The organism is Neobacillus sp. MER 74, assembly GCF_023714155.1.
On sequence record NZ_JAMAUV010000031.1, the window covers coordinates 1 to 43790 of the forward strand.

Below are 43790 nucleotides of genomic sequence, written 5' to 3' on the forward strand. Positions count from 1 at the left end.
CGCCCTTGTTAAAGGAACCTCAAACCATTGGTGTGTTTGTCAAGAGCGATTGCGGGTACCTCCACTACAAAAAAGAGAGAAGAAAAAAACTTCAGGTCACTTTTTCATAGAAGTTTTGACACTACCTCTATTTTTATTGGTGTTTATTAATGTCTTTAGATAGCGCTTACATATGTGGTAAAAAAAGCTACCCCGATCTTATGTAAAAAGAAAAGGATAGTGCTGCTAAAAAAGCTCTAAAGGCAGCAATCGAATTATTTACTTCCGACTAAGTTCGTCGCACTCTCCAATGTAGCCCGGATCGTTCTCTCATTCGCAAAATAATCAATCTTATCTCTGCCTTGCACCTCTATTGCTACAGGTAAACCTTTTTCTGCCTGGATACCTAGTTCATCGGCTTTTTGCAAAATACGAGACATCTTTTCAATCGTTAGAAAGCCTGGTTCACCAATTGGCATATGGTTATCTCCATATAAAGGGCTTTCGGGGTCTAGGACGACATTTGCAAAATGCAGACGGTCCATGGTTGTTTTTGCCAATTCTAATGAGGTAAAAATATCTTCACGATTAAGCGCCACATGGGCTGTATCAAACACGAGACCAACATTCGAGTATTTTTCCCTCACCTTTGAAATGATAGGAACAGCTTCACTCGTAAGACCTAAAACTCGCTTTTTATGCACTTCGCGATCCATTGCTTCTATGGATACATGCATATTAAACGTGGATGCCTCCTCGCAGATTTCACATAGACTTTCATAAAAAGCCTCTAGTCCCTGCTTGCGGAACTGAACACCTGGATCTGGACCAGGGACAAATGCAACCGTAGAAACGCCGCACTCCGCTGCCAAATATAGGCTTTCTTTTATCTTTTTAACGGTTTTTTCTCTTAAACTAGTATCTAGGGCGGACACATTGAGGTCCGTCTGATATGTCAAGAACGTTAACCACTGCAAGATTGATAAGTTATTTTGTTCCTTAGCCCGCAAAATTCTTTTTCGATCCTCTTGGTCATAGCCATAACCAATCTCAAACGAACGATAGAAGCCTTGAGAACCTAGGTTTTCAACTACACTTGCAGCGAAACCTTTTTCATCTTTTACCGGGAAAAACACTTCCGTGACGAGCAGCGATGGGATAATTCGGTTACTCATTAAATTCTTACTCCGTTAACAATAGGCTTTAATTTTTCATCTACATATTTACTAATATCATAGATGCATTGATCAGCATTTGTTTTCGTTTCTTCTGTTTCTTCCTCAACCATAATCCAGCCGTCATATCCATAATCAACTAATGATTGAACTATGGCAGGAAAATCGATATCACCGGTGCCCATCTTTTTCCACTCAAAGCTTTTTGAACAATCTTTAAAATGAACATGTTTGATAATTGGTAAATACTTTTTAACCACTTCGACTGGGTCCATTCCTCCAGCTGCAACGTGGCCAACATCTGGTGTGTACGCAACATATCTTGTATCTAATTCCTCAAAAAGAAGGTTGTAATCGCTTTCTGTTCTGAAATAAGAAGTTGCCGGAGAATGTGGATGAAACACCGCAACGATGCCATTTTCTACCGCACGTTTACTTACTGCATTCACACAGCTTATTATATCTCGTTGACGTTTTAATAGATTGTCGCGATTTGGCCCCACTCGTGGAGGTAAGTTTAATTTTGCATTCGGGAAGTGTTTTAGATAGTTAATATAATAATCGGCCCGCTGCTTTTCTTCTTCCGATTCTGTGTCACTTTCCCAGCTGAACGGCAAGGTAATTGCTGCTAATTCAAGATCCAAGCTATCTAGTTTTTCTTTTAGTTTTTCAGGTGCTTCATTATATTTCCCCAATAAAGCATATTGAACGTCAATCCCCTTGAATCCAGCTTTCTTCACTGTATCAATCATATGATCCAAGCAATCTACTTTTTCATCATAATCTAGTACCCATGTTGATCCGTGACATCCAAACTTAATCGTCATTTTCGATTTCCCCCTTAATTAAAATTAAACTACTTCATACTGCGAAATTTTTCATAACTCAGCAAATGTTTGCAAAAAGGTAATAAGCAAACAAGTTGTTTGTCTATTTAGAATATTATCATTTGTTTTTGTTTTGTCAATTGTTTTTATAAAAATATTTTTTATTTGAAAACAAACGAAAGAAAAAATCTAAAAAAGTAGTAAAAATCCAACTAACTCCTGTTTATTTCATTTCTTTCATATAATACACCGATTTAGTAATCTGTCATGAAAGTAATTAACATAATCATTTGTTTTCATTATTTTTCGATTACCAAGAAAAACATTGACACAAACGAAAATAAATGAAAGAATATGACTAATAAATTAAATTGGAGTGATAATTATGAAAATTGGAATTGGTTCAGATCACAATGCTTTTCAAATGAAAGAAGAAATAAAGTCATATATTAGTAGTTTAGGGCATGAGGTTGTCGATTATGGATGTTATTCAGAAGATGAAGTCGATTATCCTGGCGTAGCCTTTAAGGTAGCAACTGATATCACAGCCAACCAACTAGAACGAGGCATTCTCTTCTGTGGAACTGGGATTGGAATGTCCATTGCAGCTAATAAAGTTCCGGGAATTCGCTCTGCCCAATGCCATGATGTTTACTCAGCAGAACGCGCACAGCTCAGCAACAACGCACAAATCATGACCATCGGAGCAAAGGTTATCGGTGTAGAACTTGCTAAAAAAGTGGTCTCAGCTTACCTAAGTGTTTCCTTTCAAGGTGGTAATTCCGCAAGAAAAATTGATCAAATCATGGGCCAAGAAAAGGAATACCTACTAAACGGTTCATGCAGCTAAGCTAGCTTCTCTTTGACTTGTGGACTCACAGCTTATTACTAAGAGGAGGAAAACACGATGCAGACAAAAAGTCAGCCCTATACGATTGGGCTAGTGATGGATTTCCTTGCAGTCTCACAACAAGCAGCAATTGCTGCTTACCCTTGGATCGGTAAAAGGAATAAAATCATTGCGGATGGAGCTGGGACAACTGCAATGCGAGACCGCATGAACCTAATTGATATGCAAGGAACCATTGTTATCGGTGAAGGTGAAATGGATGAAGCCCCTATGTTATACATTGATGAAAAACTCGGAACTGGAACGGGGCCATTTGTTGATATCGCTGTCGATCCTATCGAGGGAACAACATTCCTGGCAAAGGGGCAAGAAAATTCACTTGCAGTCATTGCTGTTGCTAAGCGAGGAAGTCTGCTGCATGCCCCGGATATGTACATGAAAAAGATCGCTGTTGGTCCGAAAGCAAAAGGCTGCATTGATATCGAGTTACCGCTAACAGAAAATATCAAAGCTGTGGCGAACGCACTTGGAAAGGATGTAAAGGAATTAACTGTCATGATTCAGGACCGGCCGCGGCATGAAAAACTAATGAATGAAGTCATATCAGCTGGTGCCCGATTGAAGTTATTTTCAGATGTGGATATTACAGGGGCCATTGGAACCGCTATAGATGAAGTTGATGTTGACCTATTAGTAGGAACGGGCGGTGCGCCAGAGGGAGTCATTGCTGCCACTGCCTTAAAATGCCTTGGAGGTGACTTCCAAGCGAAACTTCTTCCCCAAGATGAGGCTGAATGGAATCGATGTATGAATATGGGAATTTTACATCCCGAAAAGCCCTTAACCATAGATGAGATTGTCAAAACAGATGACTGTTTCTTCGTCGCCACAGGAATCACCAATGGGGTTCTGCTGAACGGGGTAAAGAAAAAGGATAACGGGACAATGCTCACCCACTCACTAGTTACTATTGGCGGTGAAACGAGAAACTCCCAATATATCAATGCGGCTTTTTATTAATGTGCACTAATTATCTTAAATAGAATTATGAAGATACATTCTCCAGCAGCTTATACATGAAAAATTATAGCTTTATTTTTTGATGGCATTTTTTAATGGATAAGTTAATAAGTATATTACGACAGTAGTATATTTATTAGGAGGGTCGTAATGCATAGTGGTGAAGGCTTACATCCTGATACAGGTGTTACATCCAGATTATTTGTTGAGCGATCATTAAATGAAATACGTTTTTGGGCCAGGATTATGAAAGAGCACTCTTTATTTCTTCGATTAGGTTTTAGAGCAGACGACACACAACTAATTCAGGAGGCCAATCAATTCTACCGAATATTTGAAAACATCGAACAAAGAGCACATTCCTTTAACAATCAAACCGATCCTGAACAAATAAGACGATTTAATACAGAAGTCCAGCAAGCGGCAGGCAATATTTTTGTATTTAAACGAAAGATCCTAGGATTAATTCTCACATGTAAAATGCCAGGAGCAAATAATTTCCCTCTATTAGTTGATCATACCAGTCGGGAAGCAAATTATTTTAGAAAGCGCTTAATTGAATTAAATGAAGGGAAATTACAATCGCTTCCAGATGCAATTATTAAAGAAAATGTCTTCTTCTTAAGGATTATGGCAGACCATGCCAAATTTATTGGTCATCTCCTTGATCCGTCAGAAAGGAAACTAGTTGATGTAGCGCGTGATTTCAGTAATGATTTTGATCAATTGCTGTATCAAGCAAGAGACTTAGATTCTATGAAGCCACAATCTCAAACCGTTCCTATGTTAGATCAATTCCTTGATCAAAATCGTGTGTCGGTTTCCTCTCTAAGGGACTTCAAGAAAACCGCTCGTGATTTAATTGAACAATGTAAAATAAAGAGTATCATTCATCCGCTATTAGCAGATCATGTTTACCGTGAAGCTGATAGATTCTTAGAAATAATTGATATGTTTGATGCTCATCTAACAAGCGGCAACCCACCATCTAGATAGTAGAAGAACCTCTACTTAATGTTAAAAAGGCGAACAGCTAATGCTCGCCTTTTTTTACGTTTATTTATTTTTCACTGTTATCTTCCGGTGCAGTACATGTTTTACAGCACCCACATACTCAGCAACGGCACGCTGACTAATAGAAGCGTTCGGATTTAGTCCTTCAAATCCATGATAACATCCAGGATAAAGGTGGAATTCCACATCAACGCCAGCCTGGCTGAGCTTTGTTACATAAGTAAGTGTCTCGTCACGGAATGGATCTAATTGCCCTACGCACGTATAGGTATATGGGAGCCCTGTCAGGTCGGTTGCTCGCGCCGGCGCCGCATATTCTGAAACATTTTCTGTACGATTTTCCCCATTGAGGTACATGGACCAGCCTTTTTCATTGAGGTCATGGTTCCAAATCATATTTCCGGTTATCTCCAAACTAGATGGAGAATTATTGTGATCATCAATCATCGGATATAGCGGCATTTGGAAACATAATTTTGGACCATTTCGATCGCGGGCCAATAGTGCGAGGGCCGCCGTTAAGCCTCCGCCTGCACTAGCCCCCCCGGCTCCAATGCGGGACGAATCAATACTTAAGTCATCAGCATTTTCAGAAACCCATTTTAGGGCAGCATAGCAATCTTCCAAGCCTGCTGGAAATGGATCCTCTGGAGCTAATCGATAATCGACAGAAATGACCACACAATTCGCATCAATGACAAATTGTTGGCATAAAGCATCATTATCCTCAGGTGTTCCAAGGACATATCCGCCGCCGTGAATCCATAAAAGAGCAGGCAATCTCTCATCCTTTTCTTTTGGTTCATAAATTCGTACCCTAACTTCAAGGTTAGCCTCTGGACCAGGAATCATCCGGTCATAAATAGCAACATGCTCGTCTATTGGTATTTCGATAGAATCTGCCGCCTCCGCCATAAACTGTCTAAATTCTTTTAGGTTGTCCAAATCAAGCGGTGGAAATAATTCGAGTGTCTCTCTCAATTCAGGGTCAATTCTATTCTTCATCGATAATCCCCTTTACTAGCAATCTTATTTTAGAAACTTCAACAATAATTTATACGCTTACAAGATAGTGGGTATGACTTTTTTTGGATAACTTTCAGTTATTCAGATATTAAAACTTATGGATACTCCCCCTTGTTTCACAACAATCTGGAAAAATTCAGGGTTTAGGTTCTAGAATTCTACAAAACACTTGAAATTTTCCAATTATTTCGTTACCTTTTGAAAATAAGGGGGAGTTGCCGTGATTAGAAAACTTACGGACCAAGACCATCAACAGGTTCTTGCTTTTTTAAGTGAGGAACCATCTATAAATCTATTTATCATCGGGGATATTGAGGCATTCGGTTATTCTTCGGAGTCCCAAGAACTCTGGGCCGAATTTAATGAAGAGAATATAATAATAGCCGTACTTCTAAGGTTCCATCAATCTTTTATAGCTTATGCAAAAGGGGATTTCGATACGGGCGGCTTTGTATCGATTATGAAAAACTACAGCCAGCCCATTCTCTTATCTGGAAAATCAGATATTATAGCAAAATTTGAAGCATATGATGAGCTCCGGCTTGGTAAAAAGCAAGTGACTTATTTTGCCGAGTGTCGTACCAATAAATTCCTGTCTCCTGACGATATCGTATATAAAAAGGCTAGCATCGAAGACGTCGATCAAATTTTAGAACTCCGCAAATCAATTGAAGAATTTCATGTCAGAGAGGATGCCCGGGACGTATTGGTACAGTCTATTGAGGCGAATACATCAAGAACCTATTTTACAGAAGTAAATGGGGTTATGACCGCTTGCGTCTCAACCGCAGCGGAAAATTCAATGTCGGCAATGATTGTCGGTGTCTGCACCAGAAAAGAGTATCGCCGAAAAGGCTTAGCCTCTTCAATTATGAAAAAAGTGGTTCAGGATGTCCTAAATGAGGGCAAAACCCTTTGCCTATTTTATGATAATCCTGAAGCAGGCCGGATTTATAAGCGGCTGGGCTTTAAGGATATTGGAATGTGGACCATGCACCGCTGATCGTTCTGTTCAATGGCTCGAACACCAAAAGAGACTGATCATCGCTCATTGGGAAATTACTTCGAAGAGATTGGTTTCATTTATCACCTTAACTACTAACTGTTTAACATTTTCAATTTACCAATGAATTTAAACAAGACAGGGAGCATTTTGCCCACTGTCCTCTTTTCTGCTAACTATATGGACGTAACCATCCCGCCATCTACAAGTACAGAACTACCGGTTATATATGTACTTGCATCTGATACAAGAAAGGTTACAACTCTGGCGAATTCTTCGGGTGTGCCATACCTTCCTAAAGGTATGGCTCTTTTAGACTGAATCTCTGCTTCTTCTAAGGAAATCCCCTGCTTTTCAGCATTCAGTTGATCAAGATGAGTCGTCCTGTCTGTTTGGATTCTGCCTGGAGCAACTGTATTAACTAAGATATTATAAGGTGCAAGTTCTTCAGCAAGTGTTTTAGTCAGCCCTACAATTCCTAGACGGAATGTATTAGAAAGAATGAGGCCTGGAATTGGCTGTTTAATTGATGTGGAAGCAATATTAATAATTCTTCCTCCACCCTGCTTCATGTCAGGCAGCACTTCACGGATAATTCTAATGTAGCTAAAGAGATTCAATTCGAATGCTTTTTGCCAATCTTCATTAGAAATCTGTTCAAACGTCCCCCCAGGAGGACCCCCCGCATTGTTAATCAAAATATCGATTTTTCCAAACGTTTCGCGGGTGAACTGTACCAATGAATGGATATCATCTAGATTCGTAATATCGGCACGATGATAGGCGACCCTTCCTTTCCCGAGCTGATATAATTCCTCCTGTACTTTTTGCAGCTTTCTCTCATCACGACTCGAAATCACCACGTTTACTCCTTCTTCTACTAATTGTGCGGCGATGGCTTTTCCAAGGCCCTGACTCGAGGCGATTACAATAGCGTTTTTCCCTTGTAAATTTAAATTCATATGTAAGCTCTCCTTATTTTTCATTTTTCAATTATCATTTTCAGCCCAGACTTTATGCAGCGATTTATGGCGTCACCAAAGCTCATCCGGATACTTGATAAATAGAAGTCCCTCGTAAAAAAACGAGGGACTTCCTATTAACTTATGATTATGCTTTTACAAACACCGTTTTAATAGAAGTAAAGAACTCGATCGCAGCCTGCCCTTGTTCCCGCGAATGAGAACTGGACTGCTTCATTCCGCCAAATGGAGCTTGGAGTTCAACACCTGCTGTTTCCGCATTTACTCTTACAAGTCCCGCTTCCATTTCGTTAATGAAAGAGAACATGTTACTGATGTTTTTCGTGTAAATAGATGCACTCAAGCCAAACTCTGTATCATTTGATTGTTCTAATGCTTCCTCTAGGGTATCGACTTTAATTAATGCAAGAACCGGACCAAAAATCTCTTCACGTGCGATAATCATGTCATTTGTGACATTTTCGAACACCGTAGGTTGTACGAAGAAACCGTTTTCCATTCCGTTTTCTGCTGGTCTTTCGCCGCCATAAAGGAGGGTCGCTCCTTCTTCCTTCCCTTTTTGAATGTATGATAGGACCGTATTTAATTGATTCTCACTAGCGCACGGTCCCATCCACGTTTCCCCTTGCATTCCGCATCCAACTTTTAGTGCACTAACCTTTTCCAAGAGCTTTTCCTTAAACTCATCATACACGTCAGTCTGTACGAAAACGCGGCTTGTTGCCGTACATTTCTGTCCGGTCGACCTTAGGCCCCCGCTAATCGTGCCTTCCACAGCAAGATCAAGATCCGCATCATTTGCAATAATAACAGGATTCTTACCACCCATTTCAAGCTGGTATTTTGCTCCACGCGCAAGAGCTCCTTGTCCCACCATTTTACCTACAGTGTTGGAGCCTGTAAAAGTGATGCCATTTATATCAGGATGTTCAATGATCCTCTGACCAATAACACTTCCCTGACCTGTGACCAAATTTACAACCCCTGCTGGGATACCTGCTTCGGCAAAACACTCGATTACTTTAGCAGCGGTAACAGCAGTCTCCTGAGCTGGTTTCAGCACAACCGTGTTTCCATAGATTAGAGCCGGGGCCATCTTCCAAATCGGAATAGCTACAGGAAAGTTCCAAGGTGAAATAACACCGACCACACCGAGAGGTACACGTGTGGTAAACATGAGCGCTTCACTATCCGTAGATGGAATAACGTCACCGATTTTTCTCATCCCCTCGCCAGCATAATAGCGAAGAATAGCTATCCCGCGTGCCGTTTCCCCTTTTGCCTCTGCGAATGTTTTTCCCATTTCTTTTGTCATTGTTTCTGCAATATCACTAAGACGTTCTTCCATTATATTGGCTGCTTTATATAAATAATCGGCTCTTGCAGCTCCAGAAAGTTTTCGCCATGCTTTTTTCGCCTGCTTAGCCGCTGCTACGGCTGCATCCACATCCTCTTGAGAGGAAGACTGCACGTAGCCAACGATTTCATTTTTGTTTGCCGGGTTGATGCTGCCAGTCACTTTGTTTGCTGATGACTCAGTCCACTCTCCATTAATAAAGTTTTTATAGGTTAATACACTGTTTTCAACAATACTCACCATAATTAATCTCCTTCTCCTCGTTAATCGATTTGTACATCAGTTTGCCAAAAGTTAAATGTATCGACGGAATTTATAATCCTTATGCCAAAATTAATGTTTCTTCCTTATTATATATATCTTTTTGAAACTCTTCTAAATTACCATAGTAAGCATTTTCAATGATCTGTTTAATATCAGCAGGCCTTGTCAGTCTAGGGTTAATAAGAACGTTTCCGCTCCTCATTGAATCTTCTACTAATTTAGACAAATATTCTAATGAGACGCCCAACTCCTTAATATTTAAAGGAATTTTCATGGCTTGATTCATTTCAATAACAGATTCTATTGCTTTTCCAGCAGCCTCCTGTATGGATAATCCGCGAACATCCTTTCCTAAAGCGATCGCGATATCTTTATATTTATCGGCACATGCTGGTAAGTTAAATTTCATAACAAAAGGCAATAGCGCTGCATTTGCGATACCGTGCGGAATGTTAAAGACTCCGCCAAACGTATGAGAGATAGCGTGAACATTCCCTAAGCGTGATTGGGAAAACGCAACGCCAGCCATCATAGAGGCTACCAGCATTTTTTCCCTGCTTTCGATATCCGTTCCTACGAAGTAAGATTTGGTTAAATTTTCGCCAATCATTTTAATCGCCTGCATCGCGAATCCCTGGCTCACTGGGCTCGCTGCTTTGGATGTATAGGATTCTATTGCATGGGTTAGAGCATCCATACCCGTCGCGGCTGTGATTTCTTGTGGAAGATTCAAAGTAAGAGTCGGATCCAGTATGGCCAGAGTTGGAAACAACATCGGGCTAAGGACTGCTAATTTAAAGTGAGTTTCTCTGTTGGTTACAATAGTGGAATTTGTAGTTTCGCTCCCTGTTCCTGCCGTTGTCGGTATTGCGATAATTGGAAGTGGCGGCCTTTTAATTTTGCCCACCCCTTCATACTCCAAGATATGGCCGGGGTTGGTAGCCATCGCGGCTATTCCCTTTGCAGTGTCTATGCTGCTTCCACCACCTATAGCTAACACAGCACCATGATTAAGTTGCTTGAGATAATCAGTTCCTCTATGTATTGTTTCAGCTGACGGGTTTGGTTCTACTTCATCGTAAATGTCATAGCGCAAGTTCGCAGCCAGGAGCGATTTCTCAATTCCTTCTAAAAGATTCGCTGCCCTAACCCCTTTATCTGTAACGATTAGAACGCTAGTAACACCTAATTCCTTTACCATTTCTCCTGTTTTTTCTGATATCCCTTTTCCGCACTCCACTCGGGTTGGCATAAAATACTTATAACTCATTGACATGTCTAGTTAACTTCCTCTCTACTTTTAGATTCAAGCCCATTTTGACAGTAATCAAGTGAATCATCCCATTTGGGAATAGAACTAACTTTGTACGAGCTTACTCATTGTTCGACGTGATGCAGCAAGGAAAAGACCTCACAAAAGTAAAAATGTTAAAAAATATTAATAATTTTCTTGCAATTTAGTGTTTACGCTTACAAATAGCATACAAGAAATGATATAATCGGTCTACACGAATATTCTGATTATTATCATCATTAAAACCGATTTAGGAGGTAGCCATGGAACTAAAACAGTTGATGATTTTTCAAACTGCAGCCCAAGAACTGAATTTTACACGTACCGCGGAAATTCTTTGTTTTGCCCAATCAAGCATCACTGCACAAATTAAGTCACTGGAAGACGAGCTTGGTGTTCCACTGTTTGAACGATTAGGAAAAAGGGTGATCTTAAGTCAAGCAGGCCACCGTTTTAAGTTATATGCGGATAAGATTCTTGGGGTTGCTGAAGAGGCAAAGATGATTATAGGGGAAAATGTTGAACCAAGCGGGACACTGACCATATGTGCTTCGGAAACACAGTGCACATATCGTTTGCCCTCATTGTTGAGACAATTTCAAAATAGTTTCCCTAAAGTACAACTTGTTTTTCGTCCTGGAATATCTGAAGCGGACTTCGGTGGCCTTCTTGCTAAAGGTGCTTTAGATGCAGTGTTAATATCTATGACTCCTATTGTTGCGGATAACCTAATTGTTGAACCGCTAGTTGCAGAGCCTATTGTGATTGTAAGTCATCCAGATCACTTTTTAGCCCAGAAGCAGAAAGTAACTGCTTTAGACTTAAATGGTCAGCCACTACTTGTGACAGAGGAATGCGATTACCGTCGTTTATTTGAAGATTCACTGACGGAGGCTGGTGTACAACCATTAAGCAAACTTGAACTTGGTGATGTAGAAGCCATAAAAAAATGTGTTATGGCAGGTATCGGAATAGCAGCTCTGCCGAAGATTGCAGTGGAGACAGAAGTGGCTCAGGGGCGACTTGCGGAACTCAAATGGGTTGGATCTGACTTTCCGATCGTCACTCAATTAGTTTGGCACAAAGACAAATGGATGTCACCCGCTTTAAGCGCATTTTTGGAAGTGACTCGGGAGAACATACGAAAAGAGAATATCACCTTCCAATAAAAAAATTAAATATTGACTGAAAACGACCATGTTGTAGGACAATTTCCCTTTTGGAAGTTGTCCTTTTTTCATAATTTGTTTAGGTCATAACCCCTGCTACAATCGCATTTGTACAGTCTTTACTTTGAAAACTCCCATCGGGTATTTATGCAAATAATCACAAATCTCAGAAAATACACTTGATTTTTTATTTTTTTTAATTTACGATTTACCCAGTGGAAAATGGGTAACGCCATTCACTAAATTAATTGTCGAGGAGGTGATATATGTGACGGAAAACAAGCGTGCATCCTATGGAAATGTTTCCCACGCATTAGATATCTTAATGTTTTTTATAAAACACGAGGATTGTAGTTTGGGAGAAATGGCTGAGAGACTTGACCTCAAAAAAAGTTATTTATCCAAATTGTTAGATGCTTTAAAAGACAAAGGGTTTATTGCTCAGGATAGCGATACAGGAAAGTATAAGCTGGGGTTATCCTGTTTAGAGTTGGCCACTGCATTTGAAAACAGACTGGATATTCGGAAAATAGCCCATCCACATCTTGTTGAATTATCATCTACCTCTAAAGAACTGGTTCACTTAGGGGTAATGGATTCAAATGTTGTTGTTCTATTGGAACGAATCATGAATCAAGAGTCTGGCTTGAGATTGCAATTCCATTTATCTTTAACCTCACCTCCTCATTCGACAGGATTAGGTAAAGTGTTATTAGCTTACAGTGACCAAACAATGGTTGAAAACTATCTATCAACCGCAAAATTGGAACCTTCTTCTCCTCATACAACGGTTGATCCAAACAAAATTCGTGAGGAATTGGAACAGGTAAGGCTTAAAGGTTATTATTTGTCGTATGAAACATTTGAAAGTGGTGTATCGTGTGTAGCTGCTCCTGTTTTTTCGCGTCAGGGCAAAATTATTGCTGCCATTAGTATATGTGGACCAACAGTTAGGATTTTGTCTAAACAGAAAGAGTTGGTAAAACATCTACTTGCCACTACCTCTAGAGTAAACAGTGCATTAGGATACGACCTTCAACTTTCCCAATAGGCTATACATAATAGAATGTTGCTGGGTCAAAAAAGGCAGGAATGCCTTTAATTAGAATGTGAACGCTTACTTTTGTCTGATAAAACCTTTTAATCATGCGATTCTATTAAATTATTATTTAATAATAGGGAACACGACCATCATGACATTCCTCCAAGAGATTATAAATTACTACTTTTTTTCAGAGGGAAGTTCTTTTCCTTTCAACACGAAAAAATATACGAAATATTTGTAGCTATTATGTCCTTTAACTATTTAACACTATATTCATTGTAAAAATGTTAACAACATTTATAGAGGAGGAATGTACATGTCACAAGCTCGTGCGACCGAGGTTGTTCAGAGTGAAATTTCTACAAAAGAAGTTTCTAAAAAAGGAACAAACAGAGCTTTATTAGCCAGTATGGTTGGAAGTTCAATTGAGTGGTTTGACTTTTTTCTTTATGGGTCAATGGCTTCTCTAGTATTTAATAAACTATTTTTTCCGAGTCACGATCCGGTAGTTGGGTTAATGCTTTCCTATCTATCGTTTGGCCTCTCATTTTTCATTCGCCCATTAGGTGGAGTTATTTTTAGCCATATTGGCGATAAAATTGGGAGAAAGAAAACGCTGATACTAACTTTATCCTTGATGGGTGGAGCTACCTTTTTGATTGGTTTATTACCAAATTACAATACTATTGGGATTTGGGCTCCAATTTTACTTATTACTCTGCGCTTGTGCCAAGGGCTTGGAATTGGCGGGGAGTGGGGCGGTTCTGTACTATTAGCGGTTGAATATTCAAAAAAGGGAAACCGCGGGTTTTATGGCAGTATCCCACAACTCGGAGTACCAGTCGGAATGCTGCTTGGAGTAATGTCTATCTCATTGCTAAATAAGCTGCCAGAAGAACAATTTCTATCATGGGGATGGCGCCTGCCGTTTCTCCTAAGTACTATATTGATTTTCATTGGCCTTTGGATTCGTAACGGTATAGATGAAACGCCTAGTTTTAAAAAGGCAAAAGAAAGCGGTAACATTGCTAAACTCCCAATCGTGGATACTTTCCGTTATCATTGGAAGGCTGTGTTAATTACTGTAGGGGCTAAATTTGTAGAAACAGGACCATATTACATCTTCGCAACATTTATTATCGCTTACGCAACTGGATATCTTGGTTATGAAACGTCGACAGTGCTGAATGCAGTTGCAATTGCTAATTTAGTAACGATTTTCATGGTCCCTTTGATGGGGAAATTGTCAGACAAAGTGGGAAGAAAAGCTGTATATATGGGTGGAACAATTGGGTTGATTGTATTTGCCTTCCCGTACTATTATCTGTTAACTCTTAAGTCTGCCCTATGGTTAACGGTTGCCACCGTTATTGCGATCGGAATTATATGGGCTCCGATTGAGGCCGTAATGGGAACAATGTTCTCGGAAGTCTTTAGTACAAATGTACGTATGACTGGTATTTCTGTCGGAAATCAGATTGGTGCAGCTGTGTTTGGAGGTACCGCTCCTATGGTTGCACTTGCATTGTTAAATGTTTTTAACGATTCTTGGGTTCCTATAGCGTTTTATCTAGTGATTGCGGGTGTTATTTCTCTCATTTCTCTTTTCGCAATGCGCGATGGCAGAAATATAGAGTTGTAACAAGGATTATCGATAACCAATGAACGTTTTGGTAACAACTATCCTTCGTTAAATCTCTTATAATTATTGGTACAGGATTAGTCATTTTTGATTTGCACCGAATGCACGGGGGCATATCAGGTCGATTGGTCCAGAAATGAGACCGATCGAGCCATTATGATCCTGTGTAATTTGCTTGAATTTTTTCTTCATTCGGATATGAAATTTCGATAGTTGATGATCCCAAAAACAACTTATGGGGAAAGCAATTTCACGGTAACACCTTAACTTGCCGGAAGTCTATAAAATAAATGGAGGTAATGAAAGTATGGAGACAACTATGAAAAAGAGGTCATCCAAACCGGGCGTTGATTACGGAATTATTGATTGTGATGTCCATCAAACATTACACAGCTATGAGGATTTAAAGCCTTATATGCCTAGAGTATGGTGGGATCGACTAAAGGAGCCAGGCGGTACATTTCCATCACTCGTTTGGAGACCAATCCCTTTGGGACGCAGAGATGCATCACCTGGAAATGGAATGACTCCAGGGTCAGACCCAGAATATGCAAAAAAGGACTTCCTTGATCGATATAACATTACAAAAGGTATATTAACTGGTAGTCTTCTAACCATTTCCACACATAATAACCCGGATTATGCCGCTGCGATAGCTACAGCATTTAATGATTGGACCATGGATAATTGGATCGCTAATGATGATCGCTGGTTAGCATCTATTGTTATCGCAACACAAGACCCGTTATTGGCAGCAAAAGAAATCGATCGCCTCGGATCGCACCCAAAAGTATGTCAAGTAGTGATTAGTCCAGCATCAAGCCAACCTTATGGTCAAAGATGGTTCTACCCTATATTCGAGGCAGCTGTACGAAATAATTTGGTAATCGCTCTCCATAGTGGAGGAGAGGGCGAAGGGATTAATACTCCGCCTATCTCAGCGGTAGGACAGCCGACAACAAATTTAGAGCGACACAACATTTTGCCGATTCATCAAATGTCACAATTAAACAGTATTGTTTGTGAAGGTGTCTTTGAAAGATTCCCGACGTTGAAAGTGGTTGCAGTAGAAGGTGGATTAGGATGGTTACCGCATCTAATGTGGCGGATGGATAAGAACTATATTGCCATGCGAAAAGAGGTTCCTTGGTTGAAGCGTAAACCAAGTGAATATATCATGGATCATTACCGTTTTACGACACAGCCTATTGAAGAGCCGGAAAACTTTCAAGAAATGATCCAGATGCTTCAGTTAATGCGAGCTGAAAAAACAGTCATGTTTGCAACAGATTATCCGCATTGGGACAATGATGATCCAAAATTTGTACTTAGTAAACTGCCAGAAGAGATGCGTAGACGAGTAGCATACGAAAACGCAGCTGAATTGTATCATATTAATGCCAAATAAAGTGAACAGGGAGGTCAATCGACATGACGGAAGCTCTTCAAAAAGTAAAGCCTAAATATGCAGTAGCAGAAGTTGGGGATATTGAAGTTGGCAGTTGTAAAATTGTGACGGTTAATGGACGCAGTATTGGAATTTATTATGATGGCAGCAACTATCACGCCATTCGTAATGTATGTCCCCATGAACAAGCTGAATTATGCAAAGGTACATTTTCAGGAACGACATTGCCTTCAAAACCGCATGAATACATTTACGGCATGGAAGGTGAGGTATTACTCTGCCCTTGGCATGGATGGGAGTTTAACATCCATAATGGTGAATGTCTTGGGGATCCAAGGTACAAGGTAAAAATCTACCAAGTATCCGTTGAAAATGATAAAATTATGGTACAAATGTAGGCTGAGGAAGCAAATTTTCTCGGGTATGGTTCAATGTCTGGAGATCCATTAATTCTTTCAAGCTGTTGGGTTGTTTTTCCTTAACAGCTTGTTTTTATGTTTGGAAAAATAATGAAATGGAGTAGTAGAAGAGAAAATCAGTAGAATCTAATAAAATATTCATACAATCTGCCTGTATATAACCAGGAAAGGTAAAGGAGAATTCCATGACTTCAAAAGGCAACATCACTAAAAAACGTGCTTCCCTTCCCCTGGGAATTTGGGTACTCATCTTAGGAATCATATTTGCAGGCGCTAACCTTAGGGCTCCCCTTACAAGTGTAGGCCCTATCATTGAAACGATTCGCCAAGATACTGGAATATCTCATACATTAGCAGGTATGTTGACTACTTTACCATTGCTTGCGTTTGCTCTTTTTTCACCCCTTGCTCCAAAAATTTCTCGTCGTGTTGGATTAGAATATACACTATTTGGAGCCTTGCTTTTGCTAGTAGCAGGGATAATCATACGCTCTATACCTTACATAACTGCATTGTTTATCGGTACAGCAGTGCTTGGTATAGCAATCGCATTATGCAATGTGCTTTTACCCAGTTTGATTAAACGAGAGTTTCCCAATAAAGTCGGTATTATGACAGGTATATACGCCGTGTCTATGAATTTGTGGGCAGCTGTTGCCTCGGGAATTACTATTCCCATCACCGAAGGGGTAGAATTTGGATGGCGAGGTGCTCTTGCTTGTTGGGTCCTTCTTTCTGTCATTTCAATTGTTTTCTGGATTCCTCAAATACGTGTTCACCACCAGACAACAAGTTCTCTTGATACAGGAGGATCTTTATGGCATTCTCGTCTTGCATGGAACGTCACTTTTTTCATGGGTTTACAATCTACAGCCTTTTATGTTGTGGTAACTTGGCTCCCTTCGATTCTTCAACAACAAGGGATTAGCCCATCTGGAGCAGGATGGCTCCTATCATTAACACAATTTGCAAGCCTTCCAGCCACATTAATTGTGTCAATTCTTGCTGGTCGCTTTTCTAATCAACGTTGGCTGGTTGGGCTCTCAGTAATCTTTTTACTCTTAGGTTACGCCGGACTTTTTAGTGGCATTACCTCTTTAGCACCGTTATCCGTCATTTTAATCGGCGTTGGAATAGGGTCAGCGTTTGGTCTGGCTACTCTGTTTTTTGTACTACGTACACATAACGCACATCAAGCTGCCGAATTATCCGGTATGGCTCAATCAGTTGGTTATTTATTAGCAGCAATAGGGCCGACTCTTTTTGGATTTATACACGATGTAACTCACAATTGGACTATCCTTCTACTAATTTTGGGTTTAGGAGCCTGTCTTCTCTTTATTGTTGGTATGGAAGCCGGAAGTAGTAATTTTGTAACCACACATCAGGGCAATTACAGATCAAGTACGATAAAAAAGAAGGCATAGCAAGTAAAAAAAATGGTATTGAAATGCCCTCGAGCTAATAACAGATCCTGCTTTGAATAATTAAATTAATGCTACATATACTACTCTTTAGATTTAGGGGGGTGAGTATATGCCAAATCAACAAAACAACCAGCAAAAAGGGAAAACTAATCCTAATCAACAAGGGGCCGGGTCTCAGTATCACGAGGAGCATGCGAGTAATGTTCCGGATTATGGAGCAAACACGGTCGATCCCAATGCTTTTACAAATGCAGCTGAAAACAATGAACAATCTTGATTTTTTTTAGACGCCCATTTGTGGCGTTTTTTTACTGTTTGGCGTTGTCGAGATTAACTGCTTATTTGATCTCTCTTCAATAAGGAGATTAATTACTATCTCTGTTGAAACATTTACCATTTATCAGCTCCACTATCTGAATGGATTGGCACCCAATGCTAAATAACCAAATGGTGACCCATTGTATAAGATCATACTGCCAATTCCAATTCACATAATTTACGGCATCTACTATTTTTGCTAAATTTTCTAACCCCACGATCAGCAATATGGTAAAAAGCGAAAGTCCAATTTTCATTAACTTATGATCCGTGGAATATAGGCGGTCAATATTCCATGTCACTACTAGGGGGTATAATACTAGAAAAGTGAGATAAAATGTTATAATCCCTGCAATCTTATCTGATAATTGAATGCTCTCAAGATTTAACATAACAATATCCATCACATTGCTATCAAGATATATGACAAGGATTATGATAAAAGCCAGTTCAAGTATGTTTAAATTTTTAGGCATGACCGTAAAATATATGATCACAAGTGAACATATGGTTGAAAAAATCACCAATGACATCTGTGTAACTCCCTTTATTCTTTGTCCTGTCTAAGTATTAATTTTTAGTTTTGGCATTTTTCTAGGAATTATGTTTGTTTTTCTAAAAATATATTTTTGGAATTATTCGATTTTTTAATCAAGAGAATGGCAGTGAGTGCTGCTTAGGTGTTATAGTTAGATAATAAAGTTTATTTCATTTAGAATTTCCACAAAGCAAAAAGCCTACTAATCATCAAGATAAAGTAGAGAATCGATAAGAGGTGTAAGCATGAAACAAGAAATTGGATTTGTTCAAAGAGAAGTATTAAAGGAAAAACCTGATTTTGCTTCACTTGGTTTTGGGAAGTATTTTAGTGACTATATGTTTGTCATGGATTATCAACATGAAATCGGCTGGTATGATCCAAGAATTACTCCTTACGAACCTTTAACTTTAGAGCCGTCTGCCATGGTTTTTCACTATGGACAAGCAATCTTCGAGGGAATGAAAGCCTATAGGACGGCTGATGGAGCCATACAGCTTTTCCGTCCAGAGAAAAACATGAGACGTTTGAATGAATCTTGCGAAAGACTATGCATTCCGCAAATTGATGAGGAATTTCTATTAAAAGCCATTAAACAATTAGTTTTAACCGAAAAAGATTGGGTTCCTGATGGTGAAGGTACTTCTCTTTACATTCGTCCGTTTATTTTCTCAACGGAACCATATCTTGGCGTCCGTCCGGCGAAACAATATAAATTGCTTGTAATTCTTTCGCCATCTGGAGCTTATTATGGAGACCAATTAAGCCCTGTTAGAATTTATGTAGAAGAACATTATGTTCGTGCGGTAATTGGCGGAGTGGGTCATGTGAAAACTGCTGGAAACTATGCAGCCAGTCTTAAAGCGCAAGAAAAAGCAGATGAAAATGGATTTGCTCAAATTCTCTGGCTTGATGCGAAAGAAAATAAGTATGTCGAAGAAGTTGGCAGCATGAATATCTTCTTCAAAATTAATGGTGAAGTGGTCACACCACGATTAAACGGAAGTATTTTACCAGGGGTAACACGTGATTCCGTGATTGAATTACTAAAATATTGGAATATTCCTGTACGGGAAGAGAAAATTTCCATTGAAGAGGTATTTGAAGCACATGCACGCGGAGAGCTTGAAGAAGTGTTTGGTGCAGGAACAGCTGCTGTTATTTCCCCTGTTGGCGAATTAACTTGGAATGACCAGGCGATTACCATAAATGATCGTCAAATCGGCGAACTCTCGCAGCGGATTTATGATGAAGTGACCGGCATTCAACTTGGTAAAAAAGAAGATCCGTTTAACTGGACAGTGAAGATTGAACAGGTAGAAGTGTAAAAGGAAAATCGGGCAAATCGCCCGGTTTTTAGTTTTGTGGCGAACAGTGTCTTCACTGTTCGCCTATTTTTTTGAAAAAGAAATTTCCCTCTCTATGTGTTGAAAAATATCCTTGTTACACAAAATACTTTAAGAGAGGAGACCTGCAATGGAATTTTTTCTACTTATCCTTTTATTACTTGCTGTCATTGGATTATCTAGTTTCATCCATCACTTTTTTCCATACATACCAGTGCCGCTGGTTCAAATTGCGCTTGGGGTGTTACTTGCTTCGCTGCCGTTAGGCATTCATATCCCCATGGAGCCGGAGTTGTTTTTCGTATTGTTTATCGCTCCCCTGCTTTTTCATGATGGAAAAAATGTTTCACGGCACGCACTATGGAAATTACGAAAACCGATCCTCCTACTTGCCCTCGGTCTAGTATTTGTTACCGTATTTACGATTGGATATTTAATTTATTGGCTGATTCCGTCCATTCCACTGCCGGCTGCTTTTGCTTTGGCTGCGATTCTCTCTCCGACCGATGTCGTTGCTGTGGGTGCTATTTCGAGCCGGGTGAAGATACCGGAAACGATTATGCATATCCTTGAAGGGGAGGGCTTAATGAACGATGCCTCTGGATTGGTTGCATTTAAATTTGCGGTTGCCGCAACGGTTACAGGTGCTTTCTCATTAGCTCAGGCAAGCGGGAGTTTTATCGTAATTGCGATTGGCGGTCTAGCAGGCGGTTCACTTCTAGCCATTCTAATCATTCAACTGAAAATCTTTATTCGCCGGCTGGGGATGGAGGATGTGACCATCCACATGTTGATTCAACTTCTTACCCCATTCGTGATTTTTTACCTTGTGGAGCATGTTCATCTCTCGGGTATTTTATCTGTGGTTGCGGCAGGGATTGTACATACCATCTACCGCGAACGTGATCAATCTCCTGCGATGAAATTACAATTGGTTTCACAAAACACGTGGACGGTGCTTATCTATATCTTGAACGGATTGGTGTTCCTTCTATTAGGTCTGCAAGTTCCAAGTGTTATCAGTGAAATTTTCAAGGACCCGTTGTTTAATAATTGGGAAGTGAGTAAGTATATTTTCATCCTATCCGCTGCCCTTCTCTTCTTGCGCTTTTTATGGATTGGTGCGGCATGGAAGTGGGAGTGGCTCAAAAAGGAAATCGAAATGCCTTCAATGAGAGCGATTGGTATTATCACTATTTCCGGAGTCAGAGGGGCGGTCACCCTAGCCGGAGCATTCACCATTCCCTATGTCCTAGCCGATGGAGCCCCTTTTCCTCAGCGTTCTTTAATTATTTTTATAGCCGCTGGGGTTATTCTGGTCACACTCCTAACGGCCAGTATCTTCTTGCCAATTCTTGCTAGGACAGAAAAAGTAAACGCTAATGAACAACGGGAAATAATGGCACGAGAGGCGAAGCTGCGGACAATTGATTCCGCTATTCGGTCGATTCGTGAATTGATGAACGATGAGAATCGCGGTGCTGCGGTTTCGGTTATTGCCTCATACAATCAAATTAGAAATCAGCTGAACATGGAAAATAATAAAAACCCCGAGCACTTAAAACTACTGGAAACTGAAATTCGGATGAAGGCCTTGGAAGCTGAAGCCCTTTATATTGAAACATTAAAATTAGAGGGGAAAATCGACCGAGAAACGTATTATTTGTCCGATGAACATATTCAGAGGATGAGGCTTGCTGTAACCAATCGGATGCGCTTTAGAAGATTATTTATTGGAACACTTGCTAAAAGAAGTGTCTTCAAACTAATTCAGTTAATCATTCCGAAAAGCCAGCAACAGCTTGAAACCCGCCAGGCGCAATTGAAGAAAATGATTCAGTTAAAAGTGAATATGGCGAAAGCTGCCATTAAGTATTTAAATAACCAGATGACACCTGAAAATGAGCATGTGTATTTAGTGATTATTGGAGAATATAGCGAAATGCTCACGAAATTTAAATTGGCGAAAAAGGGGGCCGACTCTGCTCATTACAGGCATTTACAAAGAGAATTGCGTGCAAAGGCATTCCAGGCGGAACGAGATGAAATTCAGAAATTGTACGAAGAAGGAGAAATCACTGCCGATATCATCCGGAAAATTCGCAAGCAGATCAATATTCGGGAGGCCTACTGGATGGAAGAAAGCAGTCTCCATACTCATTAGTAATCCACCGCACAATTGTACAGAGAAGTGACAGCCGGCACAGACCATATGCGTCTTTTTCTTCTTTTCATGACATAGTTTATTTGCTCCAGTACATCCTAAAAAGAAGAATTCTGTGACGGAGGAGAGAATACATTGAACATTGATGATATCATCGTAGCGCGTGAGAAAATGAAGGGAATTGTTCATACCACTCCCCTCGATTATTCGAAGACTTTTAGTCAGCTCGCTCATAATGAAATTTTTTTAAAGCTGGAAAATCTCCAAAAAACAGGCTCCTTTAAAGTAAGGGGCTCTTACAATAAGCTAAATTCGCTCTCACAGGAAGAACTTTCAAAAGGTGTTGTCGCAGCATCTGCTGGAAACCATGCGCAAGGAGTAGCGTATTCGAGTCAAATGCTTGGAGTACCGTGCAAAATTGTAATGCCTAAAGGAGCTCCACTTAGTAAAATTCTAGCCACAAAACAATATGGTGCAGAAGTAATTTTAGAGGGTGCCACATTCGATGATGCTCTCTCCTATGCATTAAAACTTAAAGAGCAACTCGATGCCACCTTTATTCATGCTTTTGACGATGAGGCAATCATGACAGGGCAAGGTACGGTCGGGTTAGAAATCTTTGACCAGCTTCCTGATGTGGAGGCGGTTGTTTGTCCAATTGGCGGCGGCGGGCTGATTGCTGGTGTGGCCATGGCAATTAAGGAAAAAAATCCCGATATATCGGTTTACGGTATTCAAGCACTAGCTTGCCCAAGTATGAAGCAGTCCTTGTTTGAAAATAAACCTGTGATGGTTGACTCCACTCCTACAATGGCGGATGGAATTGCCGTTAAAAAACCTGGGTTGAAGCCCTTTGAAATTGTTCAAAAATACGTGGATGATGTTTTTTGCGTCGATGAAATGGAAATTGCCAGGACCATGCTCATGTTGATGGAAAGAAATAAACTATTAGTAGAAGGATCAGGTGCTGTATCACTTGCTTCCCTACTTTATGAAAAGTTGAATATAAGGGATAAAAAAGTGGTGGCTGTATTAAGCGGCGGCAACGTTGATATGAATTTTATTTCAAGAATTATAGAACGCGGTTTGGTTGAATCTGGAAGGTATGCGATTTTTACCATTACCTTAAAAGACAAACCAGGTGAACTGCAACGAGTCTTAAGCTCGATTACAGATTTGGATGCGAACGTTCAATCTGTTAATCTCCATCGAATTGGCAAAGATATTTATCCCGGCTATGCCCAAATTGAGATTTCAGTCGAGACAAAAAACCACGATCATATTGAGCAGCTGCATAAAGTTCTTATCGAGAAAAACTATCGCGTGGAAATGGGTCATTGTTAGAGTTATTTAGAGCTTGGGCGTCCAAGCTCTTTAACTTATTTATACTAGGTGCCCAATAATCTCCTCGTTTGTACATTGTAGAAAATCTGGGAGATCCTCTCGATTGGAAGTTAGTTGAAAATAATAAGTAACATCTTTGTCCTGATAAGATTGATAGCGTAATATATTCTTTTCACAAGCAAGTTTACTTATGATCTGTTCATAAAATTGCCCCTGCGTCATACAATCCTTCGTACCTAAATGAATGATCCCCTTTAGTTGATTTTCAATGATGAAGCGTAGTTGCTTTGCTAATTGAGCATCCAAAAGATTGTTACACACCAAATTGTTATAGACATCGATTATTTTATTATTTTTTATGCTTTCTTTTATTAAATGCAATCTAGGGGAATTCTTCCCCCAGATTGCAGGGATTCGGCTAACGATCACTCGCTCATCCAAAATTTCTTTAAGTATATTTTCACATGCGATTTTGAACTTCCCATAATCTGATTCAGCAAGAATAAGTACTTTTTCCATCACAATTCCCCACCCCTGCAACATTAGAATTTTTTTCTATGTAAAAAGCTAGGCATGCTACCTAGCTCTTTGATTCTACAACTTCTTTACAAATTCAGATTTTAAACTCATTGCTCCAAAACCATCAATTTTGCAATCAATATTGTGGTCTCCATCCACCAAACGGATGTTTTTAACCTTTGTACCTGCTTTTAAGACTGATGAGCTTCCTTTAACTTTCAGGTCTTTAATAACCGAGATCGAGTCCCCATCATTTAAGACATTTCCATTGGAATCCTTCACTACTTTTAGATCTTCTTGTTCTGCTTCTGATTCTAAATTCCATTCATGAGCGCATTCAGGACAAACAAAAAGACTTCCATCCTCGTACGTATATTCAGAATTACATTTTGGGCAGTTCGGTAAATTAGACATTTGTACAATACCTCCATTCATCCCTGTTATTCTATTACATCCGATGGGCTCTAGTCTATATCTGTTTAAGAGTGCAAAATATATCTCATTTAGACATAACCCCCGATTAAAAATACATTTTCAACTTATATATTCTTGAAAACCCCCTGGATTCCTTGTATTCACTCTCTTACAAAAAAAGAGTGCCTGACACCAATTCGGTGAATACCGAATTGGTGTCAGGCACCATACATTTTTCCTATTCTAAATTGCTATGTCGTCCGAAAGCTAGTGTGTGGTCTACTTCATTGAGTTTGCTGTAGAGCAAACATAGGGTATCAAATAGAATGTGTGCACATTGGTCGAATAATGAACCTAGCGGCTGGATTGTTTTCAATTCGTTCTCACGTCGATACTTTGTTGCTGCTGGTACATGGAGAATTTCCGTTGCCGCCGCTGCTAATGGCGACTCGGGATTGGTCGTCACAGCCATTACCGGACAGCCAAGGGAGTTCGTTTTTTCAGCAGTCCAAACCACATTTTTCGTTGTACCTGAACCGGAAATGGCCACTAAAAGATCCCCTTCAGCAATCGATGGTGTAATCGTTTCCCCTACAACATACACTGTTGCTCCCAGGTGCATTAAGCGCATCGCAAATGATTTAGCCATTAATCCGGAGCGTCCTTCACCGATAACAAAAATCCGCTTTGCCTTTTGCAATTGAACCGCTAACTCCTGAAGCTGAGCCTCTTCCACTTGGCTAAGAACCGTTTCTACTTCTTTTAAAATAGTAGGAATTACTAACATGTCGTTTTCTCCTCCGTTTTTGAAATAACTTGTTTAAATCGTGCCGCTGCCACGGATGGGTTTTCCGCTTTCGTAATCGCTGAGCCGATAATGACCACTGCTGGATGTATAGATTTGATGAGATCCTCTATCGAACCCAGCTTAATCCCTCCTGCTGCTGCCACCTGAAACCCTGAGAAATCACTAGGCTTAGTTCCTTGATTTTGATCGCCTAATTCCTCTTGTTGATCCTTACTCACATGCTCGCAAAAAATGGCATCATTGTATTTCCGTAATGCTTGTTTTTGTTCATCCGATGTATTTAATAAATCAATCATGACTTTTTTTTGATAACGATTGGCCACTTCCATACATGTATCAATGGTCACTAGTGGAGAAACTCCCATGACTGTTGCCACATCTGCTCCCGCTTCAAAACAAAGTTCAAATTCATAACGGGCATTATCAATCGTTTTAATATCTGCAACAATTTGTTTATTTGGAAAGGCTTGTTTTATCTCTTTAATACTCTTTACGCCGAATTCCTTAATGAGCGAAGTTCCAACCTCAATCCAATCAATGGAATCCTCCACTTTTTTCGTTAATTCGATTGCTTCAGCTATATCCATTCGATCCAAAGCCAGTTGTATATTCATAATCAAACTCCTTTATATGGGTTTGTTGATAAACCGATTTACTAAATCGGTTTATGAAAAGATTATACTTCATTTGTAAGCGTTTTTCAATATGTGCCTGAACCTTTGTCATGGTGTCAGGCACCACTAAATCTTTTTACATCATTCTACTTGGAAAGACAAACACTTCAGGGGGTATGTTGCTTTTGTTAATTTGTTCAAATAATAGTTCAGCTGCCTTTTTTCCCATTTCCTTTGCTGGCTGTACGATGAAGGAAATCGGCGCCTCTAGCAAATGTGCAAATGGAATATTATCAAATACGACCAATTCAAGTTCTTTTCCAAGCTTAATACCCTTTTCCTTTAGAAATTCCAAGACCGCCAGTAAGACTCGATCATTTGCTGCAAAGATGGCCGTTGGCTTAACATCTAAAGCAAAAAGTTGTTCAATTTTGCTTTTCAATTCAGGGATACTCGCTTTGATAATGAAGTCTGGATTTACCTCCATACCGGCATGGGCAACAGCCTTTGTATATCCTGCCAACCGATCGATACGGGTACTAACTGTCAGAGGCTGGACCACAAATGCAATATTCTGGTGACCCTTCTCAATCAAATGCTGCACAGCCTTATACGTAGAATCCGTATTATCGGTAATGATGGAAAACACATCAAGATTCTCTACTTTTCTATCAACAAAAACAACGGGATAGCCTTGTTTGACCATCCGTTTGTATAAATCATTATTTTTCCCTGTAGGAAAAATAATCAAACCATCTACCTGCTTAGCCCGTAACATTTCAATATATTTCTTTTCCTTTTCAGGATCATCATCGGCATTACAGACGATGGCGTGCAAATCATGTTTATGACAAAAATCCTCAATAGCACGGCTGATTTCCGTTGAAAAATAATGCGTAATATTAGCGACAATGATTCCCACCATCGAGGTTCGTTTTTGTTTCAAGCTTCTAGCAATAAAATTCGGCTGATAGCCAAGTTCTTCAATTGCTTCTTTAATTTTTAGTTTCGTTTTTTCCCCCATATATTCAAACCGATTATTTAAGTATTGAGAAACGGTACTTTTTGATACACCGGCTGCTTTTGCGACGTCGGCCATTGTTACTTTTTCCATGCCTATCTTCCTCTTTCCTCTTGGTCACTGACTTCATTTTAGCGGCAAATCTACTAACTTTCCAGTTATGACGAACGGATTGTTCTTAAAGATGAGAACCTCTATAAATAAGAAACAGCCTTGGAAAGATTCCAAAGCTGCTTCCACTTTTTTAAGCACTCATTTTAACACCTTTTGGCTTGCTTTTATCCTTTTTTGCCGATTTAACCGCTAAGATGGTTAAAATTGCAGAAAGGAATAGAGAACCTGCCATAAAGATATATGAAGTACCGAATCCACCAGTAGCATCATTTAAATATCCTACGATATAAGCACCAACAAATGAGCCTAACGCACCCATACTGTTAATAAGGGCCATCGCACCGCCAGCAACATTACGCGGAAGGATTTCCGGAATGATGGCAAAGAATGGACCGTATGGAGCATACATGGCACCGCCAGCAATCACGAGTAAGACAAATGAAATCCAGAAATGTTCTGTTCCAATCGCATAAGAAGCATAGAAAGCGATTGCACCAATCAATAGGAATGGCCAAACAAATGCGTTTCGATTCAATGTTTTATCAGAGAAATAAGAAGCTACAAACATAAGGATAATAGCTAAAATATAAGGAACTGAAGATAACCAGCCTGTTTCTACAATATCCATATTTGGTGCGGCTTTAATAATCGATGGAAGCCACATAACAAAACCATATACCCCGATGCTCCATAAGAAGTATTGTGCACTTAACAAAATAACTGGTTTTGATTTAAAGGCTTCGCTGTAATTTTTTACAGGCTTAATTCCTTCTTGCTCTTTTGCTAATTGTTGTTCAAAATCATTCTTTTCTTGTTCAGTTAACCATTTCGCATCTCTCGGTTTGTCATTGACAACTTTCCACCAAATAAATGCCCAAATCACAGCCGGAAGACCCTCAGCGATGAACATCCATCTCCAGCCCACAGAGTTAACTAAATAACCAGAAACAATTGACATCCATAATACCGTTGCAGGGTTTCCTAAAATAAGGAATGTATTTGCACGAGAACGTTCTGCTTTCGTAAACCAGTTACTTAAGAGTACCAGCATGGACGGCATAACCGCACTTTCCACAACTCCAAGTAAAAAACGAATCACAAATAACAATTTAATATTCGAAATCATACCTGTAAAGGAAGCTAATAAACCCCATGCAATCAAGGACCAGAAAATGAGAACCTTCGCACTCTTTTTCTCGGCAAATGCCGCACCAGGTACTTGGAAAAAGAAATATCCTAAGAAGAATAGAGAACCAAGTAACGAAGAAGTACCAGCAGTAATGTGAAGATCCTCCGCTAATCCTGAAGCCGCACCGAATCCATAGTTGGCACGGTCAAGATAAGCTAAACTGTACGTGATAAAGGCAATTGGAATAAGACGTAACCATCGTTGTTTTGCAATCGTTTGTTTCATGTTATTTCACTCCCTCTAATTGATTTTCTATATATTTTTCTAACACTGCTTTGGTTGGATAGCCATCATTATCACCAGGTGATTGAACCGCTAACGCACCAATCGCATTGCCTCTTAAAACCGCATCCTGAACGTTTAAACCTTCGAGTAATCCACTGATCACCCCAACCGCAAAACCATCGCCGGCCCCAACGGTATCAACCACTTTTTCCACATGAAAGCCGCGAACGGTGCCTTCTTCTGTAGCTGTTTTATAAAAAGCTCCCTCAGCCCCAAGCTTAATGACTACCAGCTCTACGCCCTTTTCTAAATAGAAGGAAGCGATTTCACGAGGTTCCTTAAAGCCTGTTAAGATTTCACCTTCAGTAATACCTGGTAACACATAATCTGCTTGGAACGCCACCTCATTGATTTCCCTTACCATTTCTTCTTGTGATGCCCAAAGGGTTGGTCTTAAATTCGGGTCAAAGGAAACCTTTTTGCCGTTCTTTTTCATAAAGGTTAGAGCTTGTTTTGCAAAGGCTCTTGTACTTTCCGAAAGAGCTAATGGAATCCCCGTCATATGCATGTGCTTTGCATGCTGAAAGTACTCTTCATTGAAATCCTCGCAGTTTAAATGGCTTGCCGCCGATCCTTTGCGAAAATATTGAACCTCTGGGTCGCCCTCTAAAACCATCGATTTCAACTGGAACCCAGTCGGATAGTGTGGGTCAATCAAAACATGCCCAGTGTCAACGTTTTCATTTTTGATCCGTTCGATGACAAATTTTCCAAACGCATCGTTTCCGACTTTACTCGCCCAACCTGAGCGCAAGCCCAATCTAGCAAGTCCAATGGCCACATTTGTTTCTGCTCCAGCAAGTTCACGGGTAAATTGGCTGACTTCGTGTAAGGGACCTGGATGATTGGCCATAAACATCGCCATTGCTTCTCCAAAAGTAATTGTATCTAAATGTTGCATGATATAGCCTCACTTTCCATAATCATCTGAACAAACTCTCGTGTTCTCTCCTTCGGTTCGATGGGAAACTCAAGCGCCTTCACCATTTCAGCGGGAAAATGATTCATGACCTTCTCCCAACTGTGACTTCCGTCTTTTTGCAGCGGCACCGTAATAAACTCTCCATTATCATCTTCTACCTGTTTTAAATGCAAATACATGACATATGGTGCAAGCTTGCTGACGGCTTCGTCTACTTCTTGACCAGAATAATACCAGTTTCCGGCATCAAAAGTCATTTTAACAGGTGTGCTCTGCTCGGAGGCGCTTTCAAAAAAGGATGTTAAATGATGGATATTCCCCCCATGAAGCGTTTGATCATTTTCAACGAACAATTGAACTCCCTGATGCTGATCCAAAAAGGTATTCAGTTCGATAAGATCAGATTGGCCTTTTTGAAAATGGCCAAGTGACACTTTAATCCATTTAGCACCGAGATCTTTTCCTTCTTCCAAAATCTCATTTAATTCCTTCTTGTTCAATTGGTGGTCCTCTTTCCATAACTCAATCGGAGCCGAATAAACTGTGAATAATTGATATTGTTCAATTTCTTGTTTAATTTGATGTAGTGATGGATCTTCGTCCGACAATAATTCGCGTCGAATCTCAATTCCATAAGCACCTGAATCTGCAATAAGCCTAATAAATGAAGTTTGCCCCTTCTTCAAGACTTCAAATCTATCAAATGCGTTTATCGGGACAATTACATTATTCATAACAAAATCCCCTTTTAAATAAATACTTGTGATCATAGGATAAACCGTTTTAGTAAATCGGTTTAGTAAATCGATTTATACATATTATAAACCTAGTGAAAGCGCTTTTGCAATAAAAAATTAAATTTTTTTTGGTGCCTGACACCAAAATAAACACCCCCACATTGTGGAGGCATTTAATTGTTAGGGCATTATGGTATTAATAATATTTTCCCTGTGCTCTTTCGGCTTTCTAAATATCGGTGTGCCTCTTGTCCATCGCTTAGTGCAAAGGTAGTTGGTTTAGATACTTTAACTCTTCCTTCCGACATCCACCCGAACAGTTCGGTTGAACGAGCAATTCGTTCCTCTCGGTTGGTAAGCACATTCCATAGGTCTCCACCCGTCAATGTTTTGGACGTATCCATTAACATTCTTGGATCCACCAAAGCTGGGTCCCCTCCTGCCATTCCGTAAAATACTACCGTCCCGCCGATGCGAGTGACATCAAAACTGTCTTGAAGCGTTGAACCTACTGATTCATAGACCACATTGACACCCTTCCCATTTGTAGCTTCGAGTATTTGCCTTTTCCAATCATCCTTATACAAGAACACTTTATCCGCTCCTGCTTCCTCTGCCGCCTTCGCTTTTTCCAGGGACGAAGTTAAACCTATTACCGTTCCGCCCAGTAGTTTGACAATTTGAACCAGAAGCTGCCCGACCCCGCCCGCTGCCGCATGAACTAGTACGATATCATTCTTTTTTACGGAATAACTATCCTTTGTTAAATAATGAGCCGTTAATCCTTGTAATAGGACAGAAGCGCCTTCCGCAAACGAAATTGTTTCAGGCAGAGGGATCGCCTTTTCTACAGGGACTGCCACGAACTCTGCATTAGCATGTGGTACATCGGCAAAGGCAATAGGATCGCCAATGCGGATGCCTTGAACATTTGCTCCGACCTTTGCGACCGTTCCTGCCCCTTCATATCCTAAAATAAATGGAGGCTCCCCCTCGAGATGGTAGTTACCTTTTCTTCTATATATATCAGCAAAATTTAGGCCAATTGCTTTCATATTAAGGAGTATTTCATCCGGACCAATAGCAGGTTCGTTGATTTCTGAATACTTCAGTACCTCTGGCCCGCCAAACGTATTAAACACTAATGCTCTCATATCGATAACCTCATTCAAACTAATTTTTGCACTACACTTTTATTAAATAGAATTATGCTATGGATTGCAACTCGCTTTACCGGCAGGGCTCCCCATGAAGAAGAACCTCTCTCTCCTGCTCAGTTTTACTTTTGATAAATTACAATCCCCTACATTTTAACTTGCTTCACATCGCCGGGTAAGATACGCTTCATACAGACCACATGAACAAGGAGATATAAATATATGGATAGAAATAAATTTTCAGCAATTGCCCACCGCGACCATGCCTTTAGTAATCCAATCAGTGAAGACAAGATCATGAAGATGCTCGATATCATCTCTCCAATGCAAAAGATAAAGTAATTGATATAGGAGCAGGAAAGTGCGAACTGTTAATCCGCTTGGTGGAAAATTATCAAGCAGCCGCTACAGCTATCGAATTGTATGAAGGGTCCATCGAGGAAGCAAAGCAAAAGGCACACGGCAGAATTCCTGAAGGCAGCATCGAATTTATTGTGGAAGATGCCGCCTCAGCAGTCAAAGGATGCGAGGAAGATGGGTATGATTTGGGGATTTGTATTGGTTCAACCCACGCATTAGGTGGAATGGAACCCACCTTACAGACATTAAAACGTCTAGTTAAGCAAAATGGTTACATTCTGATTGGCGAGGGATATTGGAAACAGACTCCAAGTCCTGCGTATTTAGAAGCGCTCGGAGGCGCTGATGAGTCGGAATGTAAAACCCATGCGGATACTGTTAAGGCTGGCGAGGAACTAGGATTAATCCCGCTTTGGTCTTATGTTGCCAACGATGATGATTGGGACGATTACGAGTGGCTTTATTCGATGTCCGTCGAGAACTATTGTCTTGAGAATCCAGATGATCCAGATTGTAATGCGATGTTGGAGCGGATTCGAACATGGCGCCGGACCTATTTGACCTGGGGCAGGGATACGTTGGGATTCGGCCTGTATTTGTATCGGAATAACAAAAACAAATAATACCTTACAAGCCTTATATACCAAGGCTTCAACCCTATTTAATCAAACGTTTGATTAGTTTTTCAGCGGTATTTTCCGACCTTTTTTAATCAAACGTTTGATTAGTTTTTCCTCAAAAAAATTTCTCACACCAGAAAAATCCTTCAATACTAAGGCCTCGCCCCCATTTAATCAATCGTTTGGTTAGTTTTTTCAAAAATACCCTATACCCTCATAAATCTATATATCTCAAGGCTTCAGCCCTTTTTAATCAAACGTTTGATTAGTAACCACAATTAGACTTATAAAACCACATCTGTTACACTAATATAGTTACCCAGGGTAATTATTACTCTAGCTAACTATTCGACTTATTCGAGGTGATTTAAATAAAGACTTCACAAAAATTCTTTCATCAATTATTGATGCTTTACCGCCCGTTTGAAAATAAATTGAATTTCCATTTGGCTGAGCATCAACTTCACAGAGCTCAATGGTCTATTTTTCACTGCTTATCCAATAATGGACCTGCTACACTTGTGGATCTTTCTCATTATTTATATGTAGAAAAACCCACAGTTACTAGGACTATTAATCGATTAGAGGAACTGGGCTATGTCGAACAGGTTCCTAGCCATGATAAACGTGAAAAGCGGATACAGCTGACTGAACTAGGAAAAAAAGTATATATAGAAGTTCGGGTCACGATTGATCAGTTTGAAAATGACATCTTAAAAGGTATCTCAGAACACGAACAGCTTGAAACCATCCAGATTATGGGGATCATTCGAGATAATATTATTAAGTAAGGGGTTTAATAACGTGAATCAACCAAGAGCTAAACTTTGGACTAAAGATTTTACGATTGTTTCCGGGGTCAATTTTTTCGTCACTTTAGTCTTTTATTTATTAATTGTCATCATTGGTGTCTATGCAGTAGACGAATTTCATGCTTCCACAAGTCAAGCAGGTCTTGCCACAGGAATCTTTATTGTTGGTTCATTAATTGGCAGGTTTTTGATCGGTAGATTTATTGAGTCTATTGGAAGGAAGAGAACATTAATCACTGGTTCCATCCTTTTTATTTTCACCCTTCTTTTATATTTTCTGAATTTCGGGATTACCTTCCTGCTTATAACACGACTACTCCATGGGATTGCAGCCGGAATGGTTGGTACAGCAACAGGAACGATCGTGGCCCAGATTATCCCTGCTTCACGGAAAGCTGAAGGAATTGGCTATTTCAGTATGAGCGCAACATTGGCTACCGCAATTGGCCCATTCATTGGCCTATACATGACCCAGCATACGGACTTTCAAATGATATTTATTTTCTCCCTTGTAATAGGGATCATTAGTTTAGTCACAGCGTTCTTTGTAAATGTGCCTCAATTAGAAGGAACACCCCAACCAACTGAAACAAAAGGATTTAAACTTTCTAATTATATTGAGCCCAATGCATTGCCAATTGCAGTTATTACATTAGTAGTAGCTTTTTGTTATTCCAGCGTTCTTTCATTTATTAACTTCTATGCAATAGAAATTGATCTAGTAAGCGCTGCAAGTTTCTTTTTCTTAGTTTATTCTATTGCCGTATTGTTATCACGCCCCCTTACCGGCCGTATAATGGATTTAAAAGGGGCAAACTATATTATGTATCCATGTATTATTGCCTTTGCCGTTGGTTTGTTTCTGCTTAGCACCGCAAACATCAGCATTATTTTATTAGCAGCAGGAGTATTAATCGGCCTTGGTTTCGGTAACTTGCAATCAAGTACCCAAGCCATAGCAGTAAAACTAACTCCTCCCCATCGGATGGGTTTGGCCACTTCCACTTTCTTTATCTTTCTTGATGCGGGTCTGGGTTTCGGTCCATACATCCTCGGGTTTATTATACCGTTAACAGGCTATCGTACTTTGTATGTCATTTTAGGTGCAGTCGTTCTTGCATCGATGGTTCTTTACCACTTCCTGCACGGTAAGAAAGAACTTCCAAGAAGAACCAGGGTGAATGAACCAACACCTGGCACTCATTGATTTCAAGCACCACCCTTCAGGCGGCAGACATAAAACCCGTCTTAAGCAAATATGATTAACATAAGAATCCTAAATAAAGGGGTCGGTAAATTTGATGATTTTTAATAAAATTGCATTATCCTTCGTAGTTTTCTTTTCCATCAGTATGATCATAAATACTTATTTAGGAGAAAAGGAACAGATTCAATCGGATGTTATTTATTTTGTGATGAACGGGTTTGCATATATTGTATCTGCATTAGAAGTAGAAAAAGAAGAACAGGGGTTAGAAACTGCATAAACTTTACAAATATAGTTCCTTTTCCCCCTTGAAACAAAAGGAATATTCTGATATATTTACTATTAATTATATATTTTTCTTACTTCAATACTTTTGAAGTGAGGATAGAGGTGCAAAGACCATTAGTACACAACTGGAGGATAATGAGGTCCAACGATGGTTGTAGAAAGGGGAATTTGCCGAAGTTTCATTGATTCTCATGATCATGAAGCTGGTTCTGCTATTGAATAAATACAGAACTGTCATATAGGAGACTATATGGAGGGCTATCTTACGCACGGGAACTTAGTTTTATTTATGTTTCTACTGCAACAGTGAACCCTCACTGTTGCTTTTTTGCGTTGAATTTTGAATGGCCTTGCCCACCTCTAAATTTTATAAAAATTTATTAAAAGGGTGAGAAAAAATGAATTTTGGCCAAGTTTTAACCGCAATGGTTACACCATTTGATCAAAATGGCGAGGTTGATTTTAACGCAGTAAGAAGATTAGTAGATTATTTAATTGAAAATGGGACGGACGGTCTCGTCGTTGCCGGTACAACCGGTGAATCTCCAACTTTAACGACGGATGAAAAAATCGCTTTATTTAAAGCCGTTGTCGTCGCAGCGAGAGGAAGAGTCCCAGTTATTGCTGGCACTGGCTCGAATAATACACGGGCATCTATCAGTTTAACAAAGCAAGCTGAAGAAACAGGTGTAGACGGGATCATGCTCGTTGCTCCATACTATAACAAACCTTCCCAAGAAGGTATGTATCAACATTTCAAAGCAATCGCTGAATCTACATCATTACCGGTTATGCTTTATAATATCCCTGGTCGAAGTGTGGTCAATCTATCCGCAGAGACCATTGTTCGCCTATCCCAAATCGAGAATATTGTTGCTGTTAAGGAAGCAAGCGGCAACCTGGATGACATGGCTTCTATTATTAGCCAAGCCCCTAGTGATTTTACCCTTTATAGTGGGGATGACAGCTTAACATTGCCGGTTTTAGCGATTGGCGGTGCTGGAGTTGTATCTGTTGCTTCCCATGTAATTGGCAATGAAATGCAAGAAATGATAAATCATTTTAAAAATGGACGCGTCCAAGAAGCGGCTCACTCTCATCGCCAACTGCTTCCTCTTATGAAGGCATTATTTACGGCTCCTAATCCGGCCCCAGTAAAAGCAGCCCTGAACATGAGCGGGGTGCAGGTTGGTGGACTTCGATTGCCATTGCTGCCTTTGAGTCACGATGAAGAAATGGCATTGCAAGTGGTTTTACCTGGACACCAAGTCAAAACATTAATTTAAATGCTGGTAGGCTGTCAACACATAGGGAATTTTGAATTCCGTACTGTTGACAGCCTTTTATTTTTCGGACCCTGACTGAAATTTTTCACTTTCCCTTTCCAATAAAGTCCAACCAAAAGGGCATACTATTCATATTTACATGGAATAGGGAGGATATTTACTTGCAAACCAATAATCAGCAATTATCCATTTTTGCTTTAGGCGGTATCAATGAAATCGGAAAAAACATGTATGTGGTTCAATATGCAGACGATATTTTTATTATTGACTGCGGCGGGAAGTTTCCAGATGAGAGTTTATTAGGAATTGATTTAATTATCCCTGATATTACTTATTTGGTAGAAAATCAGGAGAAAATCCGTGCTTTAATTGTCACTCATGGACATGAGGACCATATTGGCGGGATTCCGTATATATTAAGAAAATTGAACGTTCCTATTTACGCTACCCGCTTTACCTTGGGCCTGATTGAATTAAAAATTGACGAACACAGGTTGAATGGCAACACGAAACTCGTGACGATTGATTCAGATTCCAAGCTTGAGTTTGGAGAAACAACCGTTTCCTTCTTCAGAGTAAGTCACAGTATCCCGGATTGTCTCGGCATTGTTTTTCATACTCCTGAGGGGAATGTCGTTCATACTGGGGACTTCAAATTTGATTTAACACCAGTGAATAATCAACATTCTGATATTCATAAGATGGCTGATATTGGTGAGCAAGGTGTCTTAGTTTTAATATCAGAAAGTACCAATGCCGAGCGTAAGGGGCTAACGCCATCCGAGCAAATGATTGGTGGCACTTTAGATGAAGCCTTCATGAAAGCAGAAGGAAAAATCTTTATATCTACGTTTGCCTCGAATGTAAATCGTGTCCAGCAGGTTGTCGCCTCTGCCATAAAATCTAATCGAAAGATCGCCCTGCTTGGCCGTAGTATGGTAAATGTCGTTTCTGTTGCGATAGAGCGCGGGTATTTAAACATGCCAGAGGGAATGCTTATCGAAGCACGGGATGTTGACCAACTGGCGCCGGAAAAGGTTGCCATCCTATGTACTGGAAGTCAGGGGGAACCTATGGCCGCCCTTGCGCGACTGGCAAGCGGAAACTACCGGGATGTTTCCATTTATCCTGGGGATACAGTTATCTTAGCTGCCTCCCCAATACCGGGCAATGAAAAAAATGTGTCGAGAATCATCGACAACTTATTTCAACTAGGTGCTAAAGTGATCTATGGCTCGGGTAGTTCAACGGGCATGCACGTTTCAGGGCACGGTTATCAGGAAGATTTAAAGCTCATGCTTACCTTAATGAAACCAACCTATTTTATTCCGATTCATGGTGAATATCGAATGCTGCATCATCACCAGATGTTAGCAGAGTCTGTGGGCGTAGAAAAGGGAAATACATTTATTATTAAAAATGGTGATGTGGTTGATATCGAAAATTCCGTTGCCCGTCAGACCCGGTCCATTCCAGCTGGGGATACGTATGTTGACGGGATGGGCGTTGGCGATGTTGGGGACATTGTGCTCAGGGACCGGAGGCAGCTTTCTGAAGATGGAATGCTCGTAATTGTGATTACCATTAGTAAAGGAGACCGGAAGATTATTTCTGGGCCTGACACGATTACCCGCGGGTTCGTCTATGCCCGTGACTCAGACCAGCTCCTCAAAGAGATTAACCGCCTTACTAAGAAAACCATTAATGACCTCCAAACTGAAAATATCCGCCAATGGAATGTCATGAAACAAAACATCAAGAAAAGCGTCGGACAATACGTATTCGCCCAAACAAAAAGAAAACCGATGATTCTCCCTATTATAATTGAAATATGAAAAAGGGTGTCAGGCACCATGTGAAAAAATTTCACATGGTGCCTGACACCCAATGTTTTAATTGTTTTAATTACCTTCATTTTTAACCTGTTGGCAATTTTATTTTATCTAGTATAGTGGTGAGATAGTTTTTGACTGTGTTGATTTTTGTATGTTCTTTGAGGTGGTGGTGTTGGCGGATTACTTCCATATCTTGTTTTTGGTCAATGGGGTCTTCATCAATTAGTTCGGCGTTATAAATTTTATCCCCGTTATGAATGCTGCGAATGGAATTGGCTAGTTCATCACTAGGGCTATCCTTCAATAAAAACCCTCTTACCTCCGCCCGTAATGCACGACGATAATATCCACTTCGCGCAAAGGTAGTTAGGATAATCACCTTGCAGCCAAATGACTTTAATGCTTCTGCTGCCTCTAGCCCACTCATTTCAGGCATCTCTATATCCATAATACAAACATCAGGCTGAAGTTGATGCACTAGTGAAAGCGCCTCTTCCCCATTGCTCGCCTGACCGACCACTTCCATATCTTCTTCCAAATTCAAGAGAGAACCCATTGCTCCAAGCAGCAGTTCCTGATCCTCTGCAATAACGATTCGAATCATGTAAGCTCTCTCCTTATCCGGCAGTTGTTATGTAAATAACAACTCCCCTTAATGAAGGGGAGCTAGCCTGTTATAATGGGACCCTTAGTTGTTAAATTTCCGGTTTCACTTGTTGGACAGTGAACTTTTTCTTTGCTAAAACTCTAACTTCTTTAAAGGTTACAAAGTTTTTTTGTTCTTCATCCCATAAACGGAAGCGAAGAGACTTTAAGCTTGTAGCAAGGGTAATTGTTGGAACCTTTTGTAATGGAGGCGTGTTTTTATGTGCCTCTTCCAATTTATAGTTAGGTACTCTTGGGCTTAAATGGTGCACATGATGAAAGCCAATATTTCCAGTTAACCATTGCAATACTTTTGGAAGTTTATAGAATGAACTTCCTTCTACTGCTGCTTTCACATATTCCCACTCTTTATCTTCTTCAAAGTAAGAATCCTCAAACGTATGCTGTACGTAGAACAGCCATACACCTAATGCGCCTGAAATCATGAAAATTGAGCCTTCAACTAAGAGAAATGACTGCCATCCGATAGCCAAACAAAGCAAACTGATTAAGGCTACAATGAGCATATTGATTAAATATGTGTTATTACGTTCTTTTCTTTTTGCACCTTTACGATTAAAACGATTCTTAAGAAGGAACACATAGATCGGACCCAACCCAAGCATTACCAAAGGATTGCGATAAAAGCGATAAGCCAAACGAAGTTTTAGTGGTGCTGCTAAATATTCATCTACTGTTAATGTCCAAATATCTCCTGTACCTCGTTTATCCAAGTTTCCACTTGTAGCGTGGTGAACGGCATGTTCATATCCCCATTTATCGAACGGGAAGATCGTTAGTACCCCCATCATCGTGCCAACGATTCGATTCGTGCGCCGGCTTTTAAAAAAGGAATAATGGGTGCAATCATGAAAGATGATAAATATCCTTGTGAGAAATCCTGCAGCAAGGATGATTGGTACGAGTGCTAACCAATAGGAAACGGATAGGCTCAAATAGCCAAGGTACCATAAGGCAATAAATGGTACGACCGTATTAATAATCTGCCATACGCTTTCTTTTGTCGTTGATTTTTCAAAGGGAGCCACTTGTTTTTTTAGAGTCTTCGTATTTTGTAAGGTCATTTTTTGAATTCCCTTCCTTCTTCGTGTCGTTATATCAAAGTATAGAGAAACAAGTTTGTCCTTGTTAGTAGCAGGTGTCATGTGCAGGGTATGACAAATGTCACATTACAATAATATTTTTCAGCAAATTGGTGCCTGACACCAGATATACCAACACTTCTGGTGTCAGGCACTTTTTTTGAAATAATTTTAAAAATTATTTTGGGTGAATGGTGTATTTCCAGTATAATGGAGCGTATTCAGTTTATGCATATGATATTTCTTCGCGAGAAATCCTAAAGGTAAGCCGGATAATACTAATAAATGAGGTTAATACATGAGTAAAGTAAGTTTTGCGGATTATCATTTAAGTGACGAAATCACAAGAGCACTGACCATTTTAAAATATGACACACCTACCGAGGTCCAAACCGAGGTCATTCCCTTGGCATTGAAGAATCAAGATCTGGTTGTAAAATCGCAAACGGGCAGTGGTAAGACGGCTTCCTTCGCGATCCCTGTTTGCAACATGATTAACTGGGAAGAAAGAAAGCCACAAGCATTAATTCTTACCCCGACGAGAGAACTTGCGGTTCAAGTACGCGAGGATATCACGAATATTGGCAGGTTTAAACGGATTAAGGCCATGGCCGTTTATGGGAAAGAACCTTTTTCAAAGCAAAAAGAAGAACTGCAGCAGAAAACGCATGTCGTCGTCGGAACACCCGGACGCGTCATGGACCATATTGACAGAGAGACCCTCATTCTTGATGAAATAAAGTATCTTATTATCGATGAAGCAGATGAAATGCTTAATATGGGGTTTATCGACGAAGTCGAAGCGATCATAAAAGAACTTCCTTCCAACCGAGTCACCATGGTCTTCTCGGCTACCTTACCGGAGGATGTTGAAAACCTCTGCCATAAATATATGAAAAATCCAGTAAATATCGAAATTGCATCAGCCGGGGTCACGACAGATACGATTGAACATCTGTTAATCGAGGTCAAGGAAGCAGACAAACTTTCCCTGCTCAAAGATGTAACGGTTGTCGAAAATCCAGATAGCTGTCTTATCTTTTGCCGGACAAAGGAACATGTCGATACCGTTTATTCCGAATTGGAAGAATCGAATTATTCTTGCGAACGACTTCACGGCGGATTAGAACAACAAGATCGATTTGCGGTAATGGATGGCTTCAAAATGGGAAATTTCCGCTACCTCATCGCCACAGATGTGGCCGCACGCGGAATTGATATTGATAATGTCACCCTCGTCATCAACTATGACGTCCCAATGGAAAAAGAAAGCTATGTCCACCGCACTGGAAGAACCGGTCGAGCCGGCAATGAAGGAAAAGCGATTACCTTTGCCACGCCATTTGAAGGGAAATTTGTTCGGGCGATTGAGCGCTATATTGGCTTTGAGATTCCTAAAATGGAGGCTCCAAAACCAACTGAAGTTGCAAAGGGAAGAGACGCATTTGTAGAAAAAAGCGGCGGCCGCCGTGTCGTCAGAAATAATAAAACTGCTCGGATTAACCAAGGTATCATGAAGCTCCATTTCAACGGTGGAAAAAAGAAGAAGATGCGCGCAGTCGATTTTGTTGGGACGATCGCAAAAATCCCTGGTGTCACAGCCGAGGATATTGGCATTATCACCATCCAGGATCAAATGACCTATGTTGATATTTTGAATGGCAAGGGCGCACTCGTCTTACAGGCAATGGAGAATGCCACCATTAAGGGAAAGAAAATTAAAGTTAGCAAAGCCCTAAAATAACATTTTACTTAGAGCGATTAACCATTATAATCGTTCTTTTCATTTGTACCCTAACATAAAATGCCCTCTGTTCTGGTATGCAGTAGTTGCTCCTAATTTAATTGTTACTGGCTCTGTTGCGAGACAATATGATTGTATTTCTAGTAATTTGGATACCGCTATCGGGCGGTATTCTTTTTTTCATCTTACATAAGAGGATAATTTTTGAAGAAAATAACGGTATTACTGTTCTTAGGAGGCAATATTTTGCTAGAAAAAGCTTTCATTAAGACACGGCTGATTTTTATTGTACTTTTTGTTGTATTCATCACCACTAGTGAACAAAGTAATGACGTACTAGCATTTACAAGTCAAGTGCTCCAAAGGGGCTCATCGGGAGAAGATGTTATTGAGTTGCAGTCACGACTCAAATATAACGGCTTTTATACAAGTAATATTGATGGTGTATTTGGCTGGAATACCTATTGGGCCGTACGGAATTTTCAAGACCAATTTGGTCTTCCAGTAGATGGAGTTGTAGGAGCTAAAACAAAGGCAGCTATTGTGAAAGCAACAAAGTATGAAAAAACTAATTCATCAGGTAACAATTCAGCTAATGTCACAGGCAATTTCTCACAAAATGATATTCAATTGATGTCAAACGCTGTTTACGGGGAATCACGTGGTGAGGAATACACAGGGCAAGTCGCTGTTGCAGCAGTTATCTTGAATCGGGTCAGCCACTCATCGTTTCCAGATACAGTTGCAGGTGTCATCTATCAACCAGGAGCCTTTACTGCCGTGGCAGATGGACAAATTAATTTAACACCCAATGAGACTGCGAAAAAAGCAGTTATGGATGCCATCAACGGCTGGGATCCTAGTGGCGGAGCCATATATTATTTTAATCCTGATACCGCGACAAGTGGTTGGATATGGAGTCGGCCACAAATCAAAAGGATTGGTAAACATATTTTTTGTAAATAGTGAATGTAAAAAAAAACGACTTAGAAGTTGTAAGAAACTTCTAAGTCGTTTTTTTAATGGGCCTAAATGGACTCGAACCATCGACCTCACGCTTATCAGGCGTGCGCTCTAACCAGCTGAGCTATAGGCCCATATTGGAGCGGGTGATGAGAATCGAACTCACAACATCAGCTTGGAAGGCTGAGGTTTTACCACTAAACTACACCCGCGTTATTAAAAATAAGAAAAATGGCTGGGCTAGCTGGATTTGAACCAACGCATGTCGCAGTCAAAGTGCGATGCCTTACCGCTTGGCTATAGCCCAATATTATAAAATCAATGGGGCGACTGATGGGAATCGAACCCACGAATGTCGGAACCACAATCCGATGCGTTAACCACTTCGCCACAATCGCCAAAATAATCTATATATTAATAGTAGGAAACCTACTAGAAAAAAATGGCGGTCTGGACGGGACTCGAACCCGCGACCTCCTGCGTGACAGGCAGGCATTCTAACCAACTGAACTACCAGACCAGAGTTTTTTCAAGCAATGCTTGAAAATAACTTAATTGCGGGGACAGGATTTGAACCTGCGACCTTCGGGTTATGAGCCCGACGAGCTACCAGACTGCTCCACCCCGCGACGATAATAAAAAATTGAAGTTTTCACATGCTCTTAGTATTACGACCGCCCCGATTTCAGAAAGCATATTCAAGCAGCGGCTCAATCGTTGCGCTGAAGATTATTCGAAGCAGTTTATTCGAACGTGCTCCACCCCGCGACGATAGAAATTATAAAAAGTAATAATGGAGGAGGAAGAGGGATTCGAACCCCCGCGCGGTATGACCCGCCTGTCGGTTTTCAAGACCGATCCCTTCAGCCAAACTTGGGTATTCCTCCAGATATTAATAAATAATTGATTGGTAGCGGCGGAGGGGATCGAACCCCCGACCTTACGGGTATGAACCGTACGCTCTAGCCAGCTGAGCTACACCGCCAAAGAACAAATATAATCATGGTGGAGGATGACGGGATCGAACCGCCGACCCTCTGCTTGTAAGGCAGATGCTCTCCCAGCTGAGCTAATCCTCCAAAATAATGAATGTTATTTTCACTCGCATGAAAAAACTTTGGTGACCCCTACGGGATTCGAACCCGTGTTACCTCCGTGAAAGGGAGGTGTCTTAACCACTTGACCAAGGGGCCATATTAAATATTGACGAAAAAAATAACCCAAATGGGCTAGCCTGGCAACGTCCTACTCTCACAGGGACGCGTGTCCCAACTACCATCGGCGCTGAGAAGCTTAACTTCCGTGTTCGGTATGGGAACGGGTGTGACCTTCTCGCCATTACTGCCAGACTATATGAGGTTTTATTCCCTCAAAACTAGATAATTGACAATCATCATATTAAATATTAGGTTAAGTCCTCGAACGATTAGTATCAGTCAGCTCCACATGTTACCACGCTTCCACCTCTGACCTATCAACCTGATCATCTTTCAGGGTTCTTACTAGCTTGCGCTATGGGAAATCTCATCTTGAGG

General features: G+C 40.3%; 41 protein-coding genes, 10 tRNA genes, 2 rRNA genes and 1 riboswitch. Of the genes, 22 read left to right on the plus strand and 31 right to left on the minus strand.

Annotated elements, in window-relative coordinates:
- Window positions 1–254 precede the first annotated feature (254 nt).
- Both M3610_RS25205 and M3610_RS25210 read right to left on the minus strand, forming a co-directional pair.
- Window positions 255–1154, minus strand: a complete 900-nt coding sequence (locus M3610_RS25205) for a sugar phosphate isomerase/epimerase family protein (protein ID WP_251463315.1) — start codon at window positions 1152–1154, stop codon at window positions 255–257.
- Window positions 1154–1981, minus strand: a complete 828-nt coding sequence (locus M3610_RS25210) for a sugar phosphate isomerase/epimerase family protein (protein ID WP_251463316.1) — start codon at window positions 1979–1981, stop codon at window positions 1154–1156. The genes M3610_RS25205 and M3610_RS25210 overlap by 1 nt, the downstream gene beginning before the upstream one ends.
- A 385-nt stretch (window positions 1982–2366) precedes the next feature.
- On the opposite strand from M3610_RS25210, the gene rpiB reads away from it, so the two are divergent.
- The 3 genes from rpiB to M3610_RS25225 all read left to right on the plus strand — a co-directional run bounded on the left by rpiB (window position 2367) and on the right by M3610_RS25225 (window position 4847).
- The gene (gene rpiB, locus M3610_RS25215; protein ID WP_098576099.1) at window positions 2367–2831 is read left to right on the plus strand and encodes a ribose 5-phosphate isomerase B; all 465 of its coding nucleotides are present in this window, start codon (window positions 2367–2369) and stop codon (window positions 2829–2831) included.
- Window positions 2832–2888: 57 nt separating this feature from the next.
- Complete coding sequence (gene glpX, locus M3610_RS25220; RefSeq protein ID WP_251463317.1) at window positions 2889–3851, plus strand: class II fructose-bisphosphatase; 963 nt, start codon at window positions 2889–2891, stop codon at window positions 3849–3851.
- A 150-nt stretch (window positions 3852–4001) separates the two neighbouring features.
- Window positions 4002–4847: a DUF2935 domain-containing protein gene (locus tag M3610_RS25225; protein ID WP_098576100.1), complete on the plus strand. Its 846-nt coding sequence runs from the start codon at window positions 4002–4004 to the stop codon at window positions 4845–4847.
- Between the two features lie 60 nt (window positions 4848–4907).
- Here M3610_RS25225 and M3610_RS25230 read toward each other — a convergent pair whose 3' ends face one another.
- On the minus strand, window positions 4908–5870 hold the full coding sequence (locus M3610_RS25230; RefSeq protein ID WP_098576101.1) for an alpha/beta hydrolase: 963 nt from the start codon (window positions 5868–5870) through the stop codon (window positions 4908–4910).
- A 241-nt stretch (window positions 5871–6111) separates the two neighbouring features.
- Here M3610_RS25230 and M3610_RS25235 point away from each other — a divergent pair, with 241 nt between their 5' ends.
- Entirely contained in the window at window positions 6112–6894 is a 783-nt protein-coding gene (locus M3610_RS25235; protein ID WP_251463318.1) for a GNAT family N-acetyltransferase, read from the plus strand.
- A gap of 176 nt (window positions 6895–7070) precedes the next feature.
- Here the strand turns inward: M3610_RS25235 and M3610_RS25240 are convergent, their stop codons facing one another.
- From M3610_RS25240 to M3610_RS25250, 3 genes are all read right to left on the minus strand, one after another.
- A complete protein-coding gene (locus M3610_RS25240; RefSeq protein WP_098576103.1) occupies window positions 7071–7856 on the minus strand; it encodes an SDR family oxidoreductase in 786 nt (261 codons plus the stop codon).
- A gap of 148 nt (window positions 7857–8004) precedes the next feature.
- On the minus strand, window positions 8005–9477 hold the full coding sequence (gucD, locus tag M3610_RS25245; RefSeq protein ID WP_251463319.1) for an alpha-ketoglutaric semialdehyde dehydrogenase GucD: 1473 nt from the start codon (window positions 9475–9477) through the stop codon (window positions 8005–8007).
- Between the two features lie 79 nt (window positions 9478–9556).
- Window positions 9557–10774, minus strand: a complete 1218-nt coding sequence (locus tag M3610_RS25250; RefSeq protein WP_251463320.1) for an iron-containing alcohol dehydrogenase — start codon at window positions 10772–10774, stop codon at window positions 9557–9559.
- A gap of 281 nt (window positions 10775–11055) precedes the next feature.
- On the opposite strand from M3610_RS25250, the gene M3610_RS25255 reads away from it, so the two are divergent.
- The 7 genes from M3610_RS25255 to M3610_RS25285 all read left to right on the plus strand — a co-directional run bounded on the left by M3610_RS25255 (window position 11056) and on the right by M3610_RS25285 (window position 18179).
- Window positions 11056–11961 (plus strand): LysR family transcriptional regulator, encoded by a 906-nt coding sequence (locus tag M3610_RS25255; RefSeq protein WP_251463321.1) that lies wholly within the window; start codon window positions 11056–11058, stop codon window positions 11959–11961.
- Between the two features lie 268 nt (window positions 11962–12229).
- Window positions 12230–13012 (plus strand): IclR family transcriptional regulator, encoded by a 783-nt coding sequence (locus tag M3610_RS28385; RefSeq protein ID WP_251463322.1) that lies wholly within the window; start codon window positions 12230–12232, stop codon window positions 13010–13012.
- A 403-nt stretch (window positions 13013–13415) separates the two neighbouring features.
- Window positions 13416–14648, plus strand: a complete 1233-nt coding sequence (locus M3610_RS25265) for an MFS transporter (RefSeq protein ID WP_251463339.1) — start codon at window positions 13416–13418, stop codon at window positions 14646–14648.
- A gap of 307 nt (window positions 14649–14955) precedes the next feature.
- Window positions 14956–16056 (plus strand): amidohydrolase family protein, encoded by a 1101-nt coding sequence (locus M3610_RS25270; RefSeq protein WP_251463323.1) that lies wholly within the window; start codon window positions 14956–14958, stop codon window positions 16054–16056.
- A gap of 23 nt (window positions 16057–16079) precedes the next feature.
- Window positions 16080–16454: a Rieske (2Fe-2S) protein gene (locus M3610_RS25275; protein ID WP_251463324.1), complete on the plus strand. Its 375-nt coding sequence runs from the start codon at window positions 16080–16082 to the stop codon at window positions 16452–16454.
- A gap of 206 nt (window positions 16455–16660) precedes the next feature.
- Complete coding sequence (locus tag M3610_RS25280) at window positions 16661–17902, plus strand: CynX/NimT family MFS transporter (protein ID WP_251463325.1); 1242 nt, start codon at window positions 16661–16663, stop codon at window positions 17900–17902.
- Between the two features lie 109 nt (window positions 17903–18011).
- Complete coding sequence (locus tag M3610_RS25285) at window positions 18012–18179, plus strand: hypothetical protein (RefSeq protein WP_155928503.1); 168 nt, start codon at window positions 18012–18014, stop codon at window positions 18177–18179.
- A gap of 88 nt (window positions 18180–18267) precedes the next feature.
- On the opposite strand, the gene M3610_RS25290 is transcribed toward M3610_RS25285, so the two are convergent.
- Complete coding sequence (locus tag M3610_RS25290; protein ID WP_098576111.1) at window positions 18268–18753, minus strand: hypothetical protein; 486 nt, start codon at window positions 18751–18753, stop codon at window positions 18268–18270.
- Between the two features lie 250 nt (window positions 18754–19003).
- On the opposite strand from M3610_RS25290, the gene M3610_RS25295 reads away from it, so the two are divergent.
- The 3 genes from M3610_RS25295 (at window position 19004) to ilvA (ending at window position 23612) form a co-directional block, all read left to right on the plus strand.
- Window positions 19004–20086: a branched-chain amino acid aminotransferase gene (locus M3610_RS25295; protein ID WP_251463326.1), complete on the plus strand. Its 1083-nt coding sequence runs from the start codon at window positions 19004–19006 to the stop codon at window positions 20084–20086.
- 148 nt (window positions 20087–20234) lie between these two features.
- Window positions 20235–22268: a Na+/H+ antiporter gene (locus M3610_RS25300; RefSeq protein ID WP_098576113.1), complete on the plus strand. Its 2034-nt coding sequence runs from the start codon at window positions 20235–20237 to the stop codon at window positions 22266–22268.
- Window positions 22269–22439: 171 nt separating this feature from the next.
- Window positions 22440–23612: a threonine ammonia-lyase gene (gene ilvA / locus M3610_RS25305; protein ID WP_098576169.1), complete on the plus strand. Its 1173-nt coding sequence runs from the start codon at window positions 22440–22442 to the stop codon at window positions 23610–23612.
- 39 nt (window positions 23613–23651) lie between these two features.
- Here the strand turns inward: ilvA and M3610_RS25310 are convergent, their stop codons facing one another.
- The 10 genes from M3610_RS25310 to M3610_RS25350 form a co-directional block, all read right to left on the minus strand.
- Complete coding sequence (locus M3610_RS25310) at window positions 23652–24131, minus strand: Rossmann-fold NAD(P)-binding domain-containing protein (protein ID WP_098576114.1); 480 nt, start codon at window positions 24129–24131, stop codon at window positions 23652–23654.
- 75 nt (window positions 24132–24206) lie between these two features.
- Complete coding sequence (locus tag M3610_RS25315; RefSeq protein ID WP_098576115.1) at window positions 24207–24545, minus strand: zinc ribbon domain-containing protein YjdM; 339 nt, start codon at window positions 24543–24545, stop codon at window positions 24207–24209.
- A 238-nt stretch (window positions 24546–24783) separates the two neighbouring features.
- Entirely contained in the window at window positions 24784–25332 is a 549-nt protein-coding gene (gene hxlB / locus M3610_RS25320; RefSeq protein WP_251463327.1) for a 6-phospho-3-hexuloisomerase, read from the minus strand.
- Window positions 25326–25967: a 3-hexulose-6-phosphate synthase gene (gene hxlA / locus M3610_RS25325; RefSeq protein WP_251463328.1), complete on the minus strand. Its 642-nt coding sequence runs from the start codon at window positions 25965–25967 to the stop codon at window positions 25326–25328. The genes hxlB and hxlA overlap by 7 nt, the downstream gene beginning before the upstream one ends.
- 136 nt (window positions 25968–26103) lie before the next feature.
- A complete protein-coding gene (locus M3610_RS25330) occupies window positions 26104–27081 on the minus strand; it encodes a LacI family DNA-binding transcriptional regulator (RefSeq protein ID WP_251463329.1) in 978 nt (325 codons plus the stop codon).
- A gap of 33 nt (window positions 27082–27114) precedes the next feature.
- On the minus strand, window positions 27115–27240 hold the full coding sequence (locus M3610_RS28155; protein ID WP_257148606.1) for a hypothetical protein: 126 nt from the start codon (window positions 27238–27240) through the stop codon (window positions 27115–27117).
- The gene (locus M3610_RS25335; protein WP_251463330.1) at window positions 27233–28516 is read right to left on the minus strand and encodes an MFS transporter; all 1284 of its coding nucleotides are present in this window, start codon (window positions 28514–28516) and stop codon (window positions 27233–27235) included. The genes M3610_RS28155 and M3610_RS25335 overlap by 8 nt, the downstream gene beginning before the upstream one ends.
- A gap of 1 nt (window position 28517) precedes the next feature.
- On the minus strand, window positions 28518–29477 hold the full coding sequence (locus tag M3610_RS25340) for a sugar kinase (protein WP_251463331.1): 960 nt from the start codon (window positions 29475–29477) through the stop codon (window positions 28518–28520).
- Window positions 29465–30232, minus strand: a complete 768-nt coding sequence (locus M3610_RS25345; protein ID WP_251463332.1) for a sugar phosphate isomerase/epimerase family protein — start codon at window positions 30230–30232, stop codon at window positions 29465–29467. Before M3610_RS25345 ends, M3610_RS25340 begins: the two co-directional genes overlap by 13 nt.
- Before the next feature lie 191 nt (window positions 30233–30423).
- On the minus strand, window positions 30424–31389 hold the full coding sequence (locus M3610_RS25350) for a quinone oxidoreductase family protein (protein WP_251463333.1): 966 nt from the start codon (window positions 31387–31389) through the stop codon (window positions 30424–30426).
- A 386-nt stretch (window positions 31390–31775) separates the two neighbouring features.
- On the opposite strand from M3610_RS25350, the gene M3610_RS25355 reads away from it, so the two are divergent.
- The 6 genes from M3610_RS25355 (at window position 31776) to M3610_RS25380 (ending at window position 37800) form a co-directional block, all read left to right on the plus strand.
- The gene (locus M3610_RS25355) at window positions 31776–32375 is read left to right on the plus strand and encodes a methyltransferase domain-containing protein (protein WP_251463334.1); all 600 of its coding nucleotides are present in this window, start codon (window positions 31776–31778) and stop codon (window positions 32373–32375) included.
- A 368-nt stretch (window positions 32376–32743) separates the two neighbouring features.
- The gene (locus tag M3610_RS25360) at window positions 32744–33163 is read left to right on the plus strand and encodes a MarR family winged helix-turn-helix transcriptional regulator (protein ID WP_098576124.1); all 420 of its coding nucleotides are present in this window, start codon (window positions 32744–32746) and stop codon (window positions 33161–33163) included.
- A 13-nt stretch (window positions 33164–33176) separates the two neighbouring features.
- Entirely contained in the window at window positions 33177–34391 is a 1215-nt protein-coding gene (locus M3610_RS25365; RefSeq protein ID WP_251463335.1) for an MFS transporter, read from the plus strand.
- A gap of 94 nt (window positions 34392–34485) precedes the next feature.
- The gene (locus M3610_RS25370) at window positions 34486–34671 is read left to right on the plus strand and encodes a hypothetical protein (protein WP_251463336.1); all 186 of its coding nucleotides are present in this window, start codon (window positions 34486–34488) and stop codon (window positions 34669–34671) included.
- A gap of 97 nt (window positions 34672–34768) precedes the next feature.
- A riboswitch (Lysine riboswitch) is annotated at window positions 34769–34948 on the plus strand.
- Window positions 34949–35077: 129 nt separating this feature from the next.
- A complete protein-coding gene (gene dapA / locus M3610_RS25375; RefSeq protein ID WP_098576127.1) occupies window positions 35078–35965 on the plus strand; it encodes a 4-hydroxy-tetrahydrodipicolinate synthase in 888 nt (295 codons plus the stop codon).
- 161 nt (window positions 35966–36126) lie between these two features.
- On the plus strand, window positions 36127–37800 hold the full coding sequence (locus M3610_RS25380; protein WP_285851480.1) for a ribonuclease J: 1674 nt from the start codon (window positions 36127–36129) through the stop codon (window positions 37798–37800).
- An 82-nt stretch (window positions 37801–37882) separates the two neighbouring features.
- On the opposite strand, the gene M3610_RS25385 is transcribed toward M3610_RS25380, so the two are convergent.
- Window positions 37883–38404, minus strand: coding sequence for a response regulator (locus M3610_RS25385; protein WP_251463337.1), 522 nt, complete (start codon window positions 38402–38404; stop codon window positions 37883–37885).
- Between the two features lie 91 nt (window positions 38405–38495).
- Window positions 38496–39530: a Delta(5) desaturase DesA gene (desA, locus tag M3610_RS25390; RefSeq protein ID WP_098576130.1), complete on the minus strand. Its 1035-nt coding sequence runs from the start codon at window positions 39528–39530 to the stop codon at window positions 38496–38498.
- Between the two features lie 316 nt (window positions 39531–39846).
- On the opposite strand from desA, the gene M3610_RS25395 reads away from it, so the two are divergent.
- Entirely contained in the window at window positions 39847–41292 is a 1446-nt protein-coding gene (locus M3610_RS25395; protein WP_251463338.1) for a DEAD/DEAH box helicase, read from the plus strand.
- Window positions 41293–41538: 246 nt separating this feature from the next.
- Window positions 41539–42258, plus strand: a complete 720-nt coding sequence (sleB, locus tag M3610_RS25400; protein WP_098576132.1) for a spore cortex-lytic enzyme — start codon at window positions 41539–41541, stop codon at window positions 42256–42258.
- A 57-nt stretch (window positions 42259–42315) separates the two neighbouring features.
- Here sleB and M3610_RS25405 read toward each other — a convergent pair.
- From M3610_RS25405 to M3610_RS25460, 12 genes are all read right to left on the minus strand, one after another.
- A tRNA-Ile gene (locus tag M3610_RS25405) sits at window positions 42316–42389 on the minus strand.
- Window positions 42390–42393: 4 nt separating this feature from the next.
- Window positions 42394–42467 (minus strand) — tRNA-Gly (locus M3610_RS25410).
- A gap of 20 nt (window positions 42468–42487) precedes the next feature.
- Window positions 42488–42562 (minus strand) — tRNA-Gln (locus M3610_RS25415).
- Window positions 42563–42577: 15 nt separating this feature from the next.
- Window positions 42578–42653, minus strand: a tRNA-His gene (locus M3610_RS25420).
- 45 nt (window positions 42654–42698) lie between these two features.
- Window positions 42699–42775, minus strand: a tRNA-Asp gene (locus M3610_RS25425).
- Between the two features lie 35 nt (window positions 42776–42810).
- Window positions 42811–42884: transfer RNA gene (locus tag M3610_RS25430), tRNA-Met, on the minus strand.
- A gap of 165 nt (window positions 42885–43049) precedes the next feature.
- A tRNA-Ser gene (locus M3610_RS25435) sits at window positions 43050–43142 on the minus strand.
- 21 nt (window positions 43143–43163) lie between these two features.
- A tRNA-Met gene (locus M3610_RS25440) sits at window positions 43164–43240 on the minus strand.
- 18 nt (window positions 43241–43258) lie between these two features.
- Window positions 43259–43334 (minus strand) — tRNA-Val (locus M3610_RS25445).
- Window positions 43335–43373: 39 nt separating this feature from the next.
- A tRNA-Glu gene (locus M3610_RS25450) sits at window positions 43374–43448 on the minus strand.
- Window positions 43449–43487: 39 nt separating this feature from the next.
- Window positions 43488–43604 (minus strand): 5S ribosomal RNA (gene rrf, locus M3610_RS25455).
- A 57-nt stretch (window positions 43605–43661) separates the two neighbouring features.
- A 23S ribosomal RNA gene (locus M3610_RS25460) occupies window positions 43662–43790 on the minus strand; the annotation flags it as partial.

Bases quoted from the DNA above. Each gene is read 5' to 3' on its own strand.
- M3610_RS25205 (WP_251463315.1), bottom strand. From the start codon at position 1,154: ATGAGTAACCGAATTATCCCATCGCTGCTCGTCACGGAAGTGTTTTTC.
- M3610_RS25210 (WP_251463316.1), bottom strand. From the start codon at position 1,981: ATGACGATTAAGTTTGGATGTCACGGATCAACATGGGTACTAGATTAT.
- rpiB (WP_098576099.1), top strand. From the start codon at position 2,367: ATGAAAATTGGAATTGGTTCAGATCACAATGCTTTTCAAATGAAAGAA.
- glpX (WP_251463317.1), top strand. From the start codon at position 2,889: ATGCAGACAAAAAGTCAGCCCTATACGATTGGGCTAGTGATGGATTTC.
- M3610_RS25225 (WP_098576100.1), top strand. From the start codon at position 4,002: ATGCATAGTGGTGAAGGCTTACATCCTGATACAGGTGTTACATCCAGA.
- M3610_RS25230 (WP_098576101.1), bottom strand. From the start codon at position 5,870: ATGAAGAATAGAATTGACCCTGAATTGAGAGAGACACTCGAATTATTT.
- M3610_RS25240 (WP_098576103.1), bottom strand. From the start codon at position 7,856: ATGAATTTAAATTTACAAGGGAAAAACGCTATTGTAATCGCCTCGAGT.
- gucD (WP_251463319.1), bottom strand. From the start codon at position 9,477: ATGGTGAGTATTGTTGAAAACAGTGTATTAACCTATAAAAACTTTATT.
- M3610_RS25250 (WP_251463320.1), bottom strand. From the start codon at position 10,774: ATGTCAATGAGTTATAAGTATTTTATGCCAACCCGAGTGGAGTGCGGA.
- M3610_RS25255 (WP_251463321.1), top strand. From the start codon at position 11,056: ATGGAACTAAAACAGTTGATGATTTTTCAAACTGCAGCCCAAGAACTG.
- M3610_RS25265 (WP_251463339.1), top strand. From the start codon at position 13,416: ATGGTTGGAAGTTCAATTGAGTGGTTTGACTTTTTTCTTTATGGGTCA.
- M3610_RS25270 (WP_251463323.1), top strand. From the start codon at position 14,956: ATGGAGACAACTATGAAAAAGAGGTCATCCAAACCGGGCGTTGATTAC.
- M3610_RS25275 (WP_251463324.1), top strand. From the start codon at position 16,080: ATGACGGAAGCTCTTCAAAAAGTAAAGCCTAAATATGCAGTAGCAGAA.
- M3610_RS25280 (WP_251463325.1), top strand. From the start codon at position 16,661: ATGACTTCAAAAGGCAACATCACTAAAAAACGTGCTTCCCTTCCCCTG.
- M3610_RS25285 (WP_155928503.1), top strand. From the start codon at position 18,012: ATGCCAAATCAACAAAACAACCAGCAAAAAGGGAAAACTAATCCTAAT.
- M3610_RS25290 (WP_098576111.1), bottom strand. From the start codon at position 18,753: ATGTCATTGGTGATTTTTTCAACCATATGTTCACTTGTGATCATATAT.
- M3610_RS25295 (WP_251463326.1), top strand. From the start codon at position 19,004: ATGAAACAAGAAATTGGATTTGTTCAAAGAGAAGTATTAAAGGAAAAA.
- M3610_RS25300 (WP_098576113.1), top strand. From the start codon at position 20,235: ATGGAATTTTTTCTACTTATCCTTTTATTACTTGCTGTCATTGGATTA.
- ilvA (WP_098576169.1), top strand. From the start codon at position 22,440: ATGAAGGGAATTGTTCATACCACTCCCCTCGATTATTCGAAGACTTTT.
- M3610_RS25310 (WP_098576114.1), bottom strand. From the start codon at position 24,131: ATGGAAAAAGTACTTATTCTTGCTGAATCAGATTATGGGAAGTTCAAA.
- M3610_RS25315 (WP_098576115.1), bottom strand. From the start codon at position 24,545: ATGTCTAATTTACCGAACTGCCCAAAATGTAATTCTGAATATACGTAC.
- hxlB (WP_251463327.1), bottom strand. From the start codon at position 25,332: ATGTTAGTAATTCCTACTATTTTAAAAGAAGTAGAAACGGTTCTTAGC.
- hxlA (WP_251463328.1), bottom strand. From the start codon at position 25,967: ATGAATATACAACTGGCTTTGGATCGAATGGATATAGCTGAAGCAATC.
- M3610_RS25330 (WP_251463329.1), bottom strand. From the start codon at position 27,081: ATGGAAAAAGTAACAATGGCCGACGTCGCAAAAGCAGCCGGTGTATCA.
- M3610_RS25335 (WP_251463330.1), bottom strand. From the start codon at position 28,516: ATGAAACAAACGATTGCAAAACAACGATGGTTACGTCTTATTCCAATT.
- M3610_RS25340 (WP_251463331.1), bottom strand. From the start codon at position 29,477: ATGCAACATTTAGATACAATTACTTTTGGAGAAGCAATGGCGATGTTT.
- M3610_RS25345 (WP_251463332.1), bottom strand. From the start codon at position 30,232: ATGAATAATGTAATTGTCCCGATAAACGCATTTGATAGATTTGAAGTC.
- M3610_RS25350 (WP_251463333.1), bottom strand. From the start codon at position 31,389: ATGAGAGCATTAGTGTTTAATACGTTTGGCGGGCCAGAGGTACTGAAG.
- M3610_RS25370 (WP_251463336.1), top strand. From the start codon at position 34,486: ATGATTTTTAATAAAATTGCATTATCCTTCGTAGTTTTCTTTTCCATC.
- dapA (WP_098576127.1), top strand. From the start codon at position 35,078: ATGAATTTTGGCCAAGTTTTAACCGCAATGGTTACACCATTTGATCAA.
- M3610_RS25385 (WP_251463337.1), bottom strand. From the start codon at position 38,404: ATGATTCGAATCGTTATTGCAGAGGATCAGGAACTGCTGCTTGGAGCA.
- desA (WP_098576130.1), bottom strand. From the start codon at position 39,530: ATGACCTTACAAAATACGAAGACTCTAAAAAAACAAGTGGCTCCCTTT.
- M3610_RS25395 (WP_251463338.1), top strand. From the start codon at position 39,847: ATGAGTAAAGTAAGTTTTGCGGATTATCATTTAAGTGACGAAATCACA.